The organism is Pseudocitrobacter sp. 2023LY-00077 (genome assembly GCF_055796175.1).
In genome coordinates, this window is record NZ_JBSPEI010000014.1 from 57,672 (window position 1) to 115,342 (window position 57,671).

The 57,671-nt window shown below is 53.9% G+C and carries 51 protein-coding genes and 1 other annotated feature (1 of these 52 only partly in view); of the genes, 28 read left to right on the forward strand and 23 right to left on the reverse strand.

What is annotated here, in order from left to right:
- Window positions 1-695: the 3' portion of a DNA replication/repair protein RecF gene (gene recF / locus ACWWFX_RS17840; RefSeq protein ID WP_015343928.1), read on the forward strand. Its footprint begins 379 nt before the window's first position; 695 of the gene's 1,074 nt are visible here — the last part of the coding sequence; its start codon lies beyond the left edge, outside the window; the stop codon is at window positions 693-695.
- A 28-nt stretch (window positions 696-723) separates the two neighbouring features.
- Window positions 724-3,138, forward strand: coding sequence for a DNA topoisomerase (ATP-hydrolyzing) subunit B (gene gyrB / locus ACWWFX_RS17845; RefSeq protein ID WP_276222827.1), 2,415 nt, complete (start codon window positions 724-726; stop codon window positions 3,136-3,138).
- A gap of 141 nt (window positions 3,139-3,279) precedes the next feature.
- Here gyrB and ACWWFX_RS17850 read toward each other — a convergent pair whose 3' ends face one another.
- Entirely contained in the window at window positions 3,280-3,903 is a 624-nt protein-coding gene (locus ACWWFX_RS17850) for a YidX family protein (protein WP_473224399.1), read from the reverse strand.
- 154 nt (window positions 3,904-4,057) lie between these two features.
- Here ACWWFX_RS17850 and ACWWFX_RS17855 point away from each other — a divergent pair, with 154 nt between their 5' ends.
- A complete protein-coding gene (locus ACWWFX_RS17855; protein ID WP_473224400.1) occupies window positions 4,058-4,459 on the forward strand; it encodes a YidB family protein in 402 nt (133 codons plus the stop codon).
- A 121-nt stretch (window positions 4,460-4,580) separates the two neighbouring features.
- Window positions 4,581-5,393, forward strand: coding sequence for a sugar-phosphatase (gene yidA, locus ACWWFX_RS17860; protein WP_015343933.1), 813 nt, complete (start codon window positions 4,581-4,583; stop codon window positions 5,391-5,393).
- Here the strand turns inward: yidA and ACWWFX_RS17865 are convergent.
- Window positions 5,390-6,451: an FAD-binding protein gene (locus ACWWFX_RS17865; protein WP_473224401.1), complete on the reverse strand. Its 1,062-nt coding sequence runs from the start codon at window positions 6,449-6,451 to the stop codon at window positions 5,390-5,392. The genes yidA and ACWWFX_RS17865 overlap by 4 nt on opposite strands.
- A gap of 100 nt (window positions 6,452-6,551) precedes the next feature.
- On the opposite strand from ACWWFX_RS17865, the gene ACWWFX_RS17870 reads away from it, so the two are divergent.
- Entirely contained in the window at window positions 6,552-7,778 is a 1,227-nt protein-coding gene (locus ACWWFX_RS17870; protein ID WP_473224402.1) for a DUF3748 domain-containing protein, read from the forward strand.
- A gap of 1 nt (window position 7,779) precedes the next feature.
- Here the strand turns inward: ACWWFX_RS17870 and ACWWFX_RS17875 are convergent, their stop codons facing one another.
- Complete coding sequence (locus ACWWFX_RS17875) at window positions 7,780-8,112, reverse strand: YceK/YidQ family lipoprotein (RefSeq protein WP_015343936.1); 333 nt, start codon at window positions 8,110-8,112, stop codon at window positions 7,780-7,782.
- Window positions 8,113-8,356: 244 nt separating this feature from the next.
- Window positions 8,357-8,431, forward strand: a sequence feature (ROSE (Repression Of Heat Shock gene Expression) occurs in the 5'-region of heat shock genes and acts as an RNA thermometer to modulate expression.).
- On the opposite strand from ACWWFX_RS17875, the gene ibpA reads away from it, so the two are divergent.
- The 3 genes from ibpA (at window position 8,425) to ACWWFX_RS17890 (ending at window position 11,262) form a co-directional block, all read left to right on the forward strand.
- Window positions 8,425-8,838: a small heat shock chaperone IbpA gene (gene ibpA, locus ACWWFX_RS17880; RefSeq protein ID WP_015343937.1), complete on the forward strand. Its 414-nt coding sequence runs from the start codon at window positions 8,425-8,427 to the stop codon at window positions 8,836-8,838. Its footprint overlaps the feature before it by 7 nt.
- 111 nt (window positions 8,839-8,949) lie before the next feature.
- Window positions 8,950-9,378 carry a small heat shock chaperone IbpB gene (gene ibpB / locus ACWWFX_RS17885; protein ID WP_473224403.1) on the forward strand — a complete coding sequence of 143 codons (429 nt, stop codon included), beginning with the start codon at window positions 8,950-8,952 and terminating at the stop codon, window positions 9,376-9,378.
- Between the two features lie 222 nt (window positions 9,379-9,600).
- Window positions 9,601-11,262 (forward strand): putative transporter, encoded by a 1,662-nt coding sequence (locus tag ACWWFX_RS17890; RefSeq protein WP_456146760.1) that lies wholly within the window; start codon window positions 9,601-9,603, stop codon window positions 11,260-11,262.
- Here the strand turns inward: ACWWFX_RS17890 and ACWWFX_RS17895 are convergent.
- Entirely contained in the window at window positions 11,230-11,979 is a 750-nt protein-coding gene (locus ACWWFX_RS17895) for a GntR family transcriptional regulator (protein WP_276222845.1), read from the reverse strand. The genes ACWWFX_RS17890 and ACWWFX_RS17895 overlap by 33 nt on opposite strands.
- A gap of 298 nt (window positions 11,980-12,277) precedes the next feature.
- Here ACWWFX_RS17895 and ACWWFX_RS17900 point away from each other — a divergent pair, with 298 nt between their 5' ends.
- A complete protein-coding gene (locus tag ACWWFX_RS17900) occupies window positions 12,278-13,900 on the forward strand; it encodes an alpha-glucoside-specific PTS transporter subunit IIBC (RefSeq protein WP_473224404.1) in 1,623 nt (540 codons plus the stop codon).
- Window positions 13,897-15,219, forward strand: coding sequence for a 6-phospho-alpha-glucosidase (locus ACWWFX_RS17905; protein ID WP_015343942.1), 1,323 nt, complete (start codon window positions 13,897-13,899; stop codon window positions 15,217-15,219). Before ACWWFX_RS17900 ends, ACWWFX_RS17905 begins: the two co-directional genes overlap by 4 nt.
- Here the strand turns inward: ACWWFX_RS17905 and ACWWFX_RS17910 are convergent.
- Complete coding sequence (locus ACWWFX_RS17910) at window positions 15,216-16,109, reverse strand: helix-turn-helix transcriptional regulator (protein WP_473224405.1); 894 nt, start codon at window positions 16,107-16,109, stop codon at window positions 15,216-15,218. The two genes, ACWWFX_RS17905 and ACWWFX_RS17910, sit on opposite strands and share 4 nt — an antisense overlap.
- A gap of 165 nt (window positions 16,110-16,274) precedes the next feature.
- On the opposite strand from ACWWFX_RS17910, the gene ACWWFX_RS17915 reads away from it, so the two are divergent.
- From ACWWFX_RS17915 to ACWWFX_RS17935, 5 genes are read left to right on the forward strand one after another with little or no spacing between them, the layout of a single operon-like run.
- Complete coding sequence (locus ACWWFX_RS17915) at window positions 16,275-17,975, forward strand: solute:sodium symporter family transporter (RefSeq protein WP_473224406.1); 1,701 nt, start codon at window positions 16,275-16,277, stop codon at window positions 17,973-17,975.
- Window positions 17,972-19,465 carry a sulfatase-like hydrolase/transferase gene (locus ACWWFX_RS17920; protein ID WP_473224407.1) on the forward strand — a complete coding sequence of 498 codons (1,494 nt, stop codon included), beginning with the start codon at window positions 17,972-17,974 and terminating at the stop codon, window positions 19,463-19,465. Before ACWWFX_RS17915 ends, ACWWFX_RS17920 begins: the two co-directional genes overlap by 4 nt.
- Window positions 19,466-19,497: 32 nt before the next feature.
- A complete protein-coding gene (locus ACWWFX_RS17925) occupies window positions 19,498-19,845 on the forward strand; it encodes a YidH family protein (protein ID WP_015343946.1) in 348 nt (115 codons plus the stop codon).
- Window positions 19,835-20,197: a DUF202 domain-containing protein gene (locus ACWWFX_RS17930; protein WP_276222861.1), complete on the forward strand. Its 363-nt coding sequence runs from the start codon at window positions 19,835-19,837 to the stop codon at window positions 20,195-20,197. Before ACWWFX_RS17925 ends, ACWWFX_RS17930 begins: the two co-directional genes overlap by 11 nt.
- Window positions 20,194-21,312, forward strand: coding sequence for an anaerobic sulfatase maturase (locus ACWWFX_RS17935; protein WP_276222862.1), 1,119 nt, complete (start codon window positions 20,194-20,196; stop codon window positions 21,310-21,312). The genes ACWWFX_RS17930 and ACWWFX_RS17935 overlap by 4 nt, the downstream gene beginning before the upstream one ends.
- Window positions 21,313-21,318: 6 nt before the next feature.
- Here ACWWFX_RS17935 and dsdA read toward each other — a convergent pair whose 3' ends face one another.
- Entirely contained in the window at window positions 21,319-22,641 is a 1,323-nt protein-coding gene (dsdA, locus tag ACWWFX_RS17940; protein WP_473224408.1) for a D-serine ammonia-lyase, read from the reverse strand.
- 17 nt (window positions 22,642-22,658) lie between these two features.
- Window positions 22,659-23,996, reverse strand: a complete 1,338-nt coding sequence (gene dsdX, locus ACWWFX_RS17945; protein ID WP_276222868.1) for a D-serine transporter DsdX — start codon at window positions 23,994-23,996, stop codon at window positions 22,659-22,661.
- A gap of 228 nt (window positions 23,997-24,224) precedes the next feature.
- Here dsdX and dsdC point away from each other — a divergent pair, with 228 nt between their 5' ends.
- Complete coding sequence (gene dsdC / locus ACWWFX_RS17950) at window positions 24,225-25,163, forward strand: DNA-binding transcriptional regulator DsdC (protein WP_473224409.1); 939 nt, start codon at window positions 24,225-24,227, stop codon at window positions 25,161-25,163.
- Here dsdC and emrD read toward each other — a convergent pair.
- Window positions 25,148-26,332 (reverse strand): multidrug efflux MFS transporter EmrD, encoded by a 1,185-nt coding sequence (emrD, locus tag ACWWFX_RS17955; protein WP_327622001.1) that lies wholly within the window; start codon window positions 26,330-26,332, stop codon window positions 25,148-25,150. The genes dsdC and emrD overlap by 16 nt on opposite strands.
- A gap of 293 nt (window positions 26,333-26,625) precedes the next feature.
- Here emrD and ivbL point away from each other — a divergent pair, with 293 nt between their 5' ends.
- From ivbL to ilvN, 3 genes are all read left to right on the forward strand, one after another.
- Entirely contained in the window at window positions 26,626-26,724 is a 99-nt protein-coding gene (gene ivbL, locus ACWWFX_RS17960) for an ilvB operon leader peptide IvbL (protein ID WP_072277096.1), read from the forward strand.
- Window positions 26,725-26,832: 108 nt separating this feature from the next.
- Window positions 26,833-28,521, forward strand: a complete 1,689-nt coding sequence (gene ilvB, locus ACWWFX_RS17965; RefSeq protein WP_149463763.1) for an acetolactate synthase large subunit — start codon at window positions 26,833-26,835, stop codon at window positions 28,519-28,521.
- 3 nt (window positions 28,522-28,524) lie between these two features.
- The gene (gene ilvN, locus ACWWFX_RS17970; RefSeq protein ID WP_015343952.1) at window positions 28,525-28,815 is read left to right on the forward strand and encodes an acetolactate synthase small subunit; all 291 of its coding nucleotides are present in this window, start codon (window positions 28,525-28,527) and stop codon (window positions 28,813-28,815) included.
- A 1-nt stretch (window position 28,816) separates the two neighbouring features.
- Here ilvN and ACWWFX_RS17975 read toward each other — a convergent pair whose 3' ends face one another.
- Complete coding sequence (locus ACWWFX_RS17975; RefSeq protein WP_456146753.1) at window positions 28,817-29,602, reverse strand: DeoR family transcriptional regulator; 786 nt, start codon at window positions 29,600-29,602, stop codon at window positions 28,817-28,819.
- A 326-nt stretch (window positions 29,603-29,928) separates the two neighbouring features.
- Here ACWWFX_RS17975 and rbsK point away from each other — a divergent pair, with 326 nt between their 5' ends.
- From rbsK to ACWWFX_RS17995, 4 genes are all read left to right on the forward strand, one after another.
- A complete protein-coding gene (gene rbsK, locus ACWWFX_RS17980; RefSeq protein WP_149463761.1) occupies window positions 29,929-30,849 on the forward strand; it encodes a ribokinase in 921 nt (306 codons plus the stop codon).
- A 27-nt stretch (window positions 30,850-30,876) separates the two neighbouring features.
- Window positions 30,877-32,193 (forward strand): L-fucose:H+ symporter permease, encoded by a 1,317-nt coding sequence (gene fucP, locus ACWWFX_RS17985; protein WP_456146752.1) that lies wholly within the window; start codon window positions 30,877-30,879, stop codon window positions 32,191-32,193.
- Window positions 32,194-32,204: 11 nt separating this feature from the next.
- Window positions 32,205-33,218, forward strand: a complete 1,014-nt coding sequence (locus tag ACWWFX_RS17990; RefSeq protein WP_456147530.1) for an aldose 1-epimerase family protein — start codon at window positions 32,205-32,207, stop codon at window positions 33,216-33,218.
- A gap of 72 nt (window positions 33,219-33,290) precedes the next feature.
- A complete protein-coding gene (locus ACWWFX_RS17995; protein WP_456146751.1) occupies window positions 33,291-33,743 on the forward strand; it encodes a DUF1198 family protein in 453 nt (150 codons plus the stop codon).
- 17 nt (window positions 33,744-33,760) lie between these two features.
- On the opposite strand, the gene adeD is transcribed toward ACWWFX_RS17995, so the two are convergent.
- Window positions 33,761-35,527, reverse strand: a complete 1,767-nt coding sequence (gene adeD / locus ACWWFX_RS18000; protein ID WP_473224410.1) for an adenine deaminase — start codon at window positions 35,525-35,527, stop codon at window positions 33,761-33,763.
- Between the two features lie 188 nt (window positions 35,528-35,715).
- Between adeD and ACWWFX_RS18005 the strand changes: the two genes are divergently transcribed.
- Together ACWWFX_RS18005 and nepI are read left to right on the forward strand one after the other, a co-directional pair.
- Entirely contained in the window at window positions 35,716-37,050 is a 1,335-nt protein-coding gene (locus ACWWFX_RS18005; protein WP_473224411.1) for an NCS2 family permease, read from the forward strand.
- 130 nt (window positions 37,051-37,180) lie between these two features.
- The gene (gene nepI, locus ACWWFX_RS18010; protein WP_456146748.1) at window positions 37,181-38,365 is read left to right on the forward strand and encodes a purine ribonucleoside efflux pump NepI; all 1,185 of its coding nucleotides are present in this window, start codon (window positions 37,181-37,183) and stop codon (window positions 38,363-38,365) included.
- A 50-nt stretch (window positions 38,366-38,415) separates the two neighbouring features.
- Here the strand turns inward: nepI and ACWWFX_RS18015 are convergent, their stop codons facing one another.
- The 10 genes from ACWWFX_RS18015 to ACWWFX_RS18060 all read right to left on the reverse strand — a co-directional run bounded on the left by ACWWFX_RS18015 (window position 38,416) and on the right by ACWWFX_RS18060 (window position 51,761).
- The gene (locus ACWWFX_RS18015) at window positions 38,416-38,715 is read right to left on the reverse strand and encodes a YicS family protein (protein ID WP_473224412.1); all 300 of its coding nucleotides are present in this window, start codon (window positions 38,713-38,715) and stop codon (window positions 38,416-38,418) included.
- Window positions 38,716-38,779: 64 nt separating this feature from the next.
- The gene (locus ACWWFX_RS18020) at window positions 38,780-39,691 is read right to left on the reverse strand and encodes a carboxylate/amino acid/amine transporter (RefSeq protein ID WP_041686136.1); all 912 of its coding nucleotides are present in this window, start codon (window positions 39,689-39,691) and stop codon (window positions 38,780-38,782) included.
- Between the two features lie 87 nt (window positions 39,692-39,778).
- Window positions 39,779-41,212: a PTS N-acetylmuramic acid transporter subunit IIBC gene (murP, locus tag ACWWFX_RS18025; protein WP_015343963.1), complete on the reverse strand. Its 1,434-nt coding sequence runs from the start codon at window positions 41,210-41,212 to the stop codon at window positions 39,779-39,781.
- A 22-nt stretch (window positions 41,213-41,234) separates the two neighbouring features.
- Complete coding sequence (murQ, locus tag ACWWFX_RS18030) at window positions 41,235-42,137, reverse strand: N-acetylmuramic acid 6-phosphate etherase (RefSeq protein WP_473224413.1); 903 nt, start codon at window positions 42,135-42,137, stop codon at window positions 41,235-41,237.
- A 159-nt stretch (window positions 42,138-42,296) separates the two neighbouring features.
- Entirely contained in the window at window positions 42,297-43,451 is a 1,155-nt protein-coding gene (locus tag ACWWFX_RS18035) for a multidrug effflux MFS transporter (protein WP_276222888.1), read from the reverse strand.
- Between the two features lie 106 nt (window positions 43,452-43,557).
- Complete coding sequence (locus ACWWFX_RS18040; protein WP_473224414.1) at window positions 43,558-44,940, reverse strand: efflux transporter outer membrane subunit; 1,383 nt, start codon at window positions 44,938-44,940, stop codon at window positions 43,558-43,560.
- 3 nt (window positions 44,941-44,943) lie between these two features.
- On the reverse strand, window positions 44,944-48,048 hold the full coding sequence (locus tag ACWWFX_RS18045) for an efflux RND transporter permease subunit (RefSeq protein WP_473224415.1): 3,105 nt from the start codon (window positions 48,046-48,048) through the stop codon (window positions 44,944-44,946).
- Window positions 48,048-49,169: an efflux RND transporter periplasmic adaptor subunit gene (locus tag ACWWFX_RS18050; protein ID WP_473224416.1), complete on the reverse strand. Its 1,122-nt coding sequence runs from the start codon at window positions 49,167-49,169 to the stop codon at window positions 48,048-48,050. Before ACWWFX_RS18050 ends, ACWWFX_RS18045 begins: the two co-directional genes overlap by 1 nt.
- Window positions 49,170-49,304: 135 nt before the next feature.
- Window positions 49,305-49,874 carry a TetR/AcrR family transcriptional regulator gene (locus tag ACWWFX_RS18055; RefSeq protein WP_276223569.1) on the reverse strand — a complete coding sequence of 190 codons (570 nt, stop codon included), beginning with the start codon at window positions 49,872-49,874 and terminating at the stop codon, window positions 49,305-49,307.
- 372 nt (window positions 49,875-50,246) lie between these two features.
- The gene (locus ACWWFX_RS18060; RefSeq protein ID WP_276223567.1) at window positions 50,247-51,761 is read right to left on the reverse strand and encodes an MDR family MFS transporter; all 1,515 of its coding nucleotides are present in this window, start codon (window positions 51,759-51,761) and stop codon (window positions 50,247-50,249) included.
- Window positions 51,762-51,840: 79 nt separating this feature from the next.
- Here ACWWFX_RS18060 and ACWWFX_RS18065 point away from each other — a divergent pair, with 79 nt between their 5' ends.
- On the forward strand, window positions 51,841-52,497 hold the full coding sequence (locus ACWWFX_RS18065) for a TetR/AcrR family transcriptional regulator (protein WP_473224417.1): 657 nt from the start codon (window positions 51,841-51,843) through the stop codon (window positions 52,495-52,497).
- 50 nt (window positions 52,498-52,547) lie between these two features.
- On the opposite strand, the gene ACWWFX_RS18070 is transcribed toward ACWWFX_RS18065, so the two are convergent.
- Entirely contained in the window at window positions 52,548-52,820 is a 273-nt protein-coding gene (locus ACWWFX_RS18070; protein WP_473224418.1) for a hypothetical protein, read from the reverse strand.
- A gap of 278 nt (window positions 52,821-53,098) precedes the next feature.
- Here ACWWFX_RS18070 and ACWWFX_RS18075 point away from each other — a divergent pair, with 278 nt between their 5' ends.
- Both ACWWFX_RS18075 and ACWWFX_RS18080 read left to right on the forward strand, forming a co-directional pair.
- Window positions 53,099-53,311 carry a YdgH/BhsA/McbA family protein gene (locus ACWWFX_RS18075; RefSeq protein ID WP_473224419.1) on the forward strand — a complete coding sequence of 71 codons (213 nt, stop codon included), beginning with the start codon at window positions 53,099-53,101 and terminating at the stop codon, window positions 53,309-53,311.
- A 69-nt stretch (window positions 53,312-53,380) separates the two neighbouring features.
- Complete coding sequence (locus ACWWFX_RS18080) at window positions 53,381-54,481, forward strand: alkene reductase (RefSeq protein ID WP_473224434.1); 1,101 nt, start codon at window positions 53,381-53,383, stop codon at window positions 54,479-54,481.
- 210 nt (window positions 54,482-54,691) lie between these two features.
- On the opposite strand, the gene cfa is transcribed toward ACWWFX_RS18080, so the two are convergent.
- Window positions 54,692-55,834: a cyclopropane fatty acyl phospholipid synthase gene (gene cfa, locus ACWWFX_RS18085; protein ID WP_276223562.1), complete on the reverse strand. Its 1,143-nt coding sequence runs from the start codon at window positions 55,832-55,834 to the stop codon at window positions 54,692-54,694.
- 183 nt (window positions 55,835-56,017) lie between these two features.
- Complete coding sequence (locus ACWWFX_RS18090) at window positions 56,018-57,334, reverse strand: OprD family outer membrane porin (RefSeq protein ID WP_276223559.1); 1,317 nt, start codon at window positions 57,332-57,334, stop codon at window positions 56,018-56,020.
- Between the last annotated feature and the right edge of the window lie 337 nt (window positions 57,335-57,671).

The following is a 57,671-nucleotide window of genomic DNA, read 5'->3' on the forward strand; positions in this document are numbered from 1 at the left end:
GCGGCCCCAAATACAGAAGAGCATTCCTTGATTGGGGATGCTTCCACAACGAAGCCGGGTTCTTTACCGCCTGGAGCAACCTCAAGCGCCTGCTGAAGCAGCGCAATGCCGCACTGCGCCAGGTCAGCCGCTATGAACAGCTGCGCCCCTGGGATAAAGAATTGATTCCCCTGGCGGAACAAATCAGCCGCTGGCGTGCCGAATACAGCACCGGTATCGCCGAGGATATGGCGGATACCTGCAAACAGTTTTTACCGGAGTTCTCCCTCACCTTCTCATTCCAGCGCGGCTGGGAAAAAGAGACGGATTATGCCGAGGTGCTGGAGCGGAACTTCGAGCGTGACAGAATGTTGACCTACACCGCGCACGGCCCGCATAAAGCGGACTTTCGCATACGCGCCGACGGCGCGCCGGTGGAAGATACGCTGTCGCGCGGGCAGCTTAAGCTGCTGATGTGCGCACTGCGCCTGGCACAAGGCGAGTTCCTAACCCGTGAAAGCGGTCGGCGCTGCCTGTACCTGATAGATGATTTTGCCTCTGAACTTGATGACGCGCGTCGCGGGCTGCTGGCCAGCCGCTTAAAAGCGACGCAGTCACAGGTTTTTGTCAGTGCGATCAGCGCTGAACACGTTATGGACATGTCGGATGAAAATTCGAAGATGTTTACCGTGGAAAAGGGTAAAATAACGGATTAACCCAAGTTTAAATGAGCGAGAAACGTTGATGTCGAATTCTTATGACTCCTCCAGTATCAAAGTCCTGAAAGGGCTGGATGCGGTGCGTAAGCGCCCGGGTATGTATATCGGCGACACGGATGACGGCACCGGTCTGCACCACATGGTATTCGAGGTTGTGGATAACGCTATCGACGAAGCGCTCGCAGGGTACTGTAAAGACATCGTTGTCACCATCCATAGCGATAACTCCGTATCCGTACAGGATGATGGCCGTGGTATCCCAACCGGCATTCACCCGGAAGAGGGCGTGTCCGCCGCCGAAGTTATCATGACCGTACTGCACGCAGGCGGTAAATTCGATGATAACTCCTATAAAGTTTCCGGCGGCCTGCACGGCGTAGGCGTTTCCGTGGTTAACGCCCTGTCGCAGAAACTGGAACTGGTTATCCAGCGCGATAACAAAGTTCACCGTCAGATTTACGCGCACGGCGTGCCGCAGGCTCCGCTGGCCGTGACCGGCGATACCGAAAAAACCGGTACCATGGTCCGTTTCTGGCCGAGCCATGAAACCTTTACCAACGTCACCGAATTTGAGTATGACATCCTGGCGAAACGCCTGCGTGAACTGTCATTCCTTAACTCCGGCGTGTCTATTCGCCTGAAAGACAAGCGTGACGGCAAAGAAGACCACTTTCACTACGAAGGCGGCATCAAGGCGTTTGTTGAATATCTCAACAAAAACAAAACGCCAATTCACCCGAATATCTTCTATTTCTCCACCGAAAAAGACGGTATCGGCGTCGAAGTTGCGCTGCAGTGGAACGACGGCTTCCAGGAAAACATCTACTGCTTTACCAACAACATTCCGCAGCGTGATGGCGGTACGCACCTTGCAGGCTTCCGTGCGGCGATGACCCGTACCCTGAACGCCTACATGGACAAAGAAGGCTACAGCAAAAAAGCTAAAGTCAGCGCCACCGGTGACGATGCGCGTGAAGGCCTGATTGCGGTAGTCTCCGTAAAAGTCCCTGATCCGAAATTCTCCTCTCAGACCAAAGATAAACTGGTTTCTTCTGAGGTGAAATCGGCGGTTGAACAGCAGATGAACGAACTGCTGAGCGAATACCTGCTGGAAAATCCGTCTGACGCGAAAATTGTGGTCGGCAAAATTATCGACGCCGCGCGTGCGCGTGAAGCGGCACGCCGTGCTCGTGAAATGACCCGTCGTAAAGGCGCGCTCGACTTAGCAGGCCTGCCGGGCAAACTGGCCGACTGCCAGGAACGCGACCCGGCTCACTCCGAACTGTACCTCGTGGAAGGGGACTCTGCGGGCGGCTCTGCAAAACAGGGGCGTAACCGTAAGAACCAGGCGATTCTGCCGCTGAAAGGTAAAATCCTCAACGTTGAGAAGGCGCGCTTCGACAAGATGCTCTCTTCTCAGGAAGTTGCCACGCTGATTACCGCATTGGGCTGCGGTATTGGCCGTGACGAATACAACCCGGATAAACTGCGCTATCACAGCATCATCATCATGACCGATGCGGACGTCGATGGTTCGCACATCCGTACCCTGCTGCTGACCTTCTTCTACCGTCAGATGCCGGAAATTGTTGAACGTGGCCACGTCTACATCGCGCAGCCGCCGCTGTACAAAGTGAAGAAAGGCAAGCAGGAACAGTACATCAAAGATGATGAAGCGATGGATCAGTACCAGCTTACCATTGCTCTGGATGGCGCAACGCTGCACACCACCGAAGGCGCGCCAGCCCTGTCGGGCGAAGCGCTGGAAAAACTGGTTTCTGAATACAACGCCACGCAGAAAATGATTGGCCGTATGGAGCGTCGCTTCCCGAAAGCGCTGCTGAAAGAGCTGGTTTATCAGCCGACGCTGACTGAAGACGATCTGTCGAATGAACAGACCGTCACCCGTTGGGTGAATGCGCTGGTTACCGAGCTGAACGAAAACGAACAGCACGGCAGCCTGTGGAAGTTTGATGTTCGCCATAACAGCGAACAGAACCACTTCGAACCGATCATTCGCGTGCGTACGCACGGCGTGGATACCGATTACCCGCTGGATCACGAGTTCGTGGTTGGGCCGGAATATCGCCGTATCTGCACGCTGGGCGAGAAACTGCGCGGTCTGGTGGAAGAAGATGCCTTCATCGAACGTGGTGAACGCCGTCAGCCGGTTGCTAGCTTCGAGCAGGCGCTGGAGTGGCTGGTGAAAGAGTCTCGTCGAGGACTGGCGATTCAGCGCTATAAAGGTCTGGGCGAGATGAACCCGGAACAGCTGTGGGAAACCACCATGGACCCGGAAAGCCGCCGCATGCTGCGCGTTACCGTGAAAGATGCGATTGCTGCCGACCAGCTGTTCACCACCCTGATGGGTGATGCCGTTGAACCGCGTCGCGCGTTTATCGAAGAGAACGCCCTGAAAGCGGCGAATATCGATATCTAAACCGTTGGCAAATGCCCGGTGGCGCTGCGCTTACCGGGCCTACAAAAGATTATTTGTAGGCCGGATAAGGTGTTTACGCTGCCATCCGGCAAAACAATGCCAGCACAAAACGCCTGAATTTATTCAGGCGTTTTTTTTCGTCTACTGATGCAAGTTCGAAATCACAAACGGCAGCGCAAGTAGCTGTAGCGGGGAGGTGACGATATCGACAGCGACGGATAGTGGGTAGAACGCCTTGCTGTAAGCAGTACCCTCCTCTCTGATTTCGAAGGTAAAGGGCTTATCAATGCGCTCGATTCGGTCACTCGCGTTTTTGGCAATAACATCATTCCTTGAAAGGTAAAAACTTAAATCAAAGGCCCTGATGTTTTGTCCCTTTTGAATATCAGGTGCAAACGTTTGTACTTTCTTCAATTGCTGTTCATCGAACGAGCCCACGTCATAGAACAAGTCGGCACCGTAGCTCTGATTATAAAAAATCGTGATCGCGTTTTGAGGTGAGTTCATATAACGCTTATCAAATTCGGGGTTATCCATAGCTTTTGCAAGTCGACCGCGGATGTTACTGACTGGATAGTTCGATTTTTCCCCCGCGAAAAGCCACTTACCGCTCTTTTCATCTTTAATGATACCGATGATTTTATCCGTTGTGACAACCTGCCCTTCCTGGTGAACATCATCAACATGCTCCTCAAGCATCATGGTCGCGCATCCACTGAGCGATATAACAGTAGGTAAGATTAAGATAAAAAGTCGTTTTTTCATCGAACGGTCCTTGTTCTGGCAAATGTGATTTGGCGGGAGTTTACGCCAGCTAACGCCAAAAGCTTTGATGTTTTGTGGGACTGAAAAAGACGACTTCAGCCCACACTGACCTATACTTCTCTCATCATGTATTCACCACTAAAAGGAGTGGAAGATGGGGCTTTTTGATGAAGTTGTCGGCTCGTTTCTTAACGGCGACGCCGGGAAGTATCAGGCTATCCTGAACTGGGTGAACGAGCAGGGCGGCATTCAGGCATTGCTGCAAAAACTGCAAAACGGTGGGTTGGGTGACATTCTGTCCACGTGGATTAGCAATCAGCACAGCAACCAGCCGGTGAGTGGCGATCAGCTTGAATCGGCATTGGGCACGCCGGCGGTCTCCGATCTCGGCCAAAAACTGGGCATCGATACCGGTTCTGCGTCGAATATGCTGGCGGAATATCTGCCGAAAGTCATTGATGCGCTCTCGCCGCAGGGCGAAGTTGACCCGCAGGCGCATAACGATTTACTCAGCGCAGGAATGGATCTGCTGAAAAACGGCAAACTTTTCGGCTAACTACGCAACAAAAGGGGAGCACGCCAGGCGCGTTGCATCCCCGTTTTAACCCGTCACGGCTGCTGTTTTTTGAGCGGAATCGCGTTAGCATGAGGAAGGACTCATCTAACCTGGGGTATTCATGGCTATCAAACTTATTGCAATCGACATGGACGGAACCTTGCTGTTGCCGGACCATACTATCTCTCCTGCTGTCAAAAAGGCGATCGCCGACGCGCGTGCGCGTGGCGTTAACGTGGTGCTGACCACGGGTCGCCCATACGCAGGCGTGCATAGCTATCTGAAAGAGCTGCACATGGAACAGCCGGGCGATTACTGCATCACCTACAACGGTGCGCTGGTGCAGAAAGCGGGTGATGGCAGCACGGTGGCGCAAACCGCACTGGGCTATGACGACTATCGCTATCTGGAACAGCTCGCGCGCGAAGTGGGCTCGCACTTCCACGCCCTCGATCGCAATACGCTTTATACCGCCAACCGCGACATCAGCTATTACACGGTGCATGAATCCTACGTTGCCACAATCCCGCTGGTCTTCTGCGAAGCCGATAAAATGGACCCGGCGACGCAGTTCCTGAAAGTGATGATGATTGATGAGCCTGCCATCCTGGATAAAGCGATTGCGAAAATTCCGGCGGAAGTGAAAGAGAAGTACACCGTGCTGAAAAGTGCGCCGTACTTCCTCGAAATCCTCGATAAACGCGTCAATAAAGGCACTGGCGTGAAATCACTGGCCGATGCGCTGGGCATTAAAGCGGAAGAGATCATGGCGATTGGCGATCAGGAAAACGACATCGCAATGATTGAATTCGCAGGCGTCGGCGTGGCGATGGATAACGCCATTCCGTCGGTGAAAGAGGCGGCGAACTTCGTCACTAAATCCAACCTTGAAGATGGCGTGGCGTACGCCATTGAAAAGTTTGCGCTAAATTAATTACGCACGCGAATATCGCTGATACGGCTGCGCATAATGGCTTTTCGCAGGCGCGGCTGTGTCAGTATTCTGGCTTTCATAATTTTTCCCAGCAGTTTCAGGCGCAGGCTGAGCGTCGCGCGCGTATAAGCGCGGTTAGCGTCTTCACATTGCCGCTGTAGAATCTGGCTGAGCAACTCCGCACTATCCAGCGCATAACTGATCCCTTCCAGCGAACTGGCGCTGATAAACCCTGCCGCTTCACCAATCAGAAACGCGTTCTCTTTACCGCAAACAAAATCCTGCCAGCGCGACGGAAACAGTACGATGCACTTCTCGCTTTTTACCGGCTCGCCAAAATGAAACGCAAAATCTGCCATCTTTGTTTTCAGCGCCTCAAAGCGTGTCTGGCCGTCTTTCATTGGGTACGCGCCGCCAAAGATAAAATAGCCGTCTTTACTGATGCTCCATGAATAGCAGTCCGTCACCGCGTTATCAAAAATGCAGGAGTAAAACGGCACAGCATGCGCTTCGGCGAACCACTGCTGTATCGCAACGTATTTGCGAATCTGGTGTTTGGGATAAAGATGACGGCGCACCAGTGAATTCGCGCCGTCGGCACCTACCAGCCAGCGGGCTGTGATGTGTTGTTCCTCGCCGCTAACCTGAAACAGTACGTGCCACAATTCACCTTCGCGCCATACCTTTCGGCACAGCGTCTCGTGATGAACGGTCACCACGTCGGGAATTAATGATTTCATCCATAAATCAAATGCATGGCGATTAATGTTGATATAGCTTCGCTGGTAATTGCGGGTCAACCCGGCGGCAACATCGACCGTTTTGACGCTGAATATCTGTGGGTTGGCGATAACCTCAATGGGGAGGGTAATTCCGTCGCGAATAAACGCCCGTTGCGCATCCGGCGCTAACAGTCCACCGCAGGGTTTGCTGAAGCCTTCCGTGCCGCACTGACACTTTTTATCCAGCGCGATGACGCGCATTTTCCCTGCGAGTTTCCGCGCCAGCGCAGATCCAGCCGGGCCGAGGCCGATAATCGCTACGTCGAAATGTTCCATCTTTTTGCTCATCAAAGTTGAGATGGCGATACGCTAATGCCTGAAAGTGAACTCTGTGTGAAGTATGATGACGGAAATTGTCTTGCATCAGGACTGCACCATGAAACAGGTCACCTTCGCTTCTCGCCATCATCAGCTCACCAACATCAATACCTGGACGCCAGACAGTCAGTGGCTGGTGTTTGATGTGCGTCCTTCGGGGGCCTCATTTACCGGTGAGACTATCGAACGCGTGAATATTCATACCGGCGAGCTCGACGTTATTTACCGCGCTACCCAGGGTGCGCACGTCGGCGTGGTGACCGTTCATCCTCTGCATGAGAAATATGTGTTTATCCACGGCCCGGAAAAACCGGATGCTGGCTGGCACTATGACTTCCATCATCGCCGGGGCGTGGTGACTGATTGCGGTGAAACCCGCAACCTTGATGCGATGGATATCACTGCGCCTTACACGCCTGGCGCGCTGCGTGGCGGGAGCCACGTGCATGTGTTTAGCCCTAACGGTGAGAATGTCAGCTTTACCTATAACGACCACGTGATGCACGAATACAACCCGGCGCATGATCTGCGCAACGTCGGCGTTGCCGTCCCGTTTGGCCCGGTGGAGGTCACCGCTCAGCATCCGCGTGAATACAGCGGTAGCCACTGGTGCGTGTTGGTCAGTAAAACCACGCCCGCGCCGCAGCCGGGCAGCGACGAGATCAATCGTGCCTATGAAGAGGGCTGGGTGGGGAATGAGACGCTGGCGTTTATCGGCGATACGCTGTCGGTGAAGGGCGAGAAAGTGCCTGAGTTGTTTATTCTCGAACTGCCTAAAACCGCGCAGGGCTGGAAACAGGCGGGTGATGCGCCGCTCGCCGGAACGGACACCACGCTACCCGCACCGCCCGCAGGCGTAGTGCAGCGCCGCTTAACCTTCACGCATCAACGGGCGTACCCAGGGCTTGTGAATGTGCCGCGTCACTGGGTGCGCAGCAACCCGCAGGGCACGGAAATCGCGGTGCTGATGCGCGATGAAAGCGGGGTGGTTCAGTTGTGGCTGATATCGCCAGAAGGCGGGGAGCCGCGTCAGCTTACCCATCTTGAGAGTGATATTCAGTCGGCGTTTAACTGGCATCCGTCGGGGAATGCGCTGGGCTTTGTGCTGGAAAATAGAATCGCGATAGCTGATGCGGCGAGCGGAAGCGTGCGCTTTTTGACAACCGATCACGGTAACCCGCCGTCTGCGGATGCTGTCGTTTTCTCACCCGATGGCAATAACATTGCCTGGATGGAAGAGACGGCGGGCTTCCGTCAGCTATGGATAACCGAAACCGGCCTCTGAATTACGGCGAAGGCATCGGCGCTGGCGGAATAACTGAGTTCGTCGCCAGCGTCTCCTGCTCGCTCTTCTCTACGCGTGAACGCACGGAGCTATCGGTGCGGAACATGTCCCACGGCAGCAGCAGGGTATCCATCACCGCAGTGAATGGCATGTCGAGTGCCACCAGCGATTTGGTCCCCCAGTTGCTGTCATCATCACCGAGCATGGTCGCGCTTGCTCGCGTACCCGGATACGTTCCCTCTTTGCCACCCGTATGCGACATCACGCTTGAGCAGCCGCCTACTAACATCATCCCACTGAACAGAGCCAGCTTAAGCAGATTATTTTTTATCATGATTTAATCATCGTATCGGAGCCGGGAGGGCTCATCTGTACGGGTTATAGCCACCCGTAGCGAAAATGGATAGTCCTGGCTTCCCGCTCTGTGGCGGTTGTCGCACTTTAACCAATAGTGCTCTACCCCAGTCTATGCCTTCAGCACGAAAGTGCAAAAAAAGTAAGACCCGCGCCCTTGAAAATCGTTCCTCAGAACACATTTTAAGAGTGTAGCCCAATGAGGAGCACGCCTGATGGGTGCTTCGGGTATCACCGCCTGTCCATGATGGAAGGCCGTAAAAATTCTCGCTGATTTCAGGAGCTATTGATTATGCGTAACTTTGATTTATCCCCGCTATACCGTTCTGCTATTGGTTTTGACCGCCTGTTCAATCTGTTAGAAAACAATCAAACCCAGAGTAACGGCGGCTACCCTCCGTACAACGTTGAGCTGGTAGACGAAAACCACTACCGCATTGCGATTGCCGTTGCCGGTTTTGCTGAAAGCGAGCTGGAAATCACCGCCCAGGACAACATGCTGGTGGTGAAAGGCGCTCATGCGGCTGAGCAGAAAGAGCGTACCTATCTCTATCAGGGCATCGCCGAGCGCAACTTTGAACGCAAGTTCCAGTTAGCGGAAAACATCCACGTGCGTGGCGCAAACCTGGTGAATGGTCTGCTCTATATCGAGCTGGAGCGCGTGATTCCTGAAGCGAATAAACCGCGCCGCATCGAAATCAACTAATTCAGTGAGCCGCTACGGCGGCTCAAATTACCCAGGCTTGCCGTCAGGGAGCCTAATGCGAATCTTCATGATTCGCAGGACTTCACTCGCTTCTTAGAAGGAGAATGTATTATGCGTAACTACGATTTATCCCCACTGCTGCGTCAATGGATCGGTTTTGACAAAATGGCTAACGCGTTGCAAAACGCCGGTGAAAGCCAGAGCTTCCCGCCCTATAACATTGAAAAAAGCGACGATAACCACTATCGCATAACCCTCGCGCTGGCCGGTTTCCGTCAGGAAGATCTGGATATTCAACTGGAAGGCACGCGCCTGACCGTGAAAGGCACGCCGCAGCCGCAGGAAAAAGAGACCAAATGGCTGCATCAGGGTCTGGTCACCCAGGCGTTCAGCCTGAGCTTCACACTGGCTGAAAATATGGAAGTGGCAGGCGCAACGTTCACTAACGGCTTGTTGCATATCGATTTAACCCGCAACGTGCCGGAAGAAATCGCCCCGCAGCGTATCGCCATCAGCGAGCGCCCGGCGTTGAACAGCTAACAATGTATTGAATTTGCATGATTTTGTAGGCCGGATAAGGCGTTCACGCCGCATCCGGCAACAACAACGCGCACTTTGTCAGCAATCTAAAGCCTCGTCTTAAGACGGGGCTTTTTTGTGCCTGCTAAAAATCCAAAGTAATTGTGCGCAAATCCCCATACAACCCTCGGCATTTCTGCGAGAATCCCCACTACAGGTAATGTTATTCACAGGGAAAATTGTATGAGTGATATAGCAATGACCGTCAGTGTGCTTGCTCTGGTTGCCGTCGTCGGCCTCTGGATAGGCAACGTCAAGATCCGCGGTATTGGCCTCGGTATTGGTGGCGTGCTGTTTGGCGGGATAATCGTAGGACACTTTGTCGAAATGGCAGGCGTCGAGCTTAGCGGCCCGATGCTGCACTTTATTCAGGAATTCGGCCTGATCCTCTTCGTCTACACCATCGGGATTCAGGTGGGGCCAGGATTCTTTGCCTCATTACGCGTCTCCGGGCTTAGGCTTAATCTCTTCGCCATATTGATTGTGCTGCTGGGCGGCGTGGTGACGACGCTGCTGCATAAAATCTTCGCTATTCCGCTGCCGGTGGTGCTGGGGATATTCTCCGGCGCGGTCACCAACACGCCAGCGCTGGGCGCGGGTCAGCAAATTCTGCGCGATCTTGGCGTACCGTTTGATGTGGTCGATCAAATGGGCATGAGCTACGCGATGGCTTATCCTTTCGGCATCTGCGGTATCCTCCTCACCATGTGGCTGCTGCGCCTGTTCTTTCGCATTAATGTCGAGAAAGAAGCCCGACGTTTTGATAAACAAGCGGGTAACAATCACGAAAATCTGCAAACCATCAACATTTGCGTCGAAAACCCAAACCTGCACAGTATGGCGATTCAGGATGTCCCCATTCTGAACAGCGACAAAATTATCTGCTCGCGCCTGAAACGCGGTGACATCTTGATGGTGCCATCGCCCGCTACGCTCATTGAGCAGGGTGATTTGCTGCATCTGGTGGGCCGACGAGCCGATCTGCACGATGCCCAACTGGTGATCGGTAAAGAGGTTGAAACGTCGCTCTCCACGCGCGGTACCGACATGAAAGTAGAGCGCATCGTGGTCACCAACGAGAAGGTGCTCGGCAAGCGAATCCGCGATTTGCACTACAAACAGCGCTATGACGTGGTTATCTCGCGCCTGAACCGTGCGGGCGTGGAACTGGTTGCCAGCAGCCATGCGACGCTGCAATTTGGTGACATCCTCAATCTGGTGGGGCGCCCGGCGGCAATCGATGCCGTGGCGGCTGAACTGGGCAACGCGCAGCAAAAACTGCAACAGGTGCAAATGCTTCCGGTCTTTATCGGTATCGGCCTTGGCGTACTGTTGGGTTCTGTGCCGTTGTTTATTCCCGGCTTCCCGGTGGCGTTAAAACTGGGCCTCGCCGGTGGGCCGCTGATTATGGCGCTGATCCTCGGGCGTATCGGTAGCATTGGGAAGCTGTACTGGTTTATGCCGCCGAGCGCCAACCTGGCGCTGCGTGAGCTGGGTATTGTGCTGTTTTTATCGGTGGTTGGCCTGAAATCGGGCGGCGAATTTGTCGATACCCTGGTGCACGGCGACGGTCTGAGCTGGATTGGCTATGGCATCTTCATTACCGCGATACCGCTCATTACCGTGGGTATTCTGGCGCGTATTTTTGCGCGAATGAATTACCTGACCCTGTGCGGCATGCTGGCAGGCTCAATGACGGACCCGCCCGCACTGGCCTTCGCCAACAACCTGCACGCGACCAGCGGCGCGGCTGCGCTCTCTTATGCCACCGTGTATCCGCTGGTGATGTTCCTGCGCATCATTACCCCGCAGCTACTGGCGGTGCTGTTCTGGGGAATGGGTTAACGGGCTATTATCGGTGTGGACGCGCCGTAAATGGTAGTCCACCTGATATTCACTGGCATTACGGAACATCACCGAATAATTAAGGAACTCGCCGCTGTCGCTGTAGGAAAGAGAGGTAATACGCAGCAGCGGCGTCTGTTCCGGCACATTCATCGACTGCGCCAGCTGCCTGTCCGCCAGTACGGGCGTCAGGCTTTCATAGTTACCGCTGATGGTTATTCCGCACTCCTTCTCGATGTAATCAAACTTTGACCCCTCCAGATGCCCCAGCGAGAGCGTACGAAACAGTTTCACCGGCATGTAGCTGTCTTCCAGCATTAACGGTTTCCCGTCTACATACCGCACGCGGCGTGAAAAGTAGATCCGCTCATTGATCTGAATGCGCAGCTGGCTGGCGATGGCAGGCGGCGCAGGCATCACTTCAAACACCAGGACCTTGCTCACCACCTCTTTCCCCTGCTGGCGCAGCACCTCCGCCAGCCCGGTGAGGTTGGTGGTCTCATGATGAACATCTTTGCGCGCCACGTAGGTCCCGCTGCCGTGGCGACGGACGACCAGCCCCCATGCAATCAGCATATCCACCGCTTTGCGAATGGTCATGCGTGCAACACCAAATTCCTGCGCGAGAATTTTCTCGGCCGGAAGCGGGCTTCCCACACTGTAATCGGAAGAATTGAGCCGTAAACGCAGTTTGTCAGCGATAGATTTGTAGATCACCAGTAGACCTCTGTTTTAGGGTAAGCGGTAAGAATCGAACCTCTGTTTCTAATTATTAATTCATACATATCATTAAGATAAACCGTATTCTCTCGGTGAATCTTTGCGTGCAAATTCATGTTGTCTATTTTTCTACGAAAAAGTAGACAACATCAGCGCAATTAAAACCATGAATGGGATCACGAATCGAACCGGCGCGACATGTTGTCTGCCCGGCAAATTCCTATTCTCGAAGCAGGCTGATAGAGAAGATAAATAAAGCCACTCACCCTACAAGTTGTTAAATGAGGATTACCAAATGCTCAGTCAAATACAACGCTTTGGCGGCGCCATGTTTACCCCGGTATTGCTGTTTCCTTTTGCCGGGATCGTGGTGGGTATCGCCATTATGTTGCGTAACCCGATGTTTGTCGGCGAAGCGCTCACGGCTCCCGATAATTTATTTGCTCAGATTGTTCATATTATTGAAGAAGGCGGCTGGACCGTATTTCGCAACATGCCGCTTATTTTCGCCGTTGGCTTACCGATTGGCCTGGCAAAGCAGGCGCAGGGCCGAGCCTGTCTGGCGGTGCTGGTGAGTTTCCTCACCTGGAACTACTTTATTAACGCGATGGGAATGACCTGGGGCCACTTTTTTGGCGTCGATTTTTCCGTCGATCCTACCGCCGGTAGTGGCCTGACGATGATCGCCGGAATAAAAACGCTCGACACCAGTATTATTGGCGCGATCGTTATTTCCGGTATCGTTACTGCGCTGCATAACCGTTATTTTGATAAACCCCTGCCGGTATTTCTCGGTATTTTCCAGGGAACATCGTTTGTGGTGATTGTCGCTTTCCTGGCGATGATCCCCTGCGCCTGGTTAACCCTGCTCGGCTGGCCCAAAGTGCAATTAGGCATTGAATCACTGCAGGCATTTTTACGCTCTGCCGGGGCGCTGGGTGTATGGGTTTATATCTTCCTGGAACGTATTTTGATTCCGACCGGGTTACACCACTTCGTCTATGGCCCGTTCATCTTTGGCCCGGCGGTGGTTGAAAGCGGCATTCAGGTTTACTGGGCGCAGCATTTACAGGAATTCAGCCAGAGCACTGAACCGCTGAAAGTACTGTTCCCGGAAGGCGGTTTCGCCCTGCACGGCAACTCGAAGGTCTTTGGCTCCGTTGGCATTGCGCTGGCGCTCTACTTCACCGCCGCGCCGGAAAACCGCGTCAAAGTCGCTGGTTTGCTGATTCCCGCCACGCTGACGGCGATGCTGGTTGGCATCACTGAACCGCTGGAGTTCACCTTCCTGTTTATCTCGCCGCTGCTGTTCGCCGTACACGCCGTGCTGGCCGCAACGATGGCGACGGTGATGTATATGTGCGGTGTCGTCGGCAACTTCGGAGGTGGCCTTTTGGATCAGTTCCTGCCGCAAAACTGGATACCGATGTTCCACAACCATGCGTCGATGATGTTTATCCAGATTGGCGTTGGCGTGTGCTTTACCGCGCTCTACTTCGTCATCTTCCGCACCCTGATTCTGCGCTTCAACCTGAAAACGCCGGGCCGCGAAGAAAGCGAAATCAAACTCTACAGCAAAGCCGATTACCAGGCTGTACGCGGCAAAACCAGCGCCGCAGGCGCACCTGACACCAAACTGGGTCAGGCCGCCGGATTCCTGCAAGCGTTGGGCGGCGCGGCAAATATTGAAAGTATCAATAACTGCGCCACCCGACTGCGCATAGCCCTGAAAGACATGGCGCATACGCAAAGTGACGAGATCTTTAAAGCGCTGGGCGCACACGGCGTCGTGCGCCGTGGCAACGGAATTCAGGTGATTGTCGGCCTGCATGTCCCCCAGGTTCGCGACCAGCTGGAAACCCTAATGAAAGAATCTTTCCCGACCGAACAATCCACCATGACGGAGGCAGTATCATGAAAAAATTCTCAGTTGTTATCGCAGGCGGCGGCAGCACATTTACTCCCGGTATCGTCCTGATGTTGCTGGCAAACCAGGATCGTTTCCCTCTGCGTTCACTGAAATTTTACGACAACGACGGGGCGCGTCAGGAAGTGATCGCCGAGGCCTGTAAAATCGTTCTCAAAGAGCAGGCTCCGGATATCGAATTCAGCTACACCACCGATCCAGAAGCGGCCTTTACCGATGTTGATTTTGTGATGGCGCATATCCGCGTTGGCAAATACCCGATGCGTGAAAAAGATGAAAAAATCCCGCTGCGCCACGGCGTACTGGGTCAGGAAACCTGCGGGCCGGGTGGGATTGCCTACGGCATGCGCTCCATCGGCGGTGTGCTGGAGCTGGTGGACTACATGGAAAAATATTCGCCGAACGCCTGGATGCTGAACTACTCCAACCCGGCGGCGATTGTGGCGGAAGCGACCCGCCGCCTGCGCCCGAATGCGAAAATCCTCAACATCTGCGATATGCCGATCGGTATTGAAGGGCGCATGGCGCAAATCGTGGGCCTGCAAGACCGCAAACAGATGCGCGTACGCTACTACGGCCTGAACCACTTCGGCTGGTGGACCTCCATCGAGGATCTGCAAGGTAACGATTTGATGCCGAAATTACGCGAATATGTGGCCAAACATGGCTATGTACCGCCTTCTAACGATCCACATACGGAAGCCAGCTGGAACGATACCTTTGCCAAGGCGAAAGATGTACAGGCCCTCGACCCGCAAACCCTGCCCAACACGTACCTGAAATATTACCTGTTCCCGGACTACGTGGTGGCCCACTCCAATCCGGAACGCACGCGTGCCAACGAAGTGATGGACCACCGCGAGAAACATGTCTTCAGCGCCTGCCGGGCAATTATTGAAGCGGGTAACTCATCCGCAGGCGAGCTGGAAATCGATGAACACGCGTCTTACATCGTCGATCTGGCGGCGGCGATTGCCTTCAATACTCAGGAGCGCATGCTGTTGATTGTGCCGAATAATGGCGCCATTCCTAACTTTGACGCTGACGCGATGGTCGAAATTCCGTGCCTGGTGGGCCACAACGGACCAGAGCCGCTGACCGTTGGTGAAATCCCGCACTTCCAGAAAGGGATGATGGGCCAGCAGGTGATGGTCGAAAAACTGGTAGTGGATGCTTGGGAAGAGCGCTCATACCAGAAATTGTGGCAGGCGATTACGCTGTCGAAAACGGTGCCGAGCGCATCGGTGGCGAAGGCGATTCTTGATGATTTGGTTGAGGCGAATAGGGAGTATTGGCCGGAATTGAATTAACCGCCAGGGGCAGCGTCCTGTGGGCGCTGCCCCTGATGTTTTAACACCGCCGAAGGAGCGTAGCCAAATTTCTGTTTAAATGCTTTGCTGAAATGAAAAGCATCAAAAAAGCTCAGCATATCTGCCACATTACCTACCGTATTTCCCTCCTGCTTTAATAATGACAGTGCGAGATTCAGCCTGGCATCCAGATAATACTCATTAGGTGTTTTGCCAGTGTAACGAAGAAAAAGACGGCGCAGCCACGCCTCACTACAGGGGATAAATCGTGCCATTTCGGTAACCGTCCAGCGCTTTTGTGGGCTGGCATGCAACGCGGTAATTAACTTCTCGACCTGATTTCGCTGCGGATCTTTTTTCTCATTCTGGGAAATAAGATAAATCCACTGGTATATAATTTTCGTGAGATAAGCAACGGCGAGATTATGTTGCATGGCATTATCGCTGGTAATTAAATCAGAGACCTCTTTTAATTCAGCACTAAAGATTTCTCCGTTATAAATAATACCTTTCTGTAATATCGGAATTTCCATTACGCTGGTGGGGATAAACTCCATCCAGTACTGTTCCCAGAGTAAACCATCACAGTGATAGGATTGGATGTCTGTAGGCTTCAAAAAGATAATGCAGTTGCCATTGAGTGTGATCAGATCGTTGTTTTTAAGCAAGATTTTACCGCAGCCCTGTACCGTGTAGACGGCCACCCATGAGTTCGCGATCAGCGGTTTTTTCTTATCGCGTGGCCAAAATACCTGATAACGTTCATCGGCAAAGGTATGCCAAAGAGAGAGCAACGAAATTCCGCTAGAGATCACATTTTCGTTAATCAGTAGCGGAATATTAAAAGTGGTTTCGTTTTTTACATGCGAAATACTCTTTTTTCCATTCATTTTAATTACTCGTCGGAGAATTATGCCTGCAACCTGACACAAACGTTATCAGAAAACGGTGATGCCAGGGAAGCGACGTATTTATTTTGAAAAATCTATGCCTGTAGACCGGTGGTATTCAGATATTACAGCCGCCGGGGTTAGATTATGATTCAGGGCTAAAAAATGAATATTCAGCAAATTGTGAGCTTTATCGGATTTACGTTGTTGGTTGCCGTGATTACCTGGTGGAAAGTCCGCAAAGCGGATACCGGTTCCCAGCAGGGATATTTTCTGGCTGGTCGCTTGCTCAAAGCACCGGTGATTGCCGCTTCTTTGATGCTCACCAATCTGTCGACCGAGCAACTGGTGGGGCTCTCCGGCCAGGCCTACAAAAGCGGGATGTCGGTGATGGGTTGGGAAGTCACCTCGGCGGTGACATTAATCTTTCTCGCGCTAATCTTCCTGCCGCGCTATCTGCAACGTGGCATTGCCACGATCCCCGATTTTCTCGAAGAACGTTACGACAAAACGACCCGCATAATTATCGATTTCTGCTTTCTTATCGCGACCGGGATCTGCTTCTTACCCATCATTTTGTACTCGGGAGCGTTAGCCTTTAATAGCATGTTCCATGTCACCGAAACGTTCGGTATTTCACATGGCGCCGCCATCTGGATATTGGTTACGATGCTGGGGTTATCCGGCATTTTATATGCGGTTGTTGGGGGTATGCGCGCGATAGCCGTCGCGGATGTCATTAACGGTATCGGTCTGGTCATCGGCGGCTTATTGGTACCCTTTTTTGGTCTGGTGGTGATGGGGGAGGGAAGCTTTACTGCGGGTCTTAGCAAACTCACTACCGATCATAGCGAAATGCTTAACTCTGTCGGCAGCAACTCTGACCCTCTACCTATCGGGGCTGCATTCACCGGTCTGATTCTGGTGAATACGTTCTACTGGTGCACGAATCAAGGTATCGTTCAGCGCACACTGGCGTCAAAAAGTTTGGCGGAAGGGCAAAAGGGCGCGCTCCTGACTGCGGTGCTGAAAATGCTTGATCCGCTGATTCTGGTGCTACCTGGCGTTATTGCATTTCATCTCTTTCAGGATTTGCCAAAAGCCGATATGGCTTATCCGGCTCTGGTTAACAGGGTTATGCCGTTACCGCTTATTGGATTCTTCAGCGCGGTGTTATTTGGTGCCATTATCAGCGCGTTTTGTGGCTTTCTGAATAGCGCATCAACGCTCTTTAGTATGGGGATCTATCGTCGAATTATTAATGAGCAAGCGACACCAGACAGGCTTGTTGTGGTTGGACGACGTTTTGGTTTTATTGTGGCCGTAGTCTCTATTTTGGTTGCGCCGTGGATAGCGAATGCCCCGCAGGGGTTATACAGCTGGATGAAACAGCTCAACGGAATTTATAACGTTCCGTTAGTCACCATTATCATCATGGGCTTTTTCTTCCCCCGCATTCCTGCGCTCGCAGCGAAGGTGGCGATGGGATTGGGAATAGTCAGCTATATCACCATCAATTACCTGGTGAAATTCGATTTCCATTTTCTCTATGTGCTGGCCTGCACCTTCTGTATCAACGTTGTCGTCATGCTGATCATTGGCGCAATTAAACCACGAGCGACGCCGTTTAAGTTTCACGACGCTTTTGCGGTGGACATGAAACCGTGGAAAAACGTGAAGATCGCCTCTCTTGGCGTTTTGTTCGCGATGATTGGCGTCTATACCGGCCTTGCCCAATTTGGCGGATACCCGACTCGCTGGATCGCCATCATCAGCTACTGCATCACCGCACTGGTCGTTATCTACCTGATTTTTGACAGCTTACGCAGCCGTAAAACAGCCTCTTACGCGAAGGATTCCCTATGAAACGCCCAAATTTTCTCTTCATCATGACGGACACCCAGGCCACCAACATGGTGGGCTGCTATAGCGGGAAGGCGCTCAACACGCAGCATATCGACCAGCTTGCCCGCGAAGGATTACGTTTTAACTCAGCATATACCTGCTCGCCCGTATGCACGCCCGCACGCGCCGGGCTGTTTACCGGTATTTATGCGAATCAGTCCGGGCCGTGGACGAACAATGTCGCACCAGGGAAAAATATCTCCACCATGGGGCGCTATTTCCAGGATGCGGGCTACCACACCTGTTACATCGGCAAGTGGCATCTTGATGGACACGACTATTTCGGCACCGGGGTATGCCCGCCAGAGTGGGATCCGCAATACTGGTATGACGGCGCTAACTACCTGGCGGAGCTGACCGATGAGGAGATTGGCCTGTGGCGAAATGGCCTGAATAGCGTTGAAGATTTGCAGAATCACCAGATTGACGAAACCTTCACTTGGGCCCATCGCATCAGCAACCGGGCGGTGGATTTTCTGCAACAACCGCAACGCGACGATGAACCGTTTCTGATGGTGGTCTCCTATGATGAACCGCATCATCCTTTCACCTGCCCGGTTGAGTATCTGGAGAAGTATCAGGATTTCTATTACGACCTGGGGCCGAAAGCGCGTGATGACCTCGTGAATAAACCTGAACATCATCGTCTGTGGGCTGAGGCAATGCCTTCCCCGGTTGATAACAGCGGGTTGTATCATCATCCGATGTACTTTGCCTGCAATGATTTTGTTGATGATCAGATTGGTCGTGTTATCAACGCATTAACCCCTGAACAGCGCGAAAATACGTGGGTGATTTACACTTCCGATCACGGTGAAATGATGGGGGCGCATAAACTGATCAGTAAAGGGGCAGCGATGTACGATGACATCACGCGCATTCCACTGATTATCCGCGCCCCTCAAGGGGGGGCTGCACAGGTGGATACCCCAGTTAGCCATATCGACCTGTTGCCTACAATGATGGCGCTGGCGGGTATTGATAAGCCAGATATTCTACCTGGAGAAAATATACTTAAGGTGGATTCTCCACGCGGTGTGATGGTGGAGTTTAACCGTTATGAAATAGAACACGACAGTTTTGGCGGGTTTATTCCGGTGCGCTGTTGGGTAGCGGATCGCTTTAAACTGGTGCTAAATCTTTTCACCAGTGACGAATTGTACGATCGCGTGAATGATCCAGACGAACTTAACAACTTGATTAACGTCGAGGAATTCGCCGCGATACGCGATAAAATGCACGATGATTTACTGGATTATATGGATAAAATCCGCGATCCGTTCCGTACTTATCAGTGGAGCTTGCGCCCCTGGCGCAACGATGCGACGCCGCGCTGGATGGGGGCATTTCGCCCGCGCCCGGAAGACGGCTATTCACCGGTAGTGCGAGATTACGACACTGGGCTGCCAACACAGGGCGTCAAAGTGGAAGAGAAAAAGCAGAAGTTTTGATGACCGATTAAGCCCAACGACAAGGAGCCACAATGAAAATTTCCCGCCTCGGAGAAGCCCCGGATTACCGTTTCTCGCTGGCGAATGAACGCACTTTTCTGGCGTGGATCCGCACATCGCTGGGCTTTCTGGCGGCGGGCGTCGGCCTTGACCAGCTGGCGCCTGACTTCGCAACGCCGGTCATTCGTGAACTCCTGGCACTTTTGCTGTGTTTGTTCGCGGGCGGGTTGGCGATTTACGGTTATTTGCGCTGGCTGCGTAATGAAAAAGCGATGCGGCTGAAGGAGGACCTGCCTTACACCCATAGCTTACTGATTATCAGTGTGATTTTAATGGTTGTTGCCGCCATTGTGATGGGCCTTGTGCTTTATGCCGGCTAACCGTAAAGCGCGCAGGGAGAGTGATCCAGGTCTGCAGCCTGAGCGTACCTCGCTTGCCTGGTTTCGTACCCTACTTGGTTACGCTGCACTGATGCTGCTAGCGATAAAACATAACTGGCATCAGGCAGGGATTTTGTTCTGGATCTCAATTGCGGTACTGGCAATAGCCGCACCGGTGCTTTGGCGATATACTCGAAATCGCATTTTAATGGACGTTGCTCAAAATGATTTTGCGCAACCCCGCGTGGTGCGCGATAAGTTTTTTATCGCGCTTGCGGTTCTCTCACTGGCGTTGCTGTTTGCGGTAACGCATCTGCGTCAGGTGGGGTTATTGATAAAGGATTATCTATGACAGGCTGTCAGGTCATGGTCAAACCGGCCAGTTCCCGTTGTAATCTGCGTTGCAGATACTGCTTCTATATTGAAAAACCACAACAATGCGTAATGGATGACGACACGCTTGAGGCGTTTATTCGTCAACATATCGACGCGCAGCCGGGCGATGAAGTGCTGTTTGCCTGGCAGGGTGGCGAACCTACGCTCTGCGGGCTGGATTATTTTAAACGTGTTGCCGCGCTTCAGCAGCGCTACGCAAATGGCAAGCGCATTGCTAATGCCTTCCAGACCAACGGTATTCTGCTTAACGATGCGTGGTGTCAGTTTTTCCGCGAGCATAACTGGCTGGTAGGAATTTCTATCGATGGTCCCGCGCCGTTGCATGATGCACTTCGGGTTAGCAATAGCGGCAAGCCCACTCATCACAAAGTTGTCGATGCTATCCATCTTTTGACCACACATCGCGTTGAATTCAACCTGCTGGTGGTCGTCAATAACCTTAATAGTCAGCATCCGCAGGCGCTTTATCGCTACTTACGTACACTCGGCACGCCGTTTATCCAGTTCATCCCACTGGTTGAGCAGGGTGAAAACGGTCAGTTAAGCGCAGAATCGTTGACCGCAGAAAGCTGGGGAACCTTCCTGACGCGCGTCTTTTCCGTCTGGGTGAGAGAAGATATCGGCCGCGTTTACGTGCAACTTTTCGATTCCACGCTGGGGGTCTGGTGTGGCTATCCTTCCCAAATGTGTGCGCAAAGTGAGCGCTGTGGCCACGCTTTTGCGTTGGAATCTAATGGCGATCTTTATCAGTGCGATCACTATGTCTATCCGGCGTATCGGCTGGGCAATATTCACGAGCAACCGCTGAAGGTGCTAAACGCACAGCCAGAGGTCGCGGCTTTTGGCGCAAACAAACAGCACGCGCTGACGGAGACTTGCCGACAATGCCCTGTGCTGCGCTTGTGTCAGGGTGATTGCCCAAAACATCGTCTGAATGCAGGCAAAAGCGCCCTGTGCGAAGGCTATCGCCACTTCTTCACCCATTCCGCGCCGCATATGAAAGCGATGCGCGATCTGCTGAAGCACCATCGTTCACCCGTTGAGCTGATGATGATGCTCCAGCAAAGCTAGTGGTCGTTAACGCCCTTTCGCCAGATACTGCGCCATCTCTTCTTCCGGCACCATGCCGCCGCCCGTCGCCCATACCAGATGGGTGGCGTGGCTAAGTTGTTCGGTACTGAAACCGTGCATCTGCTGATACGCGGTGGATGTGCAAACGCGCTGCGGCCCGGCCATACCTGCCAGTGCTGAAGGCTCCAGACGAATATTTTCTTCCTGCGCCAGCCAGCCCAGCATGTCGTACATGGTCTGATCGTCGAGCGTATAAAGCCCGTCGAGCAGGCGTTCCATCGCGCGGCCTACAAAGCCGGATGCGCGGCCTACCGCCAGCCCGTCTGCCGCCGTCAGGTTATCAATGCCGATATCCTGAACGGAAAGCGCATCGTGCAGGCCGGTGTACACGCCCAATAGCATGCACGGCGAGTGAGTTGGCTCAGCAAAGAAGCAGTGAACGTTATCGCCAAAAGCCAACTTCAGGCCAAATGCCACGCCGCCAGGGCCGCCGCCCACGCCGCACGGCAGATAAACAAACAGCGGATGATCGGCATCGACCACACGCCCCTGCTGGGCAAACTGCGCTTTCAGGCGCTGCCCGGCGACGGCATAGCCAAGGAATAAGGTGCGGGAGTTTTCATCGTCGATAAAGAAGCAGTTCGGGTCTGACTCCGCCGCTTTGCGCCCCTGTTCGACCGCCACGCCGTAATCTTCTTCGTACTCGACCACCGTTACGCCGTGGCTGCGCAGCTTCGCTTTTTTCCAGGCGCGGGCGTCGGCGGACATATGCACGGTAACCTTAAAACCGATGCAGGCGCTCATGATACCGATCGACAACCCCAGATTCCCGGTTGAGCCCACCGCGATGCTGTACTGGCTGAAGAACTGTTTGAACTCAGGCGAGAGCAGCACGCTGTAGTCATCTTCGGTGCTCAGCAGGCCCGCTTCCAGCGCCAGTTTCTCGGCGTGGGTCAGCACTTCATAGATGCCGCCACGGGCTTTAATCGAACCAGAAATCGGCAGATGACTGTCTTTCTTAAGCAGGATTTCGCCGCTAATTTTCTGGGCGAACTGCTTTTCCAGCCGCTGCTGCATGGCCGGAATTGCCACCACGTCAGATTCAATAATTCCGCCGGTTGCGGCGGTTTCCGGAAACGCTTTTGCCAGATACGGCGCAAAACGTGTCAAACGGTCGTGTGCTGCCTTAACGTCTTGTTCCGTCAGGCCAACATAGGGTAAACCTTCCGCAAGAGAGGTGGTACCGGGGTTAAACCAGGTGGTCTCTTTGAGCGCGACCAGGTCGTCCACTAAAGGATATTGAGCGATGAGTTTTTGAATGTTTTCCATAGTACGTCTCTTTGCGCTTAGATGATAAAGGAAAGCAGGAATGTGCATGCCAGTGCAACGACGGAGGCAATAAATGTCGCCGTTGTATAGTATTTGAACGTTTCGTTAAGGGTCGCGCCGCAATACTGTTTCACCAGCCAGAAGAGGGAATCTGTGACGATCGTGCAGCCAATTGCGCCAGAACCAATAGCAATGGCGATGATCTCCGGGCTTACGTTTGGGTAAAGCGGCAGCATCGGGGCGACAATCGCCGTTGCACCCATCATCGCTACCGTGGCGGAACCAACCGCCGCATGCAGAATCAACGCCACCAGCCACGCCAGCAGAATCGGGTGCATATGCATGTTGGAGAGGATCAGCGCCAGCGTATCTGCCAGGCCGCTGCTTTTGAGGATAGCGTTGAACGCCCCGCCCGCACCGATAATCAGCAGAATGTTGGCGATGGAACCAAAACCGTTCTCCGTATGGGTCAGCAGGGTGCTCATGCCAATGTGCTGACGCAGGCCAAGGATGTAATAAGCCACAAACACGGCGATAAACATGGCGGTTATCGGGTTGCCGATAAACTCCAGCAGCGTGTAAAGCGTACTGCCTTTCGCCATATTGAGCTCGGCGATGGTTTTCACCAGCATCAGGCCAATCGGCAGGAGAACCGTAAACAACGTTGCGCCAAGCGACGGCAGCGTTTTTTCATCGCGTACTTCAAGGTCTGAAAACTCGGCGGGTACCGCCTTAAAGGGCAGGCGATGACCGAGGAATTTCAGGTATAGCGGGCCGCCGATAAGTGAGGCCATTAGCCCGACCAGCAGGCCGTAGACGATAACCGTACCCAGATCCGCGCCCAGTTTATTGGCCACAAACAGCGCAGCCGGGTGCGGTGGCACAACGCAGTGAACGGCCATCAATGCAGTACACAGCGGAATCGCCAGCTTTAACAACGACGTATTGGTTTTTTTGGCGATGGAAAACGCCAGTGGGATCAGCAGCACGACGCCCACTTCCACAAACAACGTAATCCCACAAATCAGCCCCACCAGCACCATAATGACGTCAGCAGAGAGCCATCGGCAGCGCTGAAGCGTCAGCCCAATGCGCTCTGCCGCACCGGAGACTTCCATCATTTTGCCCAGAATGGTGCCCAGGCCGATAACGGCGGCCAGGAAGCCCAGCGTACCGCCAATCCCGCTTTCCACGGCATTAACCATATCCAGCGGGCCCATGCCCATCATCGCGCCCACAAAGAAGCTGGCTAACAGCAGCGCCAGAAACGGGTGGAATTTAAACTTCACGATGGTCAAAACGATCAACACGATGCTTATCAGCAGCGTGCTCACAACCCAGATTTGAGAGTGCATATCTCACCTTGCCCTGTGATTAACCTGCCCCTATTGGACAGAAAATGGGCATAGCCTGACAAACGATGTATTTGACCTTTCACATGAGCCAGATTGAATCAAAGTGGTGAGTTATGTCGAATAATGAGGGTAAATTGCGAGATGGTTCACTCTGATTCATCATTGCGCTGATTTTTGCAGCGTATTTTTTTACACTGATAAGCATTATTTGGGTTTGATGAGGCGGTTATGGATCCCCTGCGCGATGTGCGAAATCGGCTGCTGAACGGCTGGCAGTTATCGAAGCTTTACACTTTTGAGGTTGCGGCGAGGCATCAGTCTTTTGCGCTGGCGGCGGATGAACTCTCGCTGAGCCCCAGCGCTGTCAGCCATCGCATTAACCAACTGGAAGAGGAGCTGGGCATTCAGCTGTTTGTCCGCTCGCACCGTAAAGTAGAGCTGACGCACGAAGGAAAGCGGGTGTTCTGGGCGCTGAAATCGTCGCTCGATACCCTCAACCAGGAAATTCTGGACATCAAAAACCAGGAGCTCTCCGGCACGCTGACGGTTTATTCGCGTCCGTCCATTGCTCAGTGCTGGCTGGTACCCGCGTTGGGTGATTTCACCCGCCGCTATCCAGCAATTTCGCTGACTATGCTAACCGGGAATGACAACGTTAATTTACAGCGGGCGGGCATCGACCTGGCGATTTACTTCGACGATGCGCCATCGACGCAGCTCACGCATCATTTTTTGATGGATGAAGAAATTTTGCCGGTGTGCAGCCCCGATTACGCGCGGCGTTTTGATCTGCATGGACGGCTGGTGAATCTGCCGCACTGCACATTGCTGCACGACAGGCAGGCGTGGAGCAACGACTCAGGCACCGATGAATGGCACAGCTGGGCGCAGCATTTTGCAGTGAATCTGCCGACATCATCGGGCATTGGCTTCGATCGTTCAGATTTAGCGGTGATTGCCGCGATGAATCATATTGGCGTGGCAATGGGGCGCAAAAGGCTGGTACAAAAGCGCCTCGATAGCGGGGAGCTGGTGGCTCCCTTCGGCGACATGGCGCTGAAATGTCATCAGCACTATTACGTCACTACGCTGCCTGGCCGTCAGTGGCCGAAAATCGAGGCGTTTATTGGTTGGTTGCAGGAGCAGGCGGCTTACACCGGCTGCTGATGTTGATGAAAGCGTGAAGCCAGCGGTAGCCAGCAGAGGAAAATCAGCAGGCCCATCAGTGTCATCAGCAGGCCAAGGCTGGCCTGACCCGTCTGTGGCATCATCGCGGAAAGCCATGCCAGCACGCCGGAACCAATGTTCTGCAAGCCACCGACCAGCGCGCCTGCGGTACCGGCGAGGAACGGGAAGGGTTCCATCGCACCGCTGGTCGCCAACGGAAAGAGCATCCCCGCGCCGAAGAAGAACAGTGCGGCGGGCACCAGCAGCGTCCAGACGGTCATCACGCCGAACAGGCCCGGTATCCACATCATCAGCCCGGCGACCAGGCAACTCATGACCGACTGCCACATTAGCGTAGAGAAACGTTTATTCGGACGCCCGGCGAACCATGCGCCAAAGAATGCCGCCGGGATCGGCAGAATAAACAGAATGCTCACCACCATGCTGTTCAGACCAAGCACCGCGCCCATCAGTACGCCGGAGCAGGCTTCAAACACCGCAATGCCTGCGAGGCCACCAATCAGCATCAGCAAATAGCAGTTGAATGCGCTGCTGCCAAATAGCGTTTTATAGTTGCTGATAAGACGCGTTTTCGGCGCACCGGTCGGGCGCGTTTCCGGCATCCAGCGCGCCATGCTGAAGGTAACAATCACGCACAGGGTCAGCAGGAAGCCGTAGCATGCACGCCAGCTCCAGGCGGTATCAAGCAGCCCGCCAATCAGCGGTGCGAGCAGTGGGCTCACCAGAATACCCATATTCAACAGGCTGTTAGCGTGGCGAAGCTGGCTGCCCTCGTACAGATCGCGCGGCAGGGTGCGCGCCATTACGCCGCCCACGCCTGTACCCATTCCCTGTAACGCGCTGGCGGCAATCAGCACCGTCAGGTCGTGGGTGGACATGGCGATAACCGTCGCCAGCATGAAAATCGACATCCCGACGAGGATCACCGGGCGGCGACCTACGCGGTCAGATAGTGGGCCATAGAAAAGTTGCGAAACGCCATAGGTCAGCAGATAGGCGGCCATGACGCTTTGCACCGCGCCCTCGCGAACGTTGAGATCGCGTGCCATATCAGCAATTGCAGGAATATATATGGTTTGCGCCATCTGTCCGACGGCAACCAGCAACACCAGCATCAGTAAGATAGTGACGTTTCTTTGGCTTTTCATTTCTCTGATATTTTATAAAAAAAGAAAATATAAGAATAAGCTGCTGCTTATTACCCTAAATGCGGGTGGAATCTACCATATCAAGATGACAATTTAACCATCAGATATGTGAATGATTTGTAGCAGCCAGGCAGGATTTATAGACGGTGACGGCAACTAATCTTGCCAGTCTCAGCATGACTCTGGAGTGTGATCGCGCAGACATTTTCGCGCAGATGAATTTTTTTCCGTTGCCAGCTTTCACAACCTGTGTTTGTATGAATTCAATTGATGAATTGATAAACAGGTCCCTAATGACTCCTTCCATGATGACGTCGACCCTACTAAAAACCGCGCTACCAGCCGCGGTGGTCGTCGTGCGTGTGGTGGTGGTCGTCGGCAATGCGCCGTAGGGTCCGGAACAACATACGATTCCAAAACCCCGCCGGCGCAAACCGGGCGGGGTTTTTCGTTTAAGGACCCCTCCCCGGAAAGTCGGCTCAGAATAAAAGGACTGGAGCATGGCAAGTTCGGGCACAACATCACAGACCAGACGCTTTACCGGCGCAGAATTGATCGTCCATTTACTGGAACGTCAGGGGATCACCATGGTCACCGGCATCCCCGGTGGCACCGTGCTGCCGCTGTACGATGCATTAAGCCAAAGCAAAAAAATTCGCCATATTCTGGCGCGTCACGAGCAGGGCGCCGGGTTTATCGCGCAGGGTATGGCGCGTACGGCGGGGAAACCGGCGGTGTGCATGGCCTGTAGCGGCCCCGGCGCCACCAACCTGGTGACCGCCATCGCCGACGCGCGTCTCGACTCGATTCCGTTAGTTTGCATCACCGGCCAGGTGGCCTCCTCGTTAATCGGCACCGACGCGTTCCAGGAAGTCGATACCTACGGCATTTCTATCCCCATCACCAAACATAACTATTTAGTCCGCAACATCACGGAGTTACCGCAGGTTATTGCGGACGCTTTCCGCATTGCGCAGTCTGGCCGTCCGGGCCCGGTGTGGATAGACATTCCTAAGGATGTTCAGACCGCTGAAATCGAACTGAATGAACTGCCGGAGCCTGGCGACCGCGCGCCAACGCCTGAATTCAGCGCTGAGAGCGTGCGTGAAGCCGCCGCGATGATCAACGCCGCGCAGCGTCCGGTACTGTATCTGGGGGGCGGCGTCATTAACGCGCCGGAGCGCGTGCGCGAGCTGGCCGAGAAAGCGAATTTGCCGACCACCATGACCCTGATGGCGTTAGGTATGCTGCCGAAAGCGCATCCGCTGTCGTTAGGCATGCTGGGGATGCACGGCGCGCGCAGTACCAACTTTATTTTACAACAGTCTGATTTACTGGTTGTTTTAGGGGCGCGTTTTGATGACCGGGCGACGGGTAAAGTGGCTGAGTTCTGCCCGAATGCGAAGATCATTCACGTCGATATCGATCGCGCCGAGCTGGGGAAAATTAAGCAGGCACATGTCGCGATTCAGGCCGATGTCGATGATGTTCTGGCGCAACTGTTACCGCAGATTGACGCGCAGCCGCGTAATGCATGGCGTGAAAAAGTGGCTGAACTGCAACAGGAATTCCCGTGCGCGATTCCGCAGGAAACGGACCCATTAAGCCATTATGGCCTGATCAACGCCGTTGCTGCCTGCGTGAACGACGACGCGATTATCGCCACCGACGTGGGCCAGCACCAGATGTGGACTGCCCAGGCGTATCCGCTCAATCGCCCGCGTCAGTGGCTGACTTCCGGCGGCCTTGGCACGATGGGCTTCGGCTTGCCTGCGGCGGTTGGCGCAGCGCTGGCGAATCCGGATCGCAAAGTGTTGTGCTTCTCGGGCGATGGCAGCCTGATGATGAATATTCAGGAGATGGCGACGGCGGCGGAAAATCAGCTGGACGTGAAAATCATTCTGATGAATAACGAAGCGCTGGGCCTGGTGCATCAACAACAGAGCCTGTTCTACAAACAGGGCGTGTTCGCGGCGACCTATCCGGGCATGATCAACTTTATGCAAATTGCCGCCGGTTTCGGCCTGGCGACCTGCGACTTAAACAGCGAAACCGACCCGCAGGGCGCGCTGCAGGCCATTATCAATCGACCGGGTCCGGCGCTGATCCACGTGCGTATCGACCCGCAGGAAAAAGTGTATCCGATGGTACCGCCGGGTGCGGCCAATACTGAAATGGTGGGGGAATAAACCATGCAAAACACAGCACACGATAACGTCATTCTCGAACTCACCGTTCGCAACCACCCCGGCGTCATGACCCACGTCTGCGGCCTGTTTGCCCGCCGCGCGTTTAACGTCGAAGGCATCCTTTGCCTACCGATTCAGGACAGCGATCAAAGCCATATCTGGCTGCTGGTCAACGATGACCAGCGGCTGGAGCAGATGATGAGCCAGATAGACAAGCTGGAAGACGTGGTGAAAGTACAGCGCAACCAGTCTGACCCGACGATGTTTAATAAGATTGCGGTGTTTTTTCAGTAAGTTATTCGTCTTCCGAATCCGGCGTGATGACTTTTACCGAACCGTTCCGGCAGTGGATAACATAATCTGCCGGTAACGGACGATCGCTTATCAATATATCGAAGGCGGATAAGGGAGAGAGACTGGCAGGCGCAACTTCATCAAAAAGGGCATGGCGAGCCAGTAGAATTTTTCGTTGTCCACGCTCCATCGCTTTACGCTTAGTGGCGAGATCGTCGGGGTTAAACCAACTGACGCCAAAATGCTCATGCACGCCGCTTGCTGAGATAAACACTTTACGCGGATTGAGCGCATCTAAAGGCGAAGGGTTATTCGTATCGTAAAAGGCATCGCTTCGTGCGCGATAGGTACCGCCACAAAGCACCGCCGTGGCGTTGGGTTTTTCATTGAGTGCCACAAACACGCGGTGTGAGTAGCAGATGCCGGTGAAGGAAATATCGTCCGGGATCATACTGATCACTAACGGAATCTCCGGCCCATTATCAAAGAAGACCAGATCGTTTTCATTCACCATTCCTGCGGCCAATATGGCAACCGGAAGGTCGTCACGATGGTGTGCTTTTTTCACCGAAGTAGAAGGGGATGCTGGTGCGGCGGGTTTGTTCACCATCACGATATAACCGCCCAGAAGTGCCAGCGGGAGAGGTTCATCGTCCTGACTGAGATCTCGTCGAATGGTCATCACCGAAACTTCCAGCATTCGCGCCGCGTCTTTCAGATGGATTCGGTCGGTCTTCTTCAATAATTCCATCAAACGTCGAATGCGTTCTTTTTGCTTCGTTTCCATTCACTCTCTCCGCAAAGCGTGTTGTACATGTTCCTTACGTAACATTTTTGTTTGTTTTGGAACATCAACATAGTTGATTCACTATACGTCTGGTCACGGTGAAATAAAAGAGCGAAAGAACGAGGTTTTTGCGCTTAACTTGCGCTGTTTCAGCATGTTGTGGCGTTTTTCATGGTTTTTCTCTGGTGCTAACTAATCTTGTTAGCACAATAAATAATCAATAAAATGATGATGCAATCGCGATCACAGTCACAAATGATACGGAAGTAACATGATAATGTTATTTTAATATCATTGTTGTGTGATTGTTTCTGAGAGGTAGTAAAATGGATATCGCGGTTATCGGCTCCAACATGGTGGATCTCATCACCTATACCAACCAGATGCCTAAAGAAGGGGAAACACTGGAAGCGCCTTCCTTTAAGATTGGTTGTGGCGGTAAAGGGGCAAATCAGGCTGTGGCAGCGGCCAAGCTCAATTCTAAAGTTTTGATGCTAACCAAAGTTGGCGACGATATTTTTGCGGATAACACCATTCGTAACCTTGAGTCCTGGGGCATTAATACGACATATGTAGAAAAAGTACCTTGTACCAGCAGCGGTGTTGCGCCGATTTTTGTGAATGCCAATTCAAGTAATAGCATTCTTATTATTAAAGGGGCGAACAAATTTCTTTCACCGGAAGATATCGATCGCGCAGCGGAAGATTTGAAAAAATGTCAGCTTATTGTGCTACAACTGGAAGTACAGCTGGAAACGGTTTATCACGCCATTGAATTCGGTAAAAAACACGGTATTGAAGTGTTATTAAACCCGGCACCGGCATTACGTGAACTCGATATGTCATATGCCTGTAAATGTGATTTCTTTGTGCCAAATGAAACTGAACTGGAGATATTAACCGGTCTTCCTGTCGATACGTATGATCATATTCGCATTGCCGCGCGTTCTTTGGTTGATAAAGGGCTGAATAATATTATTGTCACGATGGGCGAAAAGGGCGCGCTGTGGATGACGCGTGACCAGGAAGTTCACGTTCCAGCTTTCAAAGTAAGTGCTGTAGATACCAGTGGCGCGGGCGATGCCTTTATTGGCTGCTTTGCTCACTATTACGTCCAGAGCGGCGATGTTGAAGCCGCCATGAAAAAAGCCGCTCTCTTTGCCGCTTTTAGCGTCACCGGGAAAGGCACCCAGTCATCCTACCCAAGCATTGAACAATTTAATGAGTATTTAACCTTAAACGAATAATTACCCTGCACTGTAAAAGGTAGCACTATGAACGATAAAAACATCATTCAGATGCCCGATGGCTATCTGAATAAGACCCCTCTGTTCCAGTTTATTTTGTTATCCTGTTTATTCCCATTGTGGGGATGCGCAGCCGCATTAAATGATATTTTGATTACGCAGTTTAAAAGTGTATTCTCGCTCAGTAATTTCGCCTCTGCGTTAGTGCAGAGTGCGTTTTACGGTGGTTATTTTTTAATTGCGATTCCGGCATCCCTGGTGATTAAAAACACCAGTTACAAAGTGGCGATTTTAATTGGTCTAACGCTCTATATCGTGGGTTGTACGCTCTTCTTCCCGGCATCTCACATGGCGACTTACACCATGTTCCTCGCGGCGATATTTGCGATTGCGATTGGTCTGAGCTTCCTGGAAACCGCCGCGAACACCTACAGTTCGATGATAGGCCCGAAAGCGTATGCCACCTTGCGCCTGAACATCAGCCAGACGTTTTACCCGATTGGCGCCGCTTCAGGCATTTTGCTGGGCAAATACCTCGTCTTCTCTGAGGGCGATAGCCTGCAAAAACAGATGGCGGGCATGAATGCCGAACAGATCCATAACTTTAAGGTGTTAATGCTCGAGAACACGCTTGAGCCTTATAAGTACATGATTATGGTGCTGGTAGTGGTCATGGTGCTGTTCCTGCTCACTCGCTTCCCAACCTGTAAAGTGGCGCAAACAGCCAACCATAAACGCCCATCCGCGGTCGACACGTTACGTTACCTGGCCGGTAATGCCCGCTTCCGTCGCGGCATCGTGGCGCAGTTCCTGTACGTCGGCATGCAGGTGGCGGTGTGGTCATTTACCATCCGTCTTGCGCTGGAGCTGGGTGATATCAACGAGCGCGATGCTTCTAACTTTATGGTTTACAGCTTTGCCTGCTTCTTTATCGGTAAGTTTGTCGCCAACATTCTGATGACGCGATTTAACCCGGAAAAAGTTCTGATTCTTTACTCCATCATTGGTGCGCTGTTCCTTGCATATGTTGCGCTTGCTCCAAGTTTCAGCGCCGTCTATGTCGCCGTCCTGGTCAGTATTCTTTTCGGGCCCTGCTGGGCAACGATTTATGCCGGCACGCTGGATACGGTGGATAACGAACATACCGAGATGGCGGGAGCGGTGATCGTCATGGCGATTGTTGGCGCGGCAGTCGTTCCGGCGATTCAGGGCTACGTCGCAGATATGTTCCACTCGCTTCAACTCTCATTCCTGGTTTCTATGTTCTGCTTTGTTTACGTCGGCATCTACTTCTGGCGTGAAAGCAAAGTGCGCAACAACCTGGCGGAAGCAACAGCTTCCTGAGGAGAACGATGATGACAACGCGTATTACATTATGGCGTGAGCTTTTTGCCGAACAACCGCGCACGCTGCTAAAAAATGACGATTTCACCGCGACCGCTTTTCGTTACGCCAGCGGCGTGGAAGGGCTGAAAATAGAGAATAACCGTGGTTACCTGGTGATTTTGCCCTGGCTGGGGCAGATGATTTGGGATGCGCAGTTCGATGGCCATGACCTGACTATGCGGAATATGTTCAGTCAGCCTAAACCGGCGACGGAAGTGGTGGCAACCTATGGTTGTTTCGCATTCCATTCGGGGCTACTGGCTAACGGCTGCCCGTCAGCGGAAGATACACATCCACTGCATGGTGAGATGGCCTGCGCCGCAATGGACGAAGCCTGGCTGGAACTCGATGGTGATGCATTGCGTATCTCGGGTTGCTATGAATACGTGATGGGATTTGGCCATCACTACCAGGCCCAGCCAGCCGTGATATTACGAAAATCCAGCGCTTTGTTTGATATTCAGATGGCAGTAACCAATCTGGCGTCAGTCGCGATGCCGCTACAGTACATGTGCCATATGAACTATGCCTATGTGCCAGATGCCACGTTCAGCCAGAATATCCCGGATGAAGCGCTGAAACTGCGTGAGTCGGTGCCTGCTCATGTTAAGCCTACCGAGCAGTGGCTGGCGTTCAATCAACGGATTTTGCAGGGCGAAGCGTCACTGGCGACGCTTAATCAACCGGCGTTTTACGATCCCGAAATCGTGTTCTTTGCGGATAAGCTGGATGCCTATACGGACCGCCCCGAGTTCAGCATGACCGCACCGGATGGCACGACGTATGTGACCCGTTTCTCCAGTGCAGAGTTGAATTACGTTACACGCTGGATTCTGTACAACGGCGATCAGCAGGTCGCGGCGTTTGCGCTACCTGCCACCTGCCGACCAGAAGGTCATCTCGCCGCGCAGCGTAACGGCACGCTTATCCAGGTTGCTCCGCAGGAGACGCGGACTTTCACGGTAACGACAGGGATAGCCTGAAGACACAAAAAACCATCGCCAGCGCTGAAATTCTCTTTATGATGTCGGGGTTGAACGACATTGAGAGGGCGCATGATCTGGATAATGCTGGCGACGCTGGTGGTGGTTTTTGTGGTGGGTTTCCGGGTGATGACATCCGGCCCGCGCCGGGCGATTCGTCGTTTGAGTGAACGTATGGGCATTACGCCAATGCCTATAGAATCGATGATCGATCAACTGGGGAAGGAGCCTGGCAACGAGTACCTTCACTATCTTGAACGCCCGAACGAGGCACATTTACAAAATGCCGCGCAGGTGCTGCTGATTTGGCAGGTGTTTATTGTCGACAGCAGCGAAGAGAGCATGCATCGCTGGCATCGCTTGCTGCAAAAATCGCGTCTTGCGGCACCGATTACCGATGCGCAGGTACGGCTGGCGTTAGGGTTTATGCGAGAGCTGGAGCCAAACGCCGGGGAACTGAACGCGTTTCAGGTTCGTTACAACGCGTTATTCCACGATGAAGATGGGGTGCGTTGGCTCCATTAATCTCACGGTTGCCGGAATTAAGGGGTCATCTCCAGCGTGGTGAAGGTAAATGCTTCACCATCAAAAAGCCCCATGCTGGTCAGTTTCAGCGCGGGGATCACCGGAAGCGACAAAAATGCCATCTGAATAAAGGGTTCTGCAGGAAGCGACCCGCACTCACGACCTGCATTCTTTAAAGCATCAATATGGTGTGCGAGGCTTTCAGCCGTTTCATTGCTCATCAGGCCGGCAACCGGCAGAGGGAGATGGCTTTGCACCCGTCCATCGTGGACGACGCATAATCCCCCACCATCCTGAATCACCTGGTTGACCGCCAGCGCCATCTCTTCGGTCGTCCGTCCAATGACGACAATATTATGGCTGTCGTGGCTGACCGTCGCCGCCAGCGCGCCTTTTTGAAGACCGAAGCGGCCCAACAGCCCACAAGCCGGCGCGAGTTGCTGACCGTAACGCTCAAGCACGGCAATATAGCAGATGTCGTCACGATCAAAACCGTCCTCTGTACAGAGACATTCTCCGGCCTGCGTGATGAGCTCATTATGAATGATATCAATCACCCGATAGCGTTTTCCCGGCGTGAATGAAACGTTGAAATCGGAGGCGACCAGCGGTGTGCGCTGAACCGTATTGCCATAGGGCGGCAACGTTTGAGAAAGCCTGGCCGGTTCTTCTGCGCTGAGCGTTTCTGCATTCACCGGTACTCCCTTAACCATCACCTGTTGCACGATAACGTGGCGAGCATCGCTGAGCAGCACAATGTCAGCCTGTTTACCCGGTGCGAGCAGACCAAGATGATGAAGGCCGAAGTGGCGAGCCGCTGACCAGCTGGCGACGCGATACGCGATATGCAAAGGCACATTGTGTTGGTTGATTAACCGACGAATGAGCGCATCAATATGGCCTTCATGGGCAATCTCCCAGGGGTTTCTGTCATCCGTACATAACATGCATTGCGGGCTATTGCTTTCGTTGATCAGCGGCGCAAGCGCATCAAGATTACGGGCCGCGGAGCCTTCGCGGATCATTAACGCCATACCGAGCTGCAGCTTTTTGCGACCTTCTTGCAGGCTATAGCTTTCATGGCAGTTTTCGATTCCTGCCGCAATGTAGGCATTTAACGCGGTGCCGCTTAATCCCGGGCAGTGGCCGTCCAGGGTTAAGTGCCGAAAAGCATCCATTTTATCGAGAAGAGTATCTTGCCCGGCGATAACGCCCGGGTAATCCATCACTTCCGCCAGGCCCGTCACCAGGGGGTGATCTCGCCAGTGCAGCATCTGTTCCAGCGGAAAGCGGGCGCCGTTAACATCGCTTCCCTCCAGCGCAGGCACGCAGGAACTGATCTGAATATATTGATTCTGTTTTGCTTGCTCGGCACAGCGAATAAACCATGCCAGCCCCGCTTCACCCATCACATTGACTATCTCATGTGGGTCGCAAATGACGGTTGTCAGGCCACGAGGTAAAGTGGCTGTTTCAAAAGTGACGGGCGTCATCATGCTGGATTCGATATGAAGATGCGCATCAATAAAGCCAGGTACGGCAATCGCGCCTTTGGCATCAATACGGTGTTGCGCCGTACATTCATGATACTCCGGGCCAATACCGGCAATGTACCCGCCTTTGATAACGATAGGGCCCGGGGTTTCTCCGCCATTTATCAAATCGAGTAATGTGACGTTATCAATAATATAATCTGCAGGGGCGTCTTTACGAGCTACGGCGAGTAATTCCTGGCGCTGTGTTCTGCTAATTTTATGATATTTGTAATTAATTGATGTGTTCATTTTATTTCTCATTTTGATTTTATCAAATTGATTTGTTTATTATCATTTTTGAGTTTTTGTTATGACATAAAGTTTATCGCTTATCATGCCTGAGCAATGTGATAACTATCACTGAACAAAAGGGATTATCTGTTTTAAAAAGAGGAGGCGTAATTTCAAATGGGCAGTCTTGCCAATGGATGATAATCATGAACAATAATACAAGCGATAGTACAAAGGATGATATCGGATTTCTTGCCCGCTTTTTTAAGTTGAGTCAGCATGGTACATCGGTACGTACTGAAGTGATCGCGGGATTTACGACTTTTTTAACGATGGTGTATATCGTTTTTGTTAACCCGCAAATTTTAGGTGCGGCGCAGATGGACATGAAGGTGGTATTTGTCACCACCTGTCTGATAGCGGGTGTGGGAAGCATTGCAATGGGGCTTGTCGCGAATCTTCCCGTCGCGCTGGCCCCGGCTATGGGGTTGAATGCTTTCTTTGCCTTTGTAGTGGTGGGCGCGATGGGCGTCAGCTGGCAAACCGGAATGGGTGCCATATTCTGGGGCGCGATTGGCCTGTTTCTGCTCACGTTGTTCCGAATTCGCTACTGGATGATTGCTAATATCCCAATCAGTTTACGAACGGGCATTACCAGCGGGATTGGATTATTTATCGCAATGATGGGTTTGAAAAACTCAGGCGTGATCGTTGCAAACAAAGATACGCTGGTGGCTATCGGGGATTTAAGTTCTCATAGTGTCTTGTTGGGTATTTTAGGATTCTTTATTATCGCTGTTCTCTCTTCCCGAAACTTCCATGCTGCGGTTCTGGTTTCTATTGTTATCACATCCTGTTGCGGCCTTTTCTTTGGAGATGTTCACTTTAACGGTATTTATTCTACGCCACCCGCTATCGGGGGAACAATTGGTGAGGTTGATTTAAAAGGTGCGCTATCATTGAGCCTTGGGGGAATTATTTTCTCTTTTATGCTGATTAATCTCTTTGACTCATCCGGAACATTAATTGGTGTAACGGATAAAGCCGGGTTAATTGATAAGCATGGCAAGTTTCCTAATATGAAAAAAGCGCTATTTGTCGATAGCCTGAGTTCAGTGGTGGGCGCATTTATTGGTACCTCCTCTGTTACTGCTTACATCGAGAGTACTTCTGGTGTTTCGGTAGGCGGGCGAACCGGTCTGACCGCCATTGTTGTCGGGGCATTATTCCTGCTAGTTATGTTTTTCTCGCCGCTGGCCGAAATGGTGCCAGGATACGCCACGGCCGGGGCGCTCATTTTTGTGGGCGTGTTAATGACATCCAGCCTGGTACGCGTTAACTGGGATGATTTTACAGAATCCGTACCCGCGTTCATTACGACGGTAATGATGCCGTTTACTTTTTCGATCACCGAAGGCATTGCGCTTGGATTTATGAGCTATTGCATCATGAAGTTATTCACCGGACGTTGGCGCGATCTTAACCTGTGTGTGATTCTGGTGGCGCTGTTGTTTGCGCTGAAAATCGTGCTGGTAGATTAATCCGGCTTCAGAATGACCCGCTGCGTCTGGCGGCGGGTACGCCAAAAAAGTTGTCAAAACGTTAAATAGGTCACACTCAGGGTGTTACACTGCGCAACTTTCCCGCATGCGAACAAACACCAGGTGGCCTATGACCGAATCGCTCTCTTCTTCACAACCTAAAGATACCGTTACACGGCCGAACTGGTCAGCCGTTTTTGCGGTCGCTTTCTGCGTCGCCTGCCTGATTACCGTTGAGTTTTTGCCCGTCAGCCTGCTGACGCCGATGGCGCAGGATCTGGGTATCTCTGAAGGCCTGGCGGGGCAGTCGGTCACCATGACCGCGTTTGTGGCGATGTTCTCCAGCCTGTTTATCACTCACGTCATTGGCCGCACCGATCGCCGCTACGTGGTGGTGATGTTTGCGGTGTTACTCACGCTCTCCTGCCTGCTGGTATCGTTCGCCAATAGCTTTGCGCTGTTGCTGCTGGGGCGCGCTTGCCTCGGCCTGGCGCTGGGTGGGTTCTGGGCGATGTCGGCGTCGTTGACCATTCGGCTGGTGCCAATGCGCGTGGTGCCCAAAGCGCTGTCGGTCATTTTTGGCGCGGTATCGATAGCCCTGGTGATCGCCGCGCCGCTTGGCAGTTTTCTCGGTGGAATCATTGGCTGGCGCAATGTGTTTAACGGTGCGGCAATCATGGGCGCGCTGTGTATTCTGTGGGTGATTAAAGCGCTGCCCTCGCTGCCTGGCGAAGCGGCGCACCAGCAGCAGAACATGTTCAGCCTGATGAAGCGCCCCGGCGTACTGGCGGGAATGAGCGCCATCTTCCTGGTGTTCGTTGGTCAGTTCTCTTTCTTCACTTATATTCGCCCGGTTTATACCACGCTGGCAGGCTTTAGCGTGGATGGCCTGACGCTGGTGCTGTTGAGCTTTGGGATTGCCAGCTTTGTCGGCACCTCGCTTTCATCCGCTATTCTGAAACGTTCGGTAAAAGGCACGCTGGCCTGTGCGCCCTTCGTGCTGACGCTCAGCGCGCTGGCGCTGATTTTCTGGGGGAACTCGCCAGTAGTTGCGTCTGCGGTGGCGATTATCTGGGGATTTGCGTTTGCGATGATTCCGGTTGGCTGGTCGACGTGGATCACCCGCTCGCTCTCCGATCAGGCAGAGAAAGCGGGATCTATTCAGGTGGCGGTGATCCAGTTCGCCAACACCTGCGGTGCGGCGCTGGGCGGCGTTGCGCTGGACCATTTCGGCGTGCTGTCGCCGCTGGCGATTTCCGCCTGCCTGATGCTGCTGACGGCCACGCTGGTGGCGACGAAGGTGAAAGTGAGTTAATGAATATTGCCGGATGGCGCTGCGCGTATCCGGCCATCATTTACGGGAAATCACTCCGCTTTCGGACACTGTACCTGTTTCACTGCGGCGCCATAGCGTTCCGTATCATTGCGTTCCAGCGCCAGCGTCGCTTCCCGCACGCGCAGACGATTCTCTTCCGTCGCCAGCACCAGATTCGCAAATTGATCGTCCGACACCGCGCCCGCCGGGGCGCAGTTTTTCTTCACGTCCTCAATCACCTGCCGCTTTTGCTGCTCAAACTTAAGTCCTTCCATCGGCGACTCGGCATACGCCGCGCCGGAGGCAGCCAGACAGGCCGCCAGAGAAAACAGCACCGGAATCATTTTCATGCTCATATCCTTATAGGGAATTCATTCCCCTTAACTATATGTGCAGCTGGCGATTCTGGACAATTTAGTGACGCTCTACCGGCGTACTGCGACGGCGGGAATCCAGCGAAATCAGGATAACCGAGGAGAGGATCAGCAGCGTGCCCAGCCAGTCCGGCAGGGTGAAGGTGATACCGAGCAGCAACAGTGACAGGAACGCGCTGCTCAGCGGTTCGGCGCAGCTCAAAATGCTGGCGCGTGGGCCGCCAATCATCTGCGCACCTTTCAGATACAGGCTAAAGGTCAGCGAGGTGCCAATCACCACCAGATAAAAGAACGCCAGCACCACGTTGCCGGAAAGCGTGAAGCTCTCGCCCTGGCCTGCGTAGAACGGCAGCAGCACCGCGCCACCGATGAGCATACTCCAGCCGACAATCGGTAGCGTGCCATAACGCGCAATCAGCTGTGACGGATAGGTGGTGTAGAACGCCGCCGTAAAGGCCGAGACAATCCCCCAGAACAGCGCGCCGCCGGAGATAGAAAGTGATGTCGGGTTACCGTGGGTGACCAGCAAAAACGTACCGATTAATGAGGTGCCGATAGCGGCAAACACCAGCATACCGGGGCGAGATTTACGCACCAGCGAGAACCACGCCACGATGATTGTCGGGGCCAGAAATTGCAGCACCGTCGCGGTGGCAGCGTTGGATTTCTCAATGGTCATCAGAAACGACAGCTGTACCGTCAGGGCGCCCACCAGAGTGAAGAACAGCAGGCTGAGCGCGTCTTTGCGGTTTTTCATAATGCGGAAGATGCGGTCGCCATGTACGAAAGAGAGTGTCAGCAGAATCAGCCCCGCGAATAGCAGGCGCGTCATAGTTAAAAACTGCGAGGACATCTGGCTTTGTTCCATGATGTACTGCGCGCATACCCCTGAACTTCCCCACAGCACGGCGGCGATAAGGACGTTCATCATCCCTCTTCTGGTGGAACCCATGTTGTTGTGATCTCGTCTTAATTTTTATCAGACGAGAATCATAGCACGCAGAAATAGAAGCCCCCAGCACAGGCCGGGGGCGGGGGATTAACTGAGATCGACGTTTTTACTGCCGAACAACCAGGTGAGCAGGAAACCGCAGAAGTAGGCTACCGCAAGGCCCGCAGCGTAAACCGCCATCCCGGCGTAGATACCGCTGTTGGAGGTCATTAACGGCAGCGCCACCAGGCCCGACGGGCCGAAGACGGTGTTCAGGCCGACGGGCAGGCCCATCCACGCGACCAGGCCGATAAAGAAGCCGCCGCACGCGCCGCCAAAACAGGCGGTGATAAACGGTTTCATGCGCGGCAGCGTGACGCCGTAGATCAGCGGTTCGCCGACGCCCAGCAGACCGGGAATGATCGCCCCTTTAATCTGCGTACGCAGCAGCGCGCCATGCTTCGCGCGGAAGTAAAGCGCCAGCGCCGCGCCGACCTGACCTGCGCCCGCCATCGACAAAATGGTGAACAAGGAGTTGAAGCCCTGTGCATCCATCAGCGCGAAGTAGACCGGCACGAAACCCTGATGCACGCCAAACATAACCGCCAGCAGGAACAGCCCGGCCAGCACCGCAGAGCCGAACGGGTTGCCGTTGAGATGCAGGAACAGCCAGGACATGCCGGTGAACAGGTAACCGCCGAGCGGCATAATCACCACAAAGGTGACCGCACCCATAATCAGCAGCGTAATGGCGGAGGTGAGGATCATATCAAGGTTGGCGGGCATGATGCTGCGTACCCGTCTTTCCACCCATGCGCCCAGAATCGCCGCGATCAGCACGCCGATGATGTTACCGCGCGGATCGATATCGTGACCGAAGAACTGCGTGATGCCGGAATAAAACCCAACCGTTGCTTCCGGGTTATAGCCCAGCACAAACAGCGAGGCGATAATCGCGCCGTTTACGCCCGATCCGCCGAACGCTTTTTGCGTGTTGTAGCCAATGAGGATACTCAGGAAGGTGAACATCCCCTTGCTGAAGACCTTCATATAACCAATCACTTCCACCAGCGTGGCGTTCGGATGGGCGCTTTTCAGTACGAACATCTGTTCCGCCAGCGTGGCGAAGCCAAGCAGCAGGCCCACGGCAATAAAGCCAGGGATTAACGGGGTAAAAATGGTGGCGAACTTCGCCAAAAACTTCTGAATTCCGCTGGTTTGTTTCTCTTTCAGCGCTTTTTTCTTTTCGCTGGCGACGTCAGCCAGTGAAGGTTCGGCCGTGGGCGAATCTTCCAGCAGCGCGTTCATCATTTCGGCGGCCGTCTGCGCTTTGCCGGGGCCGAGGATAATCTGGAACTGCTCTTCGCTGACCACCACGCCCAGCACGCCTTCCACCTGGCGGATGTTGGCGATATCGGCCTGTTGTTCATTACGCAGGGTTAAGCGCAGTCGGGTCATACAGTTCCCGGCCTGAACGACGTTTCCGGCTCCCCCCACCAGGGAGAGGAGACGGGCTATCATCTCTTTATTTATTTTCGCCATTCAATCTGTTCTCCAGGACGGTTTAGCCTTGCTGTAACGCCTTGCGGATATAGCCGTTATTTTCTGCGAGCAGGGTGGTGGCCTCGTCAGCATTCAGGTTTGCCAGCACCATCACGATGGCGGTTTTACAGTGGCGATGACAGGCGTTAAGCGCATTGACGGCGGATTCGCGGTCACACTCGGTCGCTTCCATCACGATGGACACCTGACGCTCAATCAGCTTGGCGTTAGTGGCTTCCACATCGACCATCAGGTTGCTGTAGACCTTGCCGCTGCGAATCATCGCGCCGGTGGTAATCATGTTCAGCACCAGTTTCTGTGCGGTACCTGCTTTCAGGCGGGTTGAGCCGGTCACCACTTCCGGGCCCACAACCGGGGTAATGGCGATATCGGCCAGTTGTGCCATTTCGCCGTGCGGGTTGCAGGTAATGGTTGCGACCAGCGCGCCCACGCTTTTGGCGTAGTTCATCGCGCCAATGACGTATGGCGTGCGCCCGCTGGCGGCGATACCGACCAGCACATCATTGGACGTAAAGTTCAGCGCTTTCAGGTCTTCCGCGCCCTGAGCAACGTTATCTTCAGAGTTCTCAACGGCACTGAGAATCGCTTTATGCCCGCCAGCAATCAGGCCAACGACCTGTTCCGGGCGGGTGCCGAACGTCGGTGGGCACTCGCTGGCATCAAGAATACCGAGGCGGCCAGAGGTGCCTGCACCGCTATAAATCAGGCGACCACCTTTCTGAAAGGCCGCTGCGACGGCGTCAACCAGTTGGGCAATCTGCGGCAGATAAGGCGTGATTGCGTGAGCAACCAGCTGATCTTCGCGGTTGATCACCGCCAGCATCTCTTCGGTGGAGAGGGTGTCAATATTGGTACTGTTGGCGTTGCGGCGCTCGGTCAGCAGTTTGCTCAGGTCGATACTCATAGTGGCCTCGTCTTCGTCAGTGGCAATCAGTATAAGGAATTTTTTATTCCTTTCGTGTGAAGGGTATCACGATTAAAGCCTGGCGAATAAGAGGGAATGCAGATGGGTAGTGACTTACTGCGGTAATAAATTTGGAATATTTTATTACCGCAGTGAATTTTATCGGACTTTGCTGAGCGAGAAGAAGAGGGCGATGGCGTAGGAAATTGCCATGGCGAGACTCATTTTGAGCATGGTTTCGCCACCCAGGCCGGCCAGCGGCGCGGCGATGCCGCCGCAGACGAACATCAGCGTACCCATCAGCGCAGATGCTGTACCAGACTGCTCGCTGCTGACTGCGCTCATCGCTTCAGAGCCGGATACCGTGCTGATCCCACTCATAAACGAGACGGTAAAGAACAGGCCAACCAGCGCCGGAATAGCAAGATGCAGCCAGGCCAACAGCAGCGTGATACCCGCGCAGGCGACCGCCAGCAGCAAGCCACGACGCAACAGCACTTCGGCGGCCACGCGGTGAGAAAGCTTCGAGAAAATCAGCGCGGCGATAATCAGGCCAATGCCGTTCAGGCCGAACAGCAGGCTGAACTGCATCGCGCTCATGCCGTACTCGCTCTGAATCACAAACGAGGAAGAGCCGATATATGAAAACAGCCCGGCCATCATAAAGGCCTGAATCAGGCAGTAGCGCAGGAAGCGGCGGTTTTTCAGCAGCGGCGTATTACGCGTTTCCTGGCTGGTGACGGCGCTTTTCGCGGGCAGCGTTTCAGGCAGCACCGCCAGGCTTAACAGCAGCAGAAGCACGCCGATCCCCGCCATACACCAGAAAAGAGTGCGCCAGTCGAAAGCGGTGATGATATAGCCACCAAGCACCGGCGAGAGCACAGGTGCAATACCGTTGACGGTCATCAGCAGGGCGAAAAATTGCGTCAGCATCGCGCCCTGATAGCGGTCACGGGCGATAGATCGCGACAGCACGGAGCCGCCCGCCCCGGCGAAACCCTGTAAGAAACGCCAGCCAATCAGCAGGTGAATATCCTGGGTCATCGCACACATCGCGGAAGAGAAAATAAACAGCAGCAACGACAGCGCCAGCGGTTTTTTGCGGCCAATATGGTCGCTTAGCGGGCCGAAGAACAGCTGGCCGAGGCCGAGACCGATTAACGCGGCCGTTAAAGAAAGCTGCGTTTGCGTGCCGGTCGCACGAAGCTGGTCGGTGATTTCCGGCAGCGCGGGAAGGTAAAAGTCAGTACAGAGTGGGCCGATGGCGGTCAGCAGACCCAGCGTCAGCACCCATGAGGGGGCGATGCGCGACATAGAAGCTCCTTTTTATGATTGTGGGGGCGGTTTCACCCCTCACCCTAGCCCTCTCCCAAAGGGAGAGGGGACCGATTGTGCACTGTGCTGCCTTTCTCCCTCTCCCTCAGGGAGAGGGCGGGGTGAGGGTGGCCCCACCGCCCAGCGATTGCCACAATGTAATGCGGTTATCCAGCTCGGTCTGTTGCAGCGCAATCAACGACTGCTGCGCCGACCACAACGTACGCTGTGCGGTCAGCACCGTCAGGTAATCGCTGCTCCCGGCCTGATAACGCTTCATCGCGATATCCAGCGTCTGCTGTTCAGCAGCGACATACTGGCGCTGGGCGTCCAGCTCTTCACTCAGCGTCTGACGACGCGCCAGCGCATCGGCGACATCTTTAAACGCGCTCTGAATCGTTTTTTCATAAGTCGCAATCAGCCCTTTTTTCTCCGCCTCCGCATAGCGAAGCTGCGCCATATTGCTGCCGCCGGTAAACAGCGGCAGGGTGATGGACGGTGCAAACGACCACACCTTCATGCCGTGGCTGAACAGTGACGAGAGCGAATCGCTGCCTACGCCCGCGCTGGCGGTCAGGGAAATTGTCGGGAAGAAGTTCGCGCGCGCCGCACCGATATTGGCGTTAGCGCTCAGCAGGTTGTGCTCCGCTTCCTGAATATCCGGGCGGTTGAGCAGCACCGAGGAGGACACGCCCGCCGGTACCAGCGTAATGGTGTTGTCGCCTAAACTTTCCAGCGTGCCCGGCAGCAGCGAGTCGGGCACCGTTTGCCCGGCCAGCAGGTTGATGGCGTTTTTATCCTGCATCACCAGCGTCTGATAGCTGGCAACGCTGGCGCGCGCCTGCTGATACACGCTCATCGCCGAACTGACATCCGTCGCGGCGGCGGTGCCGACTTCCATCTGCCGTTTCACTATCTTCAGCGAATCCGCCGCGCTGTTCATCGTCTGCTGCGCCAGCGCCAGATTACTGTTATCGGCGGCAAGCGTTACCCACGCGGTGGTGAGTTCGGAGATCATCGTCAGACGCGTGTTCTGCGCGGTGTATTCGCTGGCAAGCCAGGTTTCCCGCGCGGCGCGAGAAAGGCTCTGGTTGCGGCCAAACAGATCCAGCTCGAAGCTGGACACTGCGCCATCCGCCTGCATAGACGTTGCCACGCCGTTCGCCAGCGTACGGCTACGGCTGCCGCTTAACTCGGCATCCACCGTCGGGAACAGCGAGGTGCGCGTTTCGCCATACTGAGCACGCGCGGCATCGATATCGGCAATCGCTTTTTGTACATCGCGGTTGCTGTTCAGTGCCATGCTCACCACTTTGTTCAGGCGGGCATCTTTCACTACCTGCTGCCAGTTACCGATCACCGCCGTCGCCTGGCCCTGCGTGCCCGGCAGCGTTGCCGGGACGGGCGCATCTGGCCGTTGATAGTTTGGATCGAGTGATACACAGCCGACGCTCAGGAAGGCAATAAATAAAACAGAGAGACGAAACATAACTTACCCCTGACGGCGTTTACCGGCGAACAGGCGTTTCACCAGCACAAAGAATAATGGAACAAAGAAAATCGCCAGCAGCGTTGCGGTCAACGTACCGCCGATAATTCCGGTACCGATGGCAATACGGCTGTTTGCGCCAGCCCCGGTGGCAATCGCCAGCGGCGTTACCCCGGCGACAAACGCCAGCGAGGTCATGATGATCGGGCGTAAACGCGTCTGCGCCGCACGCAGGGCCGCACGAGAAAGCGAGTAGCCTTCGGCTACGGCGGCTTCGGCAAATTCAACAATCAGAATGGCGTTCTTCGATGACAGGCCAATCGTGGTGAGCAGCGCCACCTGGAAGTAAACGTCGTTACTTAAGCCGCGCATCCATGCCGCCAGCGCCGCACCCAGCAGGCCGAGTGGGATAACCATGATGACCGAAATCGGCACCGACCAGCTCTCATACAGCGCCGCCAGGCACAGGAACACCACCAGAATAGAGATGGCATACAGACTCAGCGCCTGACCACTGGCCAGTTTTTCCTGTAATGACAACCCGCTCCAGGCCCAGGTGGAACCCGCAGGCAGATTATTGGCCAGCGTTTCCATGGTGGTCATCGCCGTACCGGAACTGGAACCGGTGGCATTTTCGCCCTGAATTTCATAGGCGGCTGCGCCGTTGTAACGCACCAGGCTTTCCGGGCCGTATTCCCAGCGTGTGGTGGCGAAAGCGGAGAACGGCGTCATGCTGTCATCGCTGCCGCGCACAAACCATTTACTGAGATCCGACGGCGCCGAGCGGGAATCGCTATCGCCCTGGATATACACTTTTTTCACGCGCCCACGGTCGATAAAGTCATTCACATACGTGCCGCCCCAGGCGCTGGAAAGCGTCGAGGTGACATCGCTTAAAGACAGGCCCAGCGACACCGCTTTGTTGTTGTCGATATCTACCTGCAACTGCGGCGTTTGCGGCATATCGTTAGCGCGAACGGCGTGCAGCGTGGTGTCCTGGTTGGCTTTGCCAATCAGTTCATCGCGCATTTTCAGCAGTTCAGCACGATCGGTACCGCCGCTCGCCATCAGTTCGAAGGTAAAGCCGTTACTCTGTCCGAGACCATCGACCGACGGCGGCGTCATAGCGAACAGCGTTGCATCACGAATGGCACCGAGCTCTTTGGTGGCGCGCAGGGCAATCGCCTGAGCGGTATTTTCCGCGCCCTTACGATCGGACCAGTTTTTCAGCGAAACGAAGGCCATCCCGGCGTTCTGTCCGCTGCCGCTGAAGCTAAAACCGTTCACGGTGAAGATAACGTTGGTGTTGTCTTTTTCGTTGTTGAGGAACCAGTCGGTGACCTGCTTACTCACTTCAGCGGTACGTGAATTGGTTGCTCCCGCAGGCAGCGTGTACTGCACCATGATCTCGCCCTGGTCCTCGGTCGGCAGGAAGCTGCCGGGCAGTTTCCACATCGCCAGCGCCATACCGCCGCAGATCGCCAGATACACCACCATCACCAGCCCGGAGCGGCCTAGCGTGTTGAGCACTTTGTGTTTGTATTTGCGTTCGGTCGAACCATAGAAGCGGTTAAATGCCCCGAAGAAGCCTTTTTTATGTGGCGGAGTGTGGCGCAAAATCGAGCCGCACAGCGCAGGCGTTAAGGTCAATGCCACTACCACCGAGAGCATCATCGCCGAAATAATGGTGACCGAGAACTGACGGTAAATCACCCCGGTCGAGCCGCCAAAGAAGGCCATTGGCAGGAATACCGCCGAGAGCACCAGCGCGATCGCAATCAGCGCCCCGGAGATTTCACCCATCGATTTTTCCGTGGCTTCGCGGGCGGGCAGCCCTTCGTCGCGCATTATTCGCTCGACGTTTTCCACCACCACAATGGCGTCATCCACCAGAAGCCCGATGGCGAGCACCATCGCAAACAGCGTTAAGGTGTTGATGGAGTAGCCGAACAGCGCCAGTACGCCAAAGGTACCGAGCAGCACAACGGGCACTGCCAGCGCCGGAATCAGCGTCGCGCGGATGTTTTGCAGGAACAGATACATCACGCAGACCACGAGGATAATCGCCTCGAACAGCGTCTGCACCACGTCTTCAACGGAGATTTTAATAAATTCGGTGCTGTCTTTCGGATACGCGACGTCATAGCCCTGCGGCATATTGCGTTTGTATTCGTTGATTTTCTCTTTCACCAGCGTGGCGGTGCTCAGGGCGTTTGCGCCAGGTGCCAGCATTACCGCCATCCCGGCTGCCGGGTGACCGTTCAGTTTGGCGATAGCGGTGTAATCTTCACTGCCCATCTCCACGCGCGCCACGTCGCCGATGCGCACCACCGCGCCGTTAGACTGGCTTTTTACGATAATATTTTTGAACTGTTCGACCGTTTGCAGACGCGACTGCGCGCGCACGGTGGCGGTCAGCTGTTGGGTATCTGGCGATGGCAACGCCCCGATTTTACCGGCAGAGACCTGCACGTTCTGCGCTTCAATCGCCGTCTGTACATCTGATGGCATCAGCGAGTAGGACGCCAGCTTCGCCGGGTCCATCCAGATGCGCATCGCGTATTCCGCACCGAACACTTGCAGGCTACCGACACCGTCGAGACGGGCCATCGGGTCCTGCATATTACTCACCAGCCAGTCGGCGATATCCGAACTGCTGGCTTTATCGGTTTTATCGTAAACGCCCATAATGAGCAGGAAGTTGCTCTGGGATTTCACCACCGTCACGCCGGCCTGCTGAACTTCGCTTGGCAGGCGCGATTCGGCCTGCTGCACTTTGTTCTGTACCTGCACCTGCGCGGTATCCGGGTCGGTACCTTGTTCGAAGGTCACGGTAATGCTCACCGAACCGTCAGAGCTGCTGGTGGAAGTGAAATAGAGCAGATTATCGAGCCCGGTAAGCTGCTGTTCGATAACCTGCGTTACGCTGTTTTCCAGCGTTTGTGCCGATGCCCCGGTATAGGTGGCAGAGATTTTAATCGACGGCGGCGCAACATCCGGGTACTGCGCAACCGGCAGCGTTTTGATAGCCAGCATCCCGGCCAGCATGATCAGAATAGAGATAACCCAGGCAAAAACCGGGCGACGCACGAAGAAACGGGCAAACATCAGGCGTTTCCTCCGGTGGACTGCACTTCAACGGGTTTCACCTGCTGGCCTGCGACCACTTTTGCCGAGCCTTCAACAATCAGTTTATCGCCCGCTTTCAGGCCCGTTAGCACCAGCCATTTGTCGCCGTAGGTATCGCCAGTTTCCAGCTCACGTTGTTCAACTTTGTTATCCGCGCTGACCACCATCGCCGTGGCAACGCCTTTCGCATCGCGCGTGACGCCTTGCTGTGGCGCAAGGATCGCATCGTTCATGATCCCTTCATCAACTTTGGCGCGCACAAACATCCCCGGCAGAAGCTGCTGTTTCGGGTTCGGGAACACGGCGCGCAGGGTGACGGAACCGGTCGATTCATCCACCGCCACTTCGGTGAGCGCCAGGCGGCCTTTCTCGCTGTAGGTTGAGCCATCTTCCAGAATCAGCGCCACGTTCATGGTGTCGCTGTTGGTGGCAAGTGATTGTTTGCGCAGGCGTAGCAGATCGACGCTTGAGCGGGTGAGGTCAACGTACATGGTATCGAGGCCGCGAATGGTCGCCAGCGCGGTGGTTTGCTCGGCGGAAACCAGCGCGCCTGGCGTCACGGAAGAAATACCGATGCGCCCGGCAATCGGCGCGGTGATGGTGGTCCAGTTCAGGTTGATGCGCGCGCTCTCCAGCGCCGCTTTTTTTGACTCAACGCTGGCTTTGTCCTGCGCGCAGGTTGATGCCGCATCGTCTGCATCCTGGCGCGATACGCCGTTCTCTTTCACCAGCTGCGCGTAACGCTGGGCTTTCGAGCAATCGGCGGTGACCAGCGCCTGCGCCTGTTTCAGCGCGGCGGCGGCTTCGTTATAGGCCGCGCGGAAGCTGTCCGGCTCAATCTGATACAGCGCCTGCCCGGCTTTGACGTTGTCGCCTTCATTAAAAAGCCGTTTCTGGATAATGCCGGTGACCTGTGGACGCACTTCCGCGCTCATCGCCGCAGTTGTGCGCCCGGTCAGTTCGCTGACCACCGAAACGGGTTGGCTTTTTAATGTTACGACACCCACTTCCTGCTCCGGACGTTGGGGCGCTGATGTTTGCGCATTATCGCATCCGCTCAGGAGAAATAATGCGGCAAGTGTGGTTGTGATGTATTTCATCTTTATTCTCAAGGTGAATGACGTCCTCCCCGCAAATAGATTGCGAGGATTTAAGGGTGAACGAATCCGCATCGCCGGTCGCCCGGAAATGACAAAAAAGGGGGAATTAACTCCCCCGTTATTTACAGGATTAAATTACTTAGCAGTGATAAGCATATTTATAATTTCCTGATAGATTTTTTCTAACGCCTCGGGTGACACTTTTTGCGGCGTTAAACGGCGGTAGATGGAGCCTTCCATCATGACCGCGATCACTTCCACACAGCAGCGCACGCGTTCCGGGCTGAGGTGAGGGTGTTCTTTTTGCAGATGGGCGCAGGCATTGTTGAACATGCGTTCATCGGCCTCCGCCAGCCAGGCGGCGACCTGTGGGTTGCGCGTGGCTTCCGCCGACATCTCGAGCATTAAGGCATCGTCATCCTCGCTCAGTGTAAAGCGGCAGGCAAGCAGATGTGGCATCAGTTTTGTCTGGGTTTTGCCTTCCATCTCGGCGATGCGGTAGTCGATGATGCGGCGGATCATCTCTTCGATAATGGCGTCTTTATTGGCGAAGTAGCGGTAGATTTGCCCGACGCTGAGCTTCGCTTCCGCGGCGATTTGCGACATGCTGGCCGCGTGGAAACCACTGTTGCGAAAGCAGCGGCGTGCGGCGGCAATGATGTCGTCTTGCCGTGCTTTCTGTCGGGCTTCCAGTTTGCTGGTCATGCATTTCTCCGCGTTTTGAAATAGTGAGAACGATCGTTCTCATTTTGGCTCATTATACGTCGATGATGACCAATGGAAAGTATTTTCTGAAGCTGTTTTTTTTCTTTCTGTTTCGTACAAAAAATAATGGAGGAAAAAAGGAGATTTTGTGAAATTAACGGGGGCAGGAATAAAAATAATGGAGAAAATATGGGTTGTGTAATTAAAAAAGTTATTACATAGGTAGGTCATCAAAAGAATATTAATTGGGTGCGGGAGTTGCCCTCACCCTAACCCTCTCCCACAGGAGAGGGAACCGATCGCATGCGTGTTAATGTTCTGCGCTGGTTTTCTCCCTCTCCCGGTGGGAGAGGGCCGGGGTGAGGGCGCTCACTACTCATGCCGCGTTTTCAACGGCGCTTCCTTCAGCAACCACGACAGCACAAACGCCAGCACCATAATGCACGCTGCCATAATAAAGGCCGCGTGGATGGCCGAGCCAAAGGCATCCAGATAATCCGTACGCACCGCATCGGGTAGATGATGGATGGTGGCGGGATTCATATCGCGCGGCACTTCCGCGCCTTCTGGCAGCAGACGCGTCAGGTTTGACTGCAACACGGAAGTAAACACCGCGCCAAACAGCGCCACGCCGATAGAACCGCCAATCGAACGGAACAGGGTCACGCCGGAAGTGGCCACGCCGTACAGATTCGGTGCGACGGTGTTTTGTACCGCCAGCACCAGAACCTGCATCACCAGCCCTAATCCCATTCCCAGCACGCCGGTAAAGAGATACAGATGCCAGGTTGGCGAGGTGATCGTAATGCGCGTCAGCAACACCATGCCCACCGTGCCCAGCAGCGTGCCGAGAATCGGGAACAGGCGATATTTCCCGGTGCGGCTAATAATCCGCCCGCTGATGATCGAGGTCAGCAGCAGCCCGCCCATCAGCGGAATCAACTGCAAGCCCGCCTGCGTCGGCGTCGCCTCTTTGACCACCTGCAAATAGAGCGGCAAAAACGTCACCGAGCCAAACAGCGACATCCCGATGATAAAACCAATCATGCTGCACAGCAGGAAACTGCGGTTGCGGAATAACGACAGAGGGATGATAGGCTCCCACGCCAGCCGCTCTTCATAGATAAATCCGGCAATGCCCACCAGGCCAAAGGCGAGAATGCACCATAGCTGCGGGTCGCTCCATGGGCGAACGGTGCCGCCTTCAGTGGTGAACAGAATGATGCATACCAGTGCCATGGTCAGATAAATCGCGCCAAGCCAGTCTATCTCATGCTGGTTACGTTTGGTGTTGGCATGGAAGACCGCGCCGATCACCAAAAGGGCGAACAGCCCCAACGGAATGTTGATATAGAAAATCCAGCGCCATGACGCGTGCTGAACGATAAAGCCGCCAATCAGCGGGCCAATCACCGTCGCCAGGCCGAACACGCCGCCAAACAACCCCTGATAGCGGCCACGCTCAGCAGGCGGAATGACATCCGCCACCGCCGCCATACTGATCACCATCAGTCCACCGCCGCCGAGCCCTTGCAGGGCGCGCATCAGCACCAGCTGCGTCATGTTCTGCGCGACACCGCACAGAGCCGAGCCCAGTAAAAACAGGACGATAGCAATTTGCAAGACCCGCTTACGGCCAAACAGATCGCCAAATTTTCCGTACAATGGCACCACAATGGTGGAGGTCAGAATATATGCCGTGACCACCCAGGAGAGCTTATCCAGCCCGCCCAGTTCTCCAACGATGGTGGGAAGCGCGGTCGAGACAATCGTCTGATCGAGCGCGGAGAGCAGCATCACCAGCAGCAATGCGCTGAACAGCAGGCGGATAGAAGGCGCGCCCGCGTGTGATGATGACGTTTTTTGAGTCACGGTATCGGACTCCATAGTGTGCTCACTTGAAATTAATTAACTGTATAATTAATATTTATGGAAGATGCTTCACTGGTCAAGAGATCGCTCCCTTATGACGGCACAAAAAGACAACTCAAAACTCCTAAAAACACGTAAGCCGGGCCGCCCGCGCGGCAGTAAACCGAGCGGCGATAACCGCGAGCATCTGCTTGATATCGCGCTGCGGCTCTTTTCGCAGCAGGGTATTGGTCATACTTCATTGAACGCGATTGCCCGCGAGGCTGGCGTGACACCCGCCATGCTGCATTACTATTTCAATTCGCGCGAACAGCTGCTGGACGTGGTGATTGAAGAACGTTTCTTACCGTTGAGAAGTGAGATCACAGCGATTTTTGCCGCGCATCCAGAAGACCCGGTTACCGCGCTGACCGAGATGGTCAAAACGCTGGCAGAACTTGCCGCGTGCTACGAGTGGTTTGCACCATTATGGATGCAGGAGGTGATTGGGGAAATGCCGGTGCTGCGCCAGCATCTTAACGCGCGCTTTGGCGAGGATCGCTATCAGCAAACGCTGGCCTCCGTGAAACGCTGGCAGCAGGAAGGGAAATTAAACCCACATTTGACGGCGGAATTACTGTTTACGTCTTTATTAAGTTTGGTTTTAGTGCCATTTTCCCGAATGCGTAACGATGAAAGACTTGCCTTATTAACGACAGAAACAATCATTAGCAATGCATTAGCATTAATGCGTCAGGGAATAAATAATTAAGCGATTATTCTTTGATTCTTATTAATAGTGGTATTTTTACAGCGCTTTAATTAATAGCTGTAAATCACCACTTCCCGCATCGGGCGAGCACCATGAGGTGTGATGTCTCTGACCGTAGAGACGACCGGCACCTCGCCCTCTGCGGCGCAGCGCTGTGCCTGCATGCGGTAAATCGCATCGTCGACGCACTTGCTGGTTGATGTTATAGATGCCCCATAAATCTCACCGGAAAAACGCACGTTGCTGCCCGCGTGTGCCGGGGTAATTAAAGCTGAAAAAAAGAATGAAACTGCAAGCAGCATGGCGCCAGATAAGTTTTTCATTTGGTTATTACTCGTTATTGAAAAGAGCGCGAATAATATGCCTATTCTTTAAAGTTACAATATTGCTGGTTATTTTCTTTAATTACATAACCTGGCAATGTGAATAAAATGCATACAAAACCAACCTTTGCGTCGATGAAAGATAATCCCAGAGGTTTATGAACAAAATCGCAATAGTCTATTGCCGGAATGACCGTTTATCCCGCCTGCTTACCGCCGTATTCTTGTCGCCATCGAGTTGCCGAACGCAACGTTATGCCGAATACAGGATACCCATTATGAAAACCCTCACTCAGATTGCAGCTGCTTCTCTTCTCTCCGTTATGGCCTTTGGCGCATCCGCACAAAGCGTAACGGCAACCGCCTCTACCCTCGATTCTGCTGAATCGGTGATTGCGCAGAAAGCGAAAGAGATGAATGCCTCTCAGTACAAAATCACCAGCGCCCACATGGGCAACCGCGTCACCATGAGCGCTGAACTCTACAAATAAGCGTGCGGCAAGACGGTTTTCCAAAAAACATGAGAACCGCCTGTTTGTTACCCTCACCAGGAGATGATGATGTTATTTGAAAACTATGCACTGAATGCCGTCGCGCTGAAAAACCGAATTGTTATGCCACCGATGACCCGCTCACGTGCCGGAGCGGGCGATGTCGCCACCGATATGATGGCGGAATATTACGCACAGCGCGCCAGCGCCGGGCTCATTATTAGCGAAGGTACGCAGATCAGCCAGCAGGGCCAGGGTTATGCCTGGACGCCGGGAATGTACACCGAATCACAGATTGCAGGCTGGAAAAAGGTCACCGATGCCGTGCATCAGGCGGGCGGTAAAATCTTTGCGCAGCTGTGGCACGTTGGCCGCGTTTCGCATACCACGCTTCAGCCGGGCCACGCCGCACCGGTTTCTTCATCTGCTATTCAGGCCGAAGGCGTGAAGGTGTTTGTGGATGTAAAAGGCTGCGGCCCGGAGAGCGGCGTGGGCGAGATGCTACAACATACGATGCCGCGTGCGCTGACTTCTGAAGAGATCCCCGCTATCGTGAATGACTATGCGCAGGCTGCGCGTAACGCGATTGCCGCAGGTTTCGATGGTATCGAACTGCATGGCGCGAACGGTTATCTCATCAACCAGTTTATTGATTCGCAGGCTAACCTGCGCGATGACCAATACGGCGGCGCACTGCAAAATCGCCAGCGCTTTATGAAAGAGGTGGTTACTGCCGTTTCGAACGCGATTGGCAAAGAACGCGTCGGTATTCGCCTGGCGCCATTGACCACCCTGATGGGTTCTCGCGACGATACGCCGGAAGCAACCTATCTGGCGGCGGCCAGCGTGCTGAACGATCTCGGCATTGCCTATATTCATATTGCCGAAGCGGACTGGGAAGATGCGCCGGTGATGCCAGCGGCTTTTAAAGAAGCGCTGCGTCTGATATTCCGTGGCACGCTGATTTACTCCGGTAAATACACCAAAGCGCGTGCGGAAGAGGCGCTGCAAAACGGCTGGGCGGATTTGATTGGTTTTGGTCGTCCGTTTATCGCCAACCCGGATTTGCCGTATCGTTTACAAAACGATCTGCCCCTGAACCAGCCAGTGAAAGAGCAGTTCTTTGGCGGCGGAAAAGCGGGATATATCGATTATCCGCAAGCGAAATAAAACAGGCTGCCGGGTTTCGCATCGCGCGGGCCCGGCACTGTGCGTTACCAGAACTTAACGGCCAGGCTCAAAATAAAGACAAAGCCGACAATGGCAACCGTCCAGCAAAACGCCAACATATGGGCTTCATGTTTTTGTTGTTTTAATACTGCTTCGTTTTCCATTTTTCTTTTCCTTGCTCACATCGTGTAGGGGCAGAGGCGCCCCAAATTACCGTGGGACGTTAATCCCTCCCGGTACTCCGTGCGTCAGAACCACCTGCCAGAGCTGAATGTTTCTGGCCCTGAAGGCACCGGCGCAGGCTTTCAGGTAGTAGGTGAACATCCGTTTGAAACGGGCTGAATAGACATCTTCTAATTGGCCCCATGAATCCTGGAATCGCTGTTCCCAGGCCATCAGGGTTTTATCGTAGTCAGAGCCAAAATTGTGCAGGTCTTCAATCACAAAGAAGGGCTCACAGGCGGAAGAAAGTTGTGAAACCGACGGCAGGCAGCCGTTCGGGAAGATGTATTTATCGATCCACGGGTCAACGTTCAGGTCGCTTTGATTGGAACCGATAGTGTGCAGCAGGAAGATACCGTCTTCCGCCAGGTTTTTATTGGCCACGGTGAAGTAAGTTTTGTAGTTTTTCGGCCCGACGTGTTCAAACATCCCCACCGAGACAATGCGGTCAAATTTGCTGTCGAGGTCGCGATAGTCCTGCAACAGAATTTCCACATCCAGCCCGGCGCAGCGCTGCTGTGCGAGCTTTTGCTGTTCAGCCGAGATGGTGACGCCGGTGACTTTCACGCCGTAGTTTTCCGCCGCATAAGCCGCCAGCCCGCCCCAGCCGCAGCCGATATCCAGCAGCGTCATACCTTTTTGCAGATTGAGTTTGCGGCAGATAAGCTCCAGCTTGTTTTGCTGTGCTTCAAGCAGATTGCTGGCGTCACGCCAGTAGCCACACGAGTACTGCATGTACGGGTCGAGCATCAGCGTGAAGAGGTCGTTGCCGAGGTCGTAGTGTTCTTTCCCGACAATCCACGCCCGCTTTTTTGATTGCAGGTTGATTATCTTCGCGCTCACCACGTGCATTAAATCTTTCAGGTTGTGCTTAATCTGCGACTCAATATCGATTTTCAGCAGGCGGGAGATAAACTCATCGAGCTGTTCGCACTCCCACCAGCCATCCATATAGCTCTCGCCCAGGCCGAGAGAGCCCTGCTGAAGAACGCGTTTGTAGAAGTGTTTGTTTTTAACCTGAATGTCGAAAGGACGTTTGCCGTTGATTTCAATGTCTGCGCGTTGCAGTAAGTCACGGCAGATGCGATACCACTGATTGCCGCCATCGGGCATGATTAGTTTTTTGTTCATCGTTTGTGCGCCTGAGCGAGAATCTATTTGTCATACAAATGTGCTAAGGGCAGGTTATACCCATGATGAATATTCGTAAAGTGAATCTCATCAATGGAAGGGATGCGGAAATGGAATGGGGAAGGGAGCACGCTGATGCCCTCACCCCGGCCCTCTCCCACAGGGAGAGGGGAAAAGCGGGAATCAGAAGTCGTACTGCAACGTCAAACGGTTCTGCCAGAAGTCTTTCTCATACAGCGGTGAAGTCTGCACGCCGACAAAATCGCTCAGGCTCAGGCCTTTCAGCGCACCCTGGAAGTTCCAGATAAAGTAAACCAGATACTCGGACTGGCGCAGGCTGCCGGTATTCACCGTCGGCGTCAGGTCCATCCACGAATAGCGTGCACCCAGCGTCAGGTTCTCGTTAGCGTTCCAGTTCACGTTAGTGGCATATGCGTCACCGCTGCCCAGATCCTGAGTGCTGGTGAAGTACGGCTGCGCGAAATACGGGCCCGATGAACTGTTATGCGCATACGGCGTTACCAGTGAACCATAGCCGTAGCTGTTGCCGCTGGAGGCGATATGGTCATAACCCGCCGCCCAGGAGAGCGCTGGCGTGAAGTTCAGCGACAGTTGCGCGCCGTAAGAGCGGTTATCCACTTCGCCCGCCAGCGCTTTTCCTTCACTGGTGCCGCGAATGTATTGCAGTGCTACATCCGGCGTGAACAGCGCCTGCTGCCACTGGAGATGACCTTCGGTGTAGAAGATGTTGGAGAAATCGGCGTAGCTTTCGTACCACATCTGCCCGGTCAGCTTTTTGTCATCCCACATCATGTGACGACCCGCGCCAACGGCCCACATGCCATCGGTCTCTTCGGTGACTTCGGTATACGCGGTGGTGCGTTTCACCTGATCGCTGCCCCAGCCTTTATAACGCCAGATTTTGGTCGCGCGCAGGAAATCGTCGCCGCTGCCGTACTGCATATCCAGCGCCTGATAAAGAATCGGGGTAATACGCCAGTCATAGTCGCCGACAAACGGCAGGTCCAGACGCTGGTTCCCGCCGGTGATGCGGAAATCGCCATAGCGCCAGTTGAGATACGCTTCGCCAATATTGGTCTGGTTTTCGCCGATGTCGCTGATCACGCGTTCTTCCGGCGGATGGTTAATGCCGCGCAGGAACAGACCGCTTACACCCACATTGAAGCCGTACATCGGGGCTGTTTCGTACTTCAGGAAGCCGCCGTAGCTGATGGTGTCCTGGTTAAAACCTTTGGCGAAATAGGCGTTGTGGGTGGTGTAGTAAAGAGATCGAACGCTGCCGCTAACTTTACCGCAGCTGAATACATCGCTCAGGCTGCTGACGTTGCCGTTGGCGTCGAAACACTCGCTGTCGGACTTAAAGGAGAGAGCCGCTTCTGCGCTGGCGGGAAGCGCCAGGGCCGCAAGCGTGACCAGGGCGGTGAGACCACCGGTTAATCGTGATGGTTTAACTGCACCTGCTGCCCGACACATCTTCATGCTAATACCTTGTAAACAGAGATAAAAAAAGAAAAAGTGTGCGAATATCGCCCCCGCTTTGTCGCCACTCTCGCGGGTGGAGAGACCCCTGATAGACGCACTAAACGTATGGGCGGTTTCGCACAGGGCTGCGATTATCTTCATCGGAAGGGGTGTGATCCAGATCTAAACGCAAACGTTTGCTTTCTTTTTGCAGGCATTGATGCTGAATCAGTGATTTAAATTGAATTATTTATGATGCTAATTATTAATGGACGGATATTTAAACTGCATATTGATTGGATGAATGGTAGATAGTACTTATTTTGCTGTTTTGCTTAAACCGCACCGATTGGAT

Excerpts from the sequence above, each read along its gene's own strand:
- gyrB (WP_276222827.1), top strand. The coding sequence starts at position 724 with ATGTCGAATTCTTATGACTCCTCCAGTATCAAAGTCCTGAAAGGGCTG.
- ACWWFX_RS17850 (WP_473224399.1), bottom strand. The coding sequence starts at position 3,903 with ATGAAAAAACGACTTTTTATCTTAATCTTACCTACTGTTATATCGCTC.
- ACWWFX_RS17855 (WP_473224400.1), top strand. The coding sequence starts at position 4,058 with ATGGGGCTTTTTGATGAAGTTGTCGGCTCGTTTCTTAACGGCGACGCC.
- yidA (WP_015343933.1), top strand. The coding sequence starts at position 4,581 with ATGGCTATCAAACTTATTGCAATCGACATGGACGGAACCTTGCTGTTG.
- ACWWFX_RS17865 (WP_473224401.1), bottom strand. The coding sequence starts at position 6,451 with ATGGAACATTTCGACGTAGCGATTATCGGCCTCGGCCCGGCTGGATCT.
- ACWWFX_RS17870 (WP_473224402.1), top strand. The coding sequence starts at position 6,552 with ATGAAACAGGTCACCTTCGCTTCTCGCCATCATCAGCTCACCAACATC.
- ACWWFX_RS17875 (WP_015343936.1), bottom strand. The coding sequence starts at position 8,112 with ATGATAAAAAATAATCTGCTTAAGCTGGCTCTGTTCAGTGGGATGATG.
- ibpA (WP_015343937.1), top strand. The coding sequence starts at position 8,425 with ATGCGTAACTTTGATTTATCCCCGCTATACCGTTCTGCTATTGGTTTT.
- ibpB (WP_473224403.1), top strand. The coding sequence starts at position 8,950 with ATGCGTAACTACGATTTATCCCCACTGCTGCGTCAATGGATCGGTTTT.
- ACWWFX_RS17890 (WP_456146760.1), top strand. The coding sequence starts at position 9,601 with ATGAGTGATATAGCAATGACCGTCAGTGTGCTTGCTCTGGTTGCCGTC.
- ACWWFX_RS17900 (WP_473224404.1), top strand. The coding sequence starts at position 12,278 with ATGCTCAGTCAAATACAACGCTTTGGCGGCGCCATGTTTACCCCGGTA.
- ACWWFX_RS17905 (WP_015343942.1), top strand. The coding sequence starts at position 13,897 with ATGAAAAAATTCTCAGTTGTTATCGCAGGCGGCGGCAGCACATTTACT.
- ACWWFX_RS17910 (WP_473224405.1), bottom strand. The coding sequence starts at position 16,109 with ATGAATGGAAAAAAGAGTATTTCGCATGTAAAAAACGAAACCACTTTT.
- ACWWFX_RS17915 (WP_473224406.1), top strand. The coding sequence starts at position 16,275 with ATGAATATTCAGCAAATTGTGAGCTTTATCGGATTTACGTTGTTGGTT.
- ACWWFX_RS17920 (WP_473224407.1), top strand. The coding sequence starts at position 17,972 with ATGAAACGCCCAAATTTTCTCTTCATCATGACGGACACCCAGGCCACC.
- ACWWFX_RS17925 (WP_015343946.1), top strand. The coding sequence starts at position 19,498 with ATGAAAATTTCCCGCCTCGGAGAAGCCCCGGATTACCGTTTCTCGCTG.
- ACWWFX_RS17930 (WP_276222861.1), top strand. The coding sequence starts at position 19,835 with ATGCCGGCTAACCGTAAAGCGCGCAGGGAGAGTGATCCAGGTCTGCAG.
- ACWWFX_RS17935 (WP_276222862.1), top strand. The coding sequence starts at position 20,194 with ATGACAGGCTGTCAGGTCATGGTCAAACCGGCCAGTTCCCGTTGTAAT.
- dsdA (WP_473224408.1), bottom strand. The coding sequence starts at position 22,641 with ATGGAAAACATTCAAAAACTCATCGCTCAATATCCTTTAGTGGACGAC.
- dsdX (WP_276222868.1), bottom strand. The coding sequence starts at position 23,996 with ATGCACTCTCAAATCTGGGTTGTGAGCACGCTGCTGATAAGCATCGTG.
- dsdC (WP_473224409.1), top strand. The coding sequence starts at position 24,225 with ATGGATCCCCTGCGCGATGTGCGAAATCGGCTGCTGAACGGCTGGCAG.
- emrD (WP_327622001.1), bottom strand. The coding sequence starts at position 26,332 with ATGAAAAGCCAAAGAAACGTCACTATCTTACTGATGCTGGTGTTGCTG.
- ivbL (WP_072277096.1), top strand. The coding sequence starts at position 26,626 with ATGACTCCTTCCATGATGACGTCGACCCTACTAAAAACCGCGCTACCA.
- ilvB (WP_149463763.1), top strand. The coding sequence starts at position 26,833 with ATGGCAAGTTCGGGCACAACATCACAGACCAGACGCTTTACCGGCGCA.
- ilvN (WP_015343952.1), top strand. The coding sequence starts at position 28,525 with ATGCAAAACACAGCACACGATAACGTCATTCTCGAACTCACCGTTCGC.
- ACWWFX_RS17975 (WP_456146753.1), bottom strand. The coding sequence starts at position 29,602 with ATGGAAACGAAGCAAAAAGAACGCATTCGACGTTTGATGGAATTATTG.
- rbsK (WP_149463761.1), top strand. The coding sequence starts at position 29,929 with ATGGATATCGCGGTTATCGGCTCCAACATGGTGGATCTCATCACCTAT.
- fucP (WP_456146752.1), top strand. The coding sequence starts at position 30,877 with ATGAACGATAAAAACATCATTCAGATGCCCGATGGCTATCTGAATAAG.
- ACWWFX_RS17990 (WP_456147530.1), top strand. The coding sequence starts at position 32,205 with ATGACAACGCGTATTACATTATGGCGTGAGCTTTTTGCCGAACAACCG.
- ACWWFX_RS17995 (WP_456146751.1), top strand. The coding sequence starts at position 33,291 with ATGATCTGGATAATGCTGGCGACGCTGGTGGTGGTTTTTGTGGTGGGT.
- adeD (WP_473224410.1), bottom strand. The coding sequence starts at position 35,527 with ATGAACACATCAATTAATTACAAATATCATAAAATTAGCAGAACACAG.
- ACWWFX_RS18005 (WP_473224411.1), top strand. The coding sequence starts at position 35,716 with ATGAACAATAATACAAGCGATAGTACAAAGGATGATATCGGATTTCTT.
- nepI (WP_456146748.1), top strand. The coding sequence starts at position 37,181 with ATGACCGAATCGCTCTCTTCTTCACAACCTAAAGATACCGTTACACGG.
- ACWWFX_RS18015 (WP_473224412.1), bottom strand. The coding sequence starts at position 38,715 with ATGAAAATGATTCCGGTGCTGTTTTCTCTGGCGGCCTGTCTGGCTGCC.
- ACWWFX_RS18020 (WP_041686136.1), bottom strand. The coding sequence starts at position 39,691 with ATGGGTTCCACCAGAAGAGGGATGATGAACGTCCTTATCGCCGCCGTG.
- murP (WP_015343963.1), bottom strand. The coding sequence starts at position 41,212 with ATGGCGAAAATAAATAAAGAGATGATAGCCCGTCTCCTCTCCCTGGTG.
- murQ (WP_473224413.1), bottom strand. The coding sequence starts at position 42,137 with ATGAGTATCGACCTGAGCAAACTGCTGACCGAGCGCCGCAACGCCAAC.
- ACWWFX_RS18035 (WP_276222888.1), bottom strand. The coding sequence starts at position 43,451 with ATGTCGCGCATCGCCCCCTCATGGGTGCTGACGCTGGGTCTGCTGACC.
- ACWWFX_RS18040 (WP_473224414.1), bottom strand. The coding sequence starts at position 44,940 with ATGTTTCGTCTCTCTGTTTTATTTATTGCCTTCCTGAGCGTCGGCTGT.
- ACWWFX_RS18045 (WP_473224415.1), bottom strand. The coding sequence starts at position 48,048 with ATGTTTGCCCGTTTCTTCGTGCGTCGCCCGGTTTTTGCCTGGGTTATC.
- ACWWFX_RS18050 (WP_473224416.1), bottom strand. The coding sequence starts at position 49,169 with ATGAAATACATCACAACCACACTTGCCGCATTATTTCTCCTGAGCGGA.
- ACWWFX_RS18055 (WP_276223569.1), bottom strand. The coding sequence starts at position 49,874 with ATGACCAGCAAACTGGAAGCCCGACAGAAAGCACGGCAAGACGACATC.
- ACWWFX_RS18060 (WP_276223567.1), bottom strand. The coding sequence starts at position 51,761 with ATGGAGTCCGATACCGTGACTCAAAAAACGTCATCATCACACGCGGGC.
- ACWWFX_RS18065 (WP_473224417.1), top strand. The coding sequence starts at position 51,841 with ATGACGGCACAAAAAGACAACTCAAAACTCCTAAAAACACGTAAGCCG.
- ACWWFX_RS18070 (WP_473224418.1), bottom strand. The coding sequence starts at position 52,820 with ATGAAAAACTTATCTGGCGCCATGCTGCTTGCAGTTTCATTCTTTTTT.
- ACWWFX_RS18075 (WP_473224419.1), top strand. The coding sequence starts at position 53,099 with ATGAAAACCCTCACTCAGATTGCAGCTGCTTCTCTTCTCTCCGTTATG.
- ACWWFX_RS18080 (WP_473224434.1), top strand. The coding sequence starts at position 53,381 with ATGTTATTTGAAAACTATGCACTGAATGCCGTCGCGCTGAAAAACCGA.
- cfa (WP_276223562.1), bottom strand. The coding sequence starts at position 55,834 with ATGAACAAAAAACTAATCATGCCCGATGGCGGCAATCAGTGGTATCGC.
- ACWWFX_RS18090 (WP_276223559.1), bottom strand. The coding sequence starts at position 57,334 with ATGAAGATGTGTCGGGCAGCAGGTGCAGTTAAACCATCACGATTAACC.